We start from the raw sequence: 57,671 nt of genomic DNA on the forward strand, positions 1-57,671 counted from the left end.
CGAAATTGCTGTAGAGGGGATAACCATGCACCTCTGCCAGGGAGAACCCGGCTTGCATTTTCTTTGCTTCACGCTTACAATTTGCTTGATCCTCACACACAAACGTTTGCGCAGGTGACAAGATAATGAACATAACGATCATTGATGTGGCCAAAGCAGCCGGAGTGTCGCCTTCGACCGTATCGAGGGTCATATCCGGCAGCACGAGAATAAGCGCAGCGACGTCGAAAAAGGTCAAGGAAATCATGGAGGAGCTGGGCTATCATCCGAACGCCATGGCCAAAAACCTCGTCTCCCGGACGACCATGACGATCGGATTGCTGCTTCCCCGCAATGCCGACGAAGCCTTCCTCGACATCTTCTTCCCGGAGGTTACACGCGGAATTCTCAGCCAGGCGAACCGCTCCGGCTACGATCTGCTGCTCAAGACGGGCATGACGGAATGCGAGGAAGTCGAGGCCGTGACCAAGCTGGTCAAGGGCAGGCGGGTCGACGGCATCATCCTGCTGCAATCGCGCAACAAGGACGCGGTCGTCCGCTTCCTTCACGAGGAGAAGTTCCCGTTCGTCCTGATCGGGCGCACGCCTGAATTCCCCGACATCATGACCGTGGACAACGACAACCGGCAAGCCGCCTATGACGTCACCAGGCATCTGCTGCAGCAAGGCCACACGCGGATCGGCTTTGTCGGGGGGCCGCTGGAGATGGTCGTATCGTCCGACCGGTTCGAGGGCTACCGCTCCGCCATGCAAGAGGCCGGAATCGAGCCCCGTCCCGACTGGTACCATATCGAAGCCTCCAAGCTCAAGGATGACGGCTACCGCGTCATGTCCATGCTCATGGGCACTCCCGAGCGGCCGACCGCGCTCGTCGTCATGGACGATCTCGTCGCGTTCGGCATCCTGAGCTCGCTCAGCGAGCTCGGCTACAACGTGCCTCAGGACATGGCTATTTTCGGCTTCAACAACAACCCGATGTCGCCGGTATCCTCGCCGCCGGTCAGCTCCGTCGACATCGGCGTCTACCAGCTTGGATACACGGCCGCGCAAGCGTTGGTCGGCGCGCTCAAAGGGCAGCCGCAGGAGCGCCGCAGGACCATCGTCCCGCATCGCCTCATCGCCCGGGAATCTTCCATGCACTGGATCAGCCCCAAATCCTGATCGATGTGGTACAATACAAAGACCTGCCTTTCCATGGCAGGTCTATTTTTATGAGCAGACACTTTTCCACCAGGCTGTTAAGTTGGTTTCGGCAACATACGCCCCCGTGTCGCAAGGCTCCATCGGAGGTTACGAATCGCTATGATGCACCATGCTCCAACCCTTCGCGGCAAAATTCTTCTCTTCCTGACCATTCTCGGACCGATTGTCATTACGCAGGTCAGCTACACGGCCATGAGCGTGCTCGATACGATGATGTCCGGACGGGCCGGCACGAACGACCTGGCCGGCGTCGCCGTCGGCTCCAGCCTGTTCATGCCGATCATGACCGGGATGAACTCCATCCTGTTCGCCGTCACGCCGATCATCAGCCAGATGATGGGCCGCGGCCAATCGGACGGCATTTCCCGGCCCGTCGTCCAGTCGCTGTACTTGTCGCTGCTGATGACCGTCCTTATCGCGATCGCCGGCTTCTTCGCCGTCGAGCCCGTGCTCGGCCTGATGGGGCTGGACGCCGAGGTCCATCGCATCGCCAAGCAGTATCTGATCGGGCTCTCCATCGGGCTCGTGCCGCTGTTCGGCAGCTATGTGCTCCGTTACTTCTGGGAGGCGCAAGGTTATACCCGGCTGACGATGGCGATCATGCTGACCGCCATTCCGCTGAATGCCCTTCTGAACTACGGTCTCATCTTCGGCCACTTCGGCCTGCCCCGGCTCGGCGGAGTCGGCTCCGGGTACGCGACCGGAATCACCTATTGGTTCGTGTTCGGCGTCAGCGTCTGGATGACGTTCCGGATGGAGGCGCTGCGGATCCACCGGATGTTCGTGCGCTGGTACGCTCCATCCTGGAAAGCTTGGAAGGAGCTGCTCGGCATCGGCGTGCCGATGGGACTGTCCACCTTCTTCGAGGCGAGCATCTTCTCGGTCGTCACGCTGCTCATGGGCGGCATGTTCAGCACGGTAGCCATCGCGGCCCATCAGGCGACACTCAACTTCTCGTCGCTGCTGTTCATGGTTCCGCTCAGCATCTCCATGGCGCTCACCATCATGGTCGCCTATGAAGCCGGAGCCGGCCGGCAGAAGCATGCCCGCCAGTACGCGATGCTCGGCGTCAGCCTCGCTGTCGGCTTGATGGGAACAGTAGCGGTCCTTCTCTACTTCTTCCGCTCGACGGTCGCGAATCTGTATACCCAGGAACCGGAGGTCGCCTCCATGATGGTCACCTTCCTGCTGTTCGCGATCCTGTTCCAGCTGTCCGACAGCTCGCAGGCTTCCCTTCAGGGAGCCCTGCGCGGGTACAAGGATGTGACAATTCCGTTCGTAGTCGCGTTCGTCTCCTACTGGATCGTCGGCATCCCCCTCGGCTACGGCTTGGCGAGATGGACGGAGCTCGGGCCATACGGCTTCTGGGTCGGCATCACCGCCGGCCTCACGTTCGCCACGATCGGCTTTGCGGTCCGCCTGCGGCATATCCAGAAGCCGGGCAGGCTGGCCGCGGCTGCGTCGCGGGCTTGATTGTTGCATGAACAAAAGCTGCAGTTCAGGACGATATCGTCCCGGCTGCCGCTTTTTGATGTCCACCGGAGGCGTCAATGATCCGCATCGGCCGAATGGAGGCGATCGTAATTTCGCCGCGCCAGCTCAACCGACGAATAATGCTCCCGGGTCCATTTCTTGAGCTCCTGCATGGGCAGGAGCATCGTCTGGCCGAGAGCCGTCAGCTCATAGGAGACCACCGGAGGAATCGACGGCTCCAGTTCCCGGCGGACCAACCCGTCCCGTTCCAGCTGCCGCAGCGTCTGAGTGAGCATTTTCTTGGAAATGCCCTCGATCCTCCTGCCCATTTCCCCGTAACGGACGCTTCCTTCTTCCAGAGCATGGATGACCAGCGCGGACCATTTGCTCGCGATGATCTCCAGCACCTTGCTGTACGAGCAGGCCGTGACGGAAATGTCGGGCTGCTTGACCTGGTTGGGACTCTCCGTTGCCATAATCTTCGCCTCCCATGCACTTTTTTGTTCCCAGTACACTTTAAAGTGCCTACTTTCTTCATTTTATTTCTTGCCTTATGGTATGTCTATTCCCATTCAAAAGGAGCGACCGTATCATGAAAACCTATGAAATCCAAGGAGGCTTCGGACTGCAGCACCTGCATGCGGCGGAACGCGGGCTCCCGTCGGCCGGACCCGGAGAGGTTCTGATCAAAATCAAGGCCGCCACCCTCAATTCCAGGGATATCGGCGTCATTGAAGGCGCCTATAATCCGGATGTCCAGCTTCCGCTCATCCCGGTATCCGACGGCGTCGGCGAGGTGGCGGCGCTCGGAACGGGCGTATCCGCCTTCAAGCTCGGCGACCGGGCAGCGGGCATCTTCACCCAAAGCTGGATTTCCGGAGAGCCGACGCGGGATAACTGGAGCAGCACGCTCGGAAGTCCATTGAACGGCATGCTCGCCGAGTACGTCGTGCTTCCGGAGAAGGGACTTGTGCATGTTCCCGAGCATCTGTCCGACGTGGAAGCGGCCGCCCTTCCATGCGCAGGCGTCACGGCGTGGCAGGCCGTCGTCGTGGAAGGCGGAGTGAAAGCAGGCGACACCGTCGTCGTGCAGGGAACCGGCGGCGTCTCTCTGTTCGCCCTCCAATTCGCCAAGCTGCTGGGAGCCGTCGTCATCGCCACATCAGGCAGCGATGAGAAGCTGGAGCGGGCTCTGGAGCTGGGAGCCGACCACGGAATCAACTACAGGCGAAATCCCGATTGGGATCAGGCTGTGCTGGAGCTGACGGACGGCCGCGGAGCCGACCATATCGTCGATGTCGGAGGCTCCTCCACGCTCAACCGCTCCATCTCCGCGCTGCGGGTCGGCGGACGGATCAGCATCGTCGGCCTGCTCTCCGGCGGCAAGGTGGATGGACTGGAACTCGTGCCCGCCATCCTGCGCAGGGCGCGTCTGCAGGCCATCAATGTCGGCAGCCGCGAGCATTTCGAGGCGATGAACCGCGCGATCGCCGCCAGCGGGCTTCGTCCGGCCATCGACAGGGTATTCCCTTTCGAGCAGGCGCATGAAGCGCTGCGGCATCTGGCCGAGGGCTCCTATTTCGGCAAGATCGCCATCAAATTCTAAGACGGATATGCCGGAGACGGCAGATGAAGAGCTTATTCTTGCCTCGTAATTTGAAAGCGGCATCGGCACGACAGGATCGGCATTGTGAGCATGTCGGGCAAGAAGCGGCCGTTCGGGACGGGATCTTCCCGGCGGCTTCTTTTTGCTGTTCGTTTCTTAGATAAGAAACGATAGCCGCGCTGCTTTCCGACCGGTGCTTATTCGTTCCCCTCGTCCGCTTTACACGATTATCCAATTGCGATACCATTCTTGCTAGGACCCGCAAATACGAGACATCTTGCCCAGCACGAGGCTTTCCATAACGGTTTGAAAGCGTCTTCATCCTGCACGCCAATCTTATATCATTTCCATTCGGGAGGAATCGGATCATGGAAAATCAAGCTCGCCTGCCAAGAACGACACCAGAAGCACTAGGCGTTTCGTCATCGGCAATCATCGGATTCCTGGACGCCGTCCGGGAACAACAAGTGGAGCTGCACAGCTTCATGCTGCTTCGGCGCGGGCAGGTGGCCGCAGAAGGCTGGTGGGCGCCGTATCGGCCGGAATACCCGCATATGCTGTTCTCGCTCAGCAAAAGCTTCACGTCGACTGCGATCGGACTTGCGGAAGCGGAAGGACTGCTGTCGGTCAACGATCCGGTCATCGGCTTCTTTCCGAACGAAGTGCCCGACACGGTGTCGGACAACCTCGCCGCGATGGAGATCCGCCATCTGCTGATGATGGGGACGGGGCATGCCGCCGACGTGACCGGCAGCGTGCAGAAGGACGACAACTGGGTCAAAGGGTTTCTGCGGGAGCCGGTCGAATACGCCCCCGGGACACACTTCGCCTATAACAGCGCAGCGACCTACATGCTCGCCGCCATTCTTCAACAGGTCACCGGCCAGCCGCTGCTCGCGTATCTGAAGCCGCGTCTGTTCGCTCCGCTCGGCCTGTCGGAAGGAACGTGGGAAACATGTCCGCGCGGAATCGCGGCCGGCGGCTGGGGCCTGAACTTGACGACCGAGGACATCGCCAAGTTCGGCCAGCTGTATTTGCAGCGCGGGGAATGGGAAGGCGAGCAAATATTGCCGGCAGCCTGGGTCGAGAAGGCGACGAGCTTCCAGATCAGCAACGACGACGGCCGCGCCAACGACTGGACGCAAGGCTACGGCTATCAGTTCTGGCGCAGCCGTCACGGCGCCTACCGGGGCGACGGCGCATTCGGCCAGTATTGCATCGTCATGCCGGAGCAGGAGGCGGTGCTCGCTGTCACTTCCGGAGTAGCCGATATGCAAGCCGTGCTGGACATCGTATGGGACAAGCTGCTGCCTGCCCTGTCCGGCAGCAGCCTGGAGCCGGAAGCAGCGGTGCAGGCTGAGCTCGCCGGGCGGCTGAAGGATCTCCGGATCGACCCGTCGCAGGCAGAGCCTTCCTCTCCGAATGAAGCGAAGCTGGAAGGAAGGATCTATCATTTGGAGGCGAACGAGCTGGGGCTTGGAACGATTGCGCTGCGCTTCACGGACCAAGGCGCCGAACTCGTCATCGGCAGCGACCGCTTCGGAGATCAAGCCATTCGGTTGGGGCGCGGCAGGTGGGAATCCAGTCGGGTTCGGATCGAAAGCCTCTTGCAAGGCGCAGAGCAGCGCGTGGAAGGCAGCTTCACGTGGAAGGATTCCGAGACGCTGCGCATTGAAATGATGCACGTGCAGACGCCGTTCACATATGCTTTCGAATGCCGGCTGGACGGGGAAGCTCTCGAGCTTCAGTTCTCGGCCAACGTCGCCTGGGAGCCTGGCAAGGTGCTGAAGATGACCGGACATGCAGCTGCGATTGCCTGAGTTGAGCGCACAGCCGCTCGGCTCCAGCCGGCGGCTGCGAACACAGCGATAAATCCGCCCGTTCAGCCCGTCCGCATGTCCCTTTAGCACCACAATCGAAGGAATAGGATGATGACAAGTCGCCTCAATCCGAAAAAGCCCCGCTGCGGAAATCGTTCCGCAGCGGGGCTTTTTCTCTTGTTTACAGGGGAGGATCATTGGCGATGACACTGTCCACTCCCTTTCCGATCGCCTGTTCCATTTTTCCTTCGGCCCGATATCGTCCAGACAGGCATTCATCCCGGCACGCTGCTGGCCGGATAGGCTCGCACCTCGGCCCTCGTCTGCGCGTACAGGTCATGATTGCCCCTCCAGAAACTCGTCCAGCAATCCGCTGTAGAATGCAGCATGCCATCGTGCAATCCCGGCACCGGCCTGTCATGCAGGAGGAGGAAGAGAATGGCTGACGCCGGACGGCTTAGTCCGCGGATGCGGCCTTGACGTCAGAGCTGCCGCGGAATCCGTATTTCCACGCCACGCAATTCAAGCCGATCAGCACGGCGGAAAATATCCATACGGAATACGGCCATCCTGCCGCACGGATTCCGAAGTGGATTCCCCCGAACGCCGTCAAAATGACGAGGAGGAGGAAAACCTGCAAGCCGTTCTGGCTGGAGCTTCCCGCCGGAAACGGCTCCGAAAACGGCAGCTTGCGCGGAAGGATGAGGTAGCAGACGACGGTGAACAGCAGCAGCGAGAGGAAGACGGCAATGAGATCGGGAACAAAAGCCTTGCCGAACAGCAGCAGAAAAACAACCGCGGCAACGGCGAATACGGGAAGGAACAGCTTGATCAGGCTGGCAAGCACCGCGCCGCGGTGGACGGCCCCCGACTCCCCCATCGGAGAAGTCGAGTAGATCCAGGCCGCCTTATGGCGGGAGGAGAAGGACAGAAGCGTCAAGAGCGTTGGAATCGCAAGTCCGGTTCCGTACAGCATCAATCCCCAGACGGCGGACAAGCTGTCCAGCCCTTCCTTGAGCTGGCTCGCCATGAAAATGAACGGGACGACCATGGAAAAGCCCACGGACGGATAGACCTTCAGCTTGAACTCTCTTTCCTTGCCCATCATGGCGCAGGCGAACCGGTAGAACGCCCGCTCCCGGGGACTTCGGATCAGCAGGTCGCCGATAAGCTCAAGCGGGCGAAACGCCGATCTGCGCTTGCCTGCTCCTCCTCCTTGCGTCAGCTTCTGGACCTGCTGCTCGAATTGCGGCAGCATGCGGACATACAGCAGCATGGACAGCAGCGGAAGAAGCAAGGCGCAGGCGGCAAAGACGTACGCGATGCCGCCGCCTCCCTGGAGCAGCCGGAACGGAGCGCCGAACCAGACAGGCGGCGCCAGCAGCCACCATCCTCCCGGCTCGAAGCCGGCTCCCAGGGCAGAGAAATCGAACATGCGGATCATGATCTGGTATCCGATCATCAGTCCGATCGCCAGCACGATCTGGATGTAGTTGATCATATCCTTGAGCCGCTCTCCGTCCCATAGACGAAGCACGGCATAATAGACAGCCGCCGTGAGGGAAATGTCCAGTCCGGTCACAAGCATGATTTCAAGCAGGAACACAAGCCCTGCTGCCGCTCCCTTGAAGATGAATGCCGCGACCAGCGGAAGCGTGACCAGAGAAGCGGTGAGCAGGAAGAGATAGACGATGATATGGACCGTTTTGGCCATCCCGAGCGTGCGTCCGTCTACCGGCTTCGTCCTCAGGATCGGCCGGTCCCGGGTATCCAGCATGACCGAAGAGAAATCGGATATCATCGCCGTCCCCTGGAAAAACATCAGCAGCGTGAACACGAAGCTCATGCCGGCCAAAATATCGTTCAGAAAAAGAAAGGGAATCATCGCCAGGCTCATCAGGACGTACAGCCAGTTGACGGCAAACGGCGACTTCTCCGGCTTGTCCGCGGAAGGCTTCCTGGATTTTCCTATCGCTTCCAGGACGCCGTTCGGCTTGCGCCCGTCCATCGTCAGCTTAATCCTTACGATCGTGCGCAGCGCCCGGTAGTCGATGCCTGCACGGCGGAACATGCCGCTGAATCGGTCCAGCAGCTTCAATACGAAGACTTCCATCAGCGATAGTCCTCTTGAACCGCCTGGACGAACCTTGCGGCGATTCCCGCATGCTCGGTGAAGCCCGTCAGATCGTTGAAGATCTGCTCCAGCGATCCTTCCGCTCCCTGAGCCTTGAGCTCGGCGAAGCTTCCGTCCGCGGCGATATATCCTTCGTGCAGGAGGACGATGCGGCTGCTGATCTTCTCCACGACGTCCATGATATGCGAGGAATAGAAGATCGTCTTGCCTTCGGCGGCAAGCTGAGCGAGAATCTCCTTGACGATCATGACGCTGTTTGCGTCCAGTCCGCTGAGCGGCTCGTCCAGAAACAGCAGATCAGGATTGTGGAGCAGGCTGGCGACGAGCATCACCTTCTGCCTCATTCCTTTGGAATACGAATCGATCCGGGAATCGTACACCTCTTCCATCCCGAAGAGACGCATCAGCTTGGCTCCCTTGTATTCAGCGTCCTCCGGCTTCAGTCCGTACAGCTCGCCGCAGAAGGTCAGGTATTCCCTTGCGCTGAGCGTATCGTAGATTTCAGCCGTTTCGGGGACATAGCCGATGCGTCCTTTGTAGGCCGCCGAACCGTCCGCCAGATTATGTCCAAGCACCTCGATCGTACCGCCGTACCCGGTTTCAAGTCCGAGCATCAGCTTGACCGTCGTGCTTTTGCCCGCGCCGTTGGGGCCGATATACCCGATGATCTGGCCGGGATAGACTTCCAGGTCGATGCCCTTCAACACAAATTTGTTGCCGTAATTCATCCGCACGTCCTGCAGACGGATGACGGCTTCTCCAAGCTCCTTGGCCAATGCAATCAACCGCCTTTCGGGAAATTATCAGTGAAGATTTCGCTTGCATCTGCGCCTCAGGATGGCGATCAGGCCATTGCAGACAGACACTGCGATGAGCTGCGGAAACAAGAAATACAGGAGATAGGACAAAAGGATGAAAGGGAAGCCGCCCTTCATGTTGGCGGCTCTTTGCGTTTCCTCCGCAATGAGAGCGAAATACAGCGGAGCCATGACTGCGAATACGAGCAAGCCGGATAGGAGGACGTATGTCGGGCTTTTCCATAAAAAAACAGAAGAGGATCGATACGGCGAAAAGATAGCCATAGCTGCCCAGCCGCCCGCCATTCAGCATAATCATAAGAAAAAGAGCGGGGTACAGAGCCGCTGCAATCCATTGCAGCTGCGGTAAAGGCTCATTGCGGGCACCCCGCTTCCTTTAAAGCCGATTTTTTCTCCGATGATGGGAGCGAGCCGCCTCATGCATCGGCTGCAGACGCGCCGGACCGGCGGCGGAGGCAAGCCGCCTCACGCCTGAATGGCATGATCGGCCGCTCCCGCCTCGCCGTCGCCCGGCCCGAACAGCTTCTCCATATGGCCGTTCAGAAAAATGCCGTCCGGATCCAGCTCCTCTCGCACCGCCAGGAATGAACTCCAACGCGGATAGAGCTCTCTCAGTCTGTCTCCATCCAGGAAATGCATCTTGCCCCAGTGAGGCCTGCCGCCATGCCGCAGGAAAATGGCTTCCATCGCCCGGAAGTACGCTTCATGCGGCATGCCTTTGTACATATGGACGGCGATATAGGCGGAGTCTCTCCCGTATGCCGGGCTCAGCCAGATGTCGTCGCCTTTGGCGTAGCGGCATTCCACAGGAAAATGAACGTCGTAACGGAGACGCTCCATCTCCTCCCTCATCTCCCGGATTGCGGAAGCCATCGCTTCCGCAGGCAGATTGTATTCCATCTCCACAAAGCGGACCGAGCGCTCCGTCGAGAACAGGCGGTGGCTGTAATTGACCTTGCGGCCGACCGGGACCTGGGAGGCCGAGAAACGGCTGACGGAAGCGCTGACTCGAGGCCGCTTGCGGCAAAGCTCCGACACGAAGCCGAAAAACGTATTTTCGATCAGCACATCGCTGATATAGTCCTTGATCGGGCTGTTCGTGATTTCCTTGTCGGTCAGGTTCATCACCTTGATCTGGCACGGATCCGCATAGGGGAACCAAAAGAATTCGAAGTGCCGGTTGTCCGCACTCAAGGCGGGCAGCTGCTCCAGCGCTTCTCCAAGCGGGAGCTTGCGGCTGACATACTCCATTTTGTACGCAGGCTGCAGGCGCAGCTTCACCTGAACGATGACGCCGAGCAAGCCGACCGATACTTGAAGCGCCTTGAAGTGCAGCGGATGGGATTCCGGCGTGCACTCCAAAACCTCTCCCGTCCCCGTTACTACCGTCAAGCCGAGCACCTGCGTCGACAGACTGCCGAACTCCTTGCCGGTGCCGTGCGTTCCCGTCGAAATGGCTCCCGCGATGGACTGGACGTCGATGTCGCCGAGATTCTCCTGGGCGAAGCCATGCTCATGCAGCATGATTCCGAGCCTCTTCAGCTTCGTGCCCGCCCAGACGACGGCGGTGGAGGCATCGACATCGATGGAAACGAGTCCCTGCATGCGGTCCAGCGACAGAAGCACATCATCGGAGGCCGCGATCGGCGTGAAGGAGTGGCCGGAGCCGACCGTACGCAGCTTCCTCCCTTCCCGGCGGCACATCATAACGGCTTCTGCGACCGCTTCGACCGACTCCGGATAAAGGACGGTCCGCGGAGACGCCTGAACGCTGCCCGACCAGTTGGACCATGGCGATGACGCTGTCTTCATAAGAAACATTCCCCCGCTCCGCGATAAGTGGCGTATTCCCCCACAATGTTGCCTTGCGACACCGCGTGCAAAACCTTGAACCGCTCGCACAACTCCCCTGCCTTGGCATGCCGGAAAAAGACCGGATCCCCGATGGACAGACGCTCCGCCGCCGATCCCGTCAGCGGCGTCTGCACTTCCCCCGCCGCCTCCAGCGGAAGCAGCCGGAGTCCCTCCGGCAAATACGGCTTTGCCAGCTTATCCTTTCCGGCCGGTCCGGAAGCCGTATAACCCCCGCCCATGCAGGTGACGATGCCGGGTCCAGGCCGCCGCACGACCTCGACTGCGTATCCCGCCGCCGGCTGGTAGCTGAAGCCTTCGTAGTTGTCGAACAAACCCGGCGAATAAAAGCCCGATCCCGCCGTAATCTCCGTCACGACCGCCTCCGTGCGGGAGCTTGCCATGCTGCCGGTGCCTCCGGCGTTGACGAAGCGCAGCCGGGCTCCGAGGCTCTGCAAGCCCTCGACAGCCTCTCTCCTGCGCCTGGCGACCTCCCGGATCGAACGCCGCTTCAGCTGCCGGATCAGGGCATTCTTCAGCCCGCTTCCCGGAACGTTGTCGCCCACGCCCGCAATTTGGGCTTCGTAGCCCATGAGGCCTTCCAGCTTCAGCCAAGGAGACGCAAGGATGCTCTCGGCGAGCGGCCTCATCGCTTCCCATCCGGCCAGCGGAGAGCGCCTGACTCCGAAGTGGAGGCCAGGATAGCTTACGGACATATCCAGATCGATGCAGACCGATGCCTGCAGGCTCCGCTCTGCAGCCAGCTTGCCGATTCGTTCGGCATGCTCCCGGCAGTCGACCATGAACGTAATGGACCGGCCCTCCCCCGCCATCGTAATCAGATTCCCGATCTCCTCCGGCTCCCACTGCGGATAGCCGAGCAGCAGATCGTCGAAGCCTTCCCGGACGAGGTAAGCCGCTTCCGCGGCGGTGAAGCACATGATGCCCTGGTAGACCGGGCTGGAGCGGAGGATCCGCCGCAGCACCTCGACGCAGCGGATCGACTTGCTGGCGATTCTCACCTTCTTGTCCCCGGCTTCCCGGGCGATGGCCGCCGCATTGGCGTCCAGCAGATCCAGATCGACGAAGGCGGACGGCTTCGGAAGCGATTCAAATAGGCTTTTGTAATACGCGTACCTGTCCATTCCAGCCCTCCGCTCCGCGGTGCAAGATTCGGCCATGATTTGAACCCGTGGCGATGCGAGCCATTATTCCTACAGTTAAATCCTAGACCCCTCGGAAGATTCTGTAAATACGCATTCAACAGAAAAATCGCTTCGTCTTGATTTTCTTCCCCACGGATCAACCTAACGGACATTGGTTCCGCTATTTCCATGAATTTGTACATTCAAAAAAATTTAACGGACATGAATTCCGCTATTTCACGGATTTGCTCCCAAAATGGAGTCATCGACCTAAACTAGCGGATCGTATGTCCGATACCCAGTGAATATTCGGGATAGGATCGAAAATAACGGATCGTATGTCCGATACGGGCAACCATCCCGTCCTATCTCACAAAAAGAAGCTTCGCTCGTCCTGCATGGCAGGCGGCGAAGCTTCTGTGGTTGTAATTGGATTCTGCCGAACAGTCGATCTAGCCGGGCCATCCAATTCTTGTGCGGCTTTAATCCATCCTGCCGGATATTCGATCTAGCCGGGCGATCCAATTCTTGTGCGGCTTTAATCCATGCGGCTTTATCCATCCATGCCATCTTATTCAACAACGCTGCGGATAAATTCCGTGATGAGCGGATGGACAAGCCCCTGCAAGGCGGAACGCTCCGGTTGGAACAAGGTTCCTATAAAAAAGGGATGGCCGATCAATTCCATGATGCGGATTTCCCCGTTCAGATCGGTTCCGGACACCTGGAAGCCCGCCGCTTCCAGCCTGTCGATATAGAAAGGGTTGGGACCGTAATTGCAGATGCCGTAAGGCTCGGAAATCTCGCCGCGGCCATAAATATCCTCCACCCTGGAGCCTGCGGCCAGCTTGAACCGGTGAGACTGGTTGCTCACCGAGCAGGCCAGCGGAGCGACCATCAGCACATCGGCATCCGGATTTTCCTCCGCATGGTCCGCGGAGGCCATCCCTAGCCGGTTGCGGGCGAACTCGATGACCATGTGCTGGAAGCCTCCGCAGCTGCCAATAAGCGGAATGGAATGCTCCCGGGCATGCCGGATCGCGTTCAATGCGCCCTGCATGCTCCGGTAAGGACTGCCTGGAGTGATCCAGATGCCTTGATAATTCGCTAGAACATCTCCGATTTCAACTGCCTGCAAATCATCCGTCGGAATCCACTCCGGGTCCACGGCGGCTCCGATGGTTCCAGCAGACAGCCGCAGCGCTTGGGGTATCGCCCCATGAGCAACAACTTCCTCATTATAATCGCCGACCAGAGCTATTTTGATTTCGTTCATCCCCGCACCTCTTCCGCAGATAAGATTCATCCTACGGAATTCAAGTATAAAGCGAATGATGCAATCAGGTAAACGGGAAGGAAGCTGCGGATCGCTGCAGCAGATTCCCTCTTTTCCCGGATCATGTCCGAGAAGGTTTATCCCAACTCACCACAAAGCCCGGAAGAAAGGAGCTTCGACGTTTCCAAGCTTAAGGATTGGTTCCTGCAAGATCGGTGTTGGAAACCGAACGCTGACGGCCTCGGATTCTGTTTTTTATCCCGGCTCGATCGGGTTCCAATTGCGCCGATCTATAAAATGGCTCTGCCCTCAACTTATTCCTGCTGACGTTCAGGCGGATTCCCGATCTGTGCGATTCCGGATCTGCGCGGCTCCCGTTCTGTGCGGCTTCAAGCAGCTCTTGCTTCGCCGCTCCGCGGTCTCCCGTCCCAATGCCCTGCAAATTGGTATCTCGGCATAAAAAAGCAGAAACGGCCAAAGCTTTGCCGTTTCTGCTCTCTTCTGCTCTCTTTTGCTCTCTTTTGCTCTCTTCTGCTCTCTTCTGCTCTCTTCTGCTCTCTCTTCTGCTCTCTGTTCTGCTCTCTTCGCTATAATTAATCCTCTACCCGATCTCCCTCACCAAAATGCTCGCGCCGTTGATGGGCAGGAAGATCTCTCCTGCAGCCGCTTCCCCCGTCGAGGAGTCCGACCATCCCGTCTCGCTTTCCTCCAGCCGCACGACCGCTTCCTTGGCTGAGAAATTAAGCAGGAACACGAACTCCTTGCCTCCGCCGCAGCGCAGCTGGGCCGTCACACCCGCCGGCAGCAACGCCCTCACGGCGCGCTTAGCCCCGCTCTCCTCGACAAGCCGCTCATAGTAGGCGCGGTAGAATTCATCGTCCTTCACTCTCGCGGCCAAATAGTAGGCTTTGCCGGAACCGAAGGCGTTCACGGTCAGAGCCGGCCTGCCGGCGTAGAAATCGTCGCCGTATACGGCAAGCACTTCGGCTCCCTCGGCATGGATCAGCTCGCACAGCTCATGCACTTCATGCGAGCCGCCAAGTCCCAGCGCGTTGCCGTCCCGCATGACGAGAGCGTTGCGGTCCCCTTCGTGAAGCCCTTCGATCTCTTCCGCCCAAATGCCCGCCGTCTCGCGCAGCGGACCCGGGAAGCCGGTCAGATAGCACAGGTCATGCTCGTCGACGACGCCGCTCCAATAGGTGATGGCCGCCGTGCCGCCTCCGCGTACGAACGCTTCGATCTTCCGTCCCGCTTCTTCCCGCAGCAGGTAAGCCATCGGCACGATCAGCAGCTTGTAGCCGCTCAGATCATCCTCCGAGCCGACCACATCCGCCGGAACGCCGAGCTCCCACAAGGCGCGATAATGCTGCACGACCGTATCCTCGTAACGCAGGCCGCCGTTGCGCGGACCTTGGGCATCGTTCACCGCCCAGCGGTTGTCCCAGTCGAACAGGATAGCCACCTCGGCGGGCACATCCGTCCCGACTACATCCGCCAGTCCGGCCAGCTCGGCGCCGAGCCCGGCCACGTCCTGGAACACGCGTGTATGCTCATGCCCGACATGGTCCACGACCGCGCCGTGAAACTTCTCGCTGGAGCCCCGGCTTTTGCGCCACTGGAAATACTGCACCGAATCCGCTCCGTGCGCGACCGCCTGCAGCGAGCTGAGCCGATGCATGCCGGGACGCTTCAGCTTGCTCACCGGCTGCCAGTTCGTCAGGCTCGGCGTGCTCTCCATGAGCAGGAAAGGCTTCTTTTTCAGCGAGCGGAACAGGTCGTGGTTGAAGGAGAACCAGGCGGCCATATGCGCATCCGAAGCCTCCTTATGCCACATCGGGTAGGCATCCCACGAGATGACATCGATGGCCTCGGCCAGCTTGCGGTAATCCAGATCGTAGAACAGGTCCATCATATTGGTCGTGCAGGGAAGCTCTGGATTGACGGAGCGCAGAGGCGCCATTTCATGCTTGCAAAAATCCGTCGTCCGGTCCGTCACGAACCTCCGCCAGTCCAGGTTATGGCCATGCACCATGTTCTCGCCATGCGGCGCCGGGGACTCCACCTGCTCCCAGCTCGTGTACGTATGGCTCCAGAAGGTCGCCCACCAAGCCGCATTGAGCTTGTCGAGCGTGCCGTACTTGTCCTTCACCCAAGCGCGGAAGGCGTCCTGGCAGTACCCGCAGTGGCATTCGCCTCCGTATTCGTTGGAGATATGCCAGCCGACGACAGCCGGATGATGGCCGTATCTCTCCGCCAGCTTGCCGTTCATGATCGCCACCTTCTCCCGATAGACCGGGGAGCTGTAGCAATGGTTATGCCGCATGCCGTGCAGATTGCGCACCCGGTTCGCGCCGGTGCGCAGCACCTCGGGGTACTTCTGCGACATCCAGGCGGGACGGGCGCCGCTCGGCGTCGCGAGCCAAGCGTAGATTCCATTCGCCGCAAAGCGGTCGAGCAGATCATCGAGCCAGCCGAATTCGAACCGTCCTTCCTCCGGCTCCAGTGCCGCCCAGGCAAAGATGCCGACCGACATGACGTTGCAGCCGGCCAGCTTCATCAGCCGGATGTCCTCCTCCAGCACTTCCGGATCATGGAGCCATTGATCGGGGTTGTAGTCGGCTCCATGCATGAGCACAGGCAGCTTGCTGCTGACGGGGGGATGTTTTGGAATCAACGTTACCACTCCTTGATGAAATGAAATAATGGAAGCTTCGCCGCCTTGTCTTGGCGGCTGCAATGAAATCGGAATTCGGAGTGCCGATTTCGAAGATTTCCTCCCTCATAGAGAGAAGCGAAGCTCAAGCACGGCCGGCAGTCCGCGATGGTTTCAAACCGATGCAAACGGGAGAAGACGACAGGGTCTCCTCCCGCTTGGCTTATTTTTGCTGGGTCAGGAACGCGTCCACTTGGGCTTGCATTTCCGTCATGACCTTCTCGATGCCGGCTGCCTTCAACTGCTTGATCAGATCGGCCTGGCCTTTGTCCAGGTCCTTGACCAGACCGTATTCCAGCGGAATCGAATAGCGCAGCATGACGTTGCTGATGCTGGCTACTTCCGTCTTCACCTTGGCATCGTCGAAGACGAACGTTTCCAGCGGGAAGTGATAGATGCTGGACTGCCATTTCTCGAAAATATCGTCCGCTTCCTTCGGATACGAGGAGTCGCTCCGGTTCAGCTGCGAGTTCCAGCCCCAGTTGGAGAAGCCGGTGTAGTTCGCTGCGGCGGGGCCGGCGCTGTACTTGTCGTCGCCTTCCGGCACATAGTTCGTGCCGCTGATGCCGTACATCGTGAGATCATGGATTTCCTTGTCGTTTTGCAGCAGGTCGATCAGCATGAGCGAGCGCTCCGGATTTTTGGATGTCGCATGGATCGCCATGCCGTTCTGCGTCGAGATGGCCGCGATTTTTTTCTTGTCCGGCGTGATGTCCGCGATGGCGACCTCCAGGGACGGGTTGTCCCGGCGCATCTCGGCGAGGTTGGAGCCTGCGGTGCCCAGATTTTGCGCAGCGTAGGAAGCGACCTTGCCGGCTTTGATATCCTGCCAGACGTCGTTTTTGTTGCTGACGACGTTTTTGGACCAGACGCCGCTGTCGGAGAGATCCTTGTAGTAAGTCAGCAGCTGCTTGAACTCGGGCGTATCGTAAATGTTGAAGATCTTGCCGGAGGCATCGTCCATCTTATACGCGAGCGGCAGCGTCATGTCGACCAGGTTCCAGTCGTTGTGCTGCTCCAGCGTCGCCTGGTCCATCTCATGCCATTTCCAGCCGTCGCCTGCTTTGGCGCCGTAGGCGAGCATGCCTTTTTCGTTGGCGGCGATCGCCTTCAAATACGTTGCGTAGGATTCAAGGCTGTTGATCTCCGGCAGATTGTATTTCTTGCGCAGATCCTCTCGGTAGAGGATGACCTTGTCATTCACTTCAACGTTGTTGTTCGGCACCATGAACAGCTTGCCGTTCACCTTCGCCTGGTCGAAGGAAACCGGAGGCATGTTCTTCACCGTCTGCGGCGCATACTTGTTCAGCATGTCCTCTGTAAGCTCCAGGAAGCCGCCTTTCAGCGCCTGGTCGTTGTAATAAGCCCAGTTAGCCGTATAGACAAGGTCGAAGTCTTCGTTGGCCGCGAACTTCAGCGGGTACTTCTGGTTCCAGTCGGACCAGTCGAGGAATTCCGCCTCGACCGTCGCATTGATGCGCTCCTTGAGCTTCTTGTTCAGCTCGCCGAATACTTTGTCATAGTCGGCCGGCTTCCCGCCGACGAGCAGCATTTTCAGCTTGACCTCCTTGGAGGTGTCGGGCTCGTTGGAAGCGGTTGCGTTTGTCGGCGCAGCGGATGAGTTGACCGCCGGCGTTCCCGTATTGGATGCTGCGTTATTGTTGTTTCCTCCGCAGGCTGCCAGCACCGCGGACATGGAGAGCAGCGCCGCCATCGGCAGCAGAAGCGATTTTTTGGCTTTCATGGTTTTTCCCCCTATGAGTGGATGGATGATTTTGGCCTTCATGCAGGCGGATGGACGAAACTTCGGCAAAGCGAAGCTGTCGGGCTTCTCCCTCCTAGTAAAGGAGGCGGAGCTTCGTACAGGCGGATAATACGTAGAAAGGACGAATCTTCTGGCAGAGTGAAGCTGTCCAGGGTTTCTCCCTCCTAGTAAAGGAGGCGGAGCTTCGTGCAGGCGGATAATACGTAGATGGACGAAACTTCTGGCAAAGCGAAGCTAACCAGGCTTCTCCCTCCGAGTAAAAGAAGACGGAGCTTCGTGCAGGCGGATAATACGTAGAAAGGCGAATGAGCTCTGGAAAAGCGGAGCGTTCGCATTTGAAGGCCGGATTTCCCCATTAAGGGGATAGAAATCAAGAAATCCGGACTTCAACAGCGATTGGAAGAGCCATTCGTTTTTCGGAGTATTTGATCTGCCGCATTGCCACATTCGTTTTTCGGAGTACTTGATCTGCCCCATTGCCGCATTGCCACATTGGAGTCAGCCCTTCACCGACCCGATCGTCAGCCCCTGCACGAAATAGCGCTGGATGAACGGATAAGCGAGCAGAATCGGGCCGATCGCCACGACCGTCATCGCCATCTTGAGGCTCTCGGTCGGGATGCTCGTGTTCACGACCGCGCCGGAGCTGATGAGAGCCTTGCGCATCCCGTCCATATTCCCCAGCATCTTGTACAGATAGTACTGGAGCGGCATGAGGTTTTCGTTCGAGACGAACAGCAGCGCGTTGTACCAGTCGTTCCAGTAGCCGAGCGCGATGAACAGTCCGATCGTCGCCAGAGCCGGCTTGGCCAGCGGCAGGATCAGCCTCGCGTAGATGAGGAAATCCCCCGCTCCGTCCATTTTGGCCGACTCCACGATCGCCTCCGGAATGCCGTTCATGAACGACTTCATGACGATGATGTAGAACACGTTGAGCAGCATCGGAAGAATGAGCACGATGAGCGTATCCTTCAGATGCAGGTAGTTCACGACGAGCAGGTACCAAGGCACGAGTCCGCCGCTGAACAGCGTCGTGAAGAAAAAGAAGAAGGAAAACGACCCCCGCCACTTGAAGTCCTTGCGCGACAGCACGTACGCCGTCATGGAAGTCAGAAACAATCCCAGCAGCGTTCCGATCGCCGTTACGCCGATCGTCACCCCGTATGCGCGGAGCATCTGCTCCGGATACGTGAAGAGGATGCGGTAAGCCTCGCCCGAGAACACCGAGGGCAGCAGCTGGAAGCCGTTCTCGATGATGGAGCTTTCGCTTGTGAGCGAGGAGGAGAGGACGAGCAGGAACGGCAGCAGGCAGATGGCGGACATGACTCCAAGAACGGCATAGCCGATCAGTTGGAACAGCAGCAGGTCGCCTTTGATCTTGCCTGCCTTCTTGCCGGCGGAAGCGGCTGCTGGCTGTGCTTGAGCTTGCATGTTTGACATCTCCCCCTTAGAACAGCGCCCGGTCTTTGTCATACCGGCGCACGGCATAGTTGGCCAGCAGGATCGTGACGAAGCCCAGAATGGATTGGTAGAAGCCGGCGGCGGATGACATGCCGATATCGTTGTTCGTCGTCAGGGAGCGGAACACGTACGTGTCGATGACATCCGTGGAGGAGAACAGGATTCCGTTGTTGCCGACCATGTTGTAGAACATTCCGAAGTCGCCGCGGAAGATGTTGCCTACGGCCAGCAGCACGAGGATGATGACGGTCGGATACAGGTTCGGAATCGTGATATGCAGCATCCGCTGGAAGATGTTCGCTCCGTCGATCTCCGCCGCCTCGTACATTTCCCTATCCATGCCGGTGATCGCCGCCAAATACATGACCGAGCCGTATCCCAGCGCTTTCCATGCCGAGATGAGCACGAGCAGCAGCGGCCAATACGACGCGGTGTTGTACACGTCCAGCGGCTGCATGCCCAGCGCCTTCAGCACCACGTTGAGCGTGCCGTAATCGTAGTTGAACAGATTGTAGGCGATCGCCCCGACGACGACCCAGGAGATGAAGTAAGGCAGGAACAGCATCGTCTGGAAAATCTTGCGGAACCACGGTCTGGCCGCTTCGAACAGCAGGATGGCGGCGGCGATCTGCAGCACGTTGTTCACGATGATGAACGCGATATTGTACAGCGCCGTGTTGCGCGTCACCCGCCAGGCATCGCCGGATTCAAAGAAGAAGCGGAAGTTGTCCAGCCCGTTCCAAGGGCTTCCGAATACGCCTCCGGCGTAGTTGAACTGCTTGAAGGCCAGCACGATTCCGGCCATTGGAATGTAGGCGAACAGAATGAAAAACAGGACGCCCGGCAGCAGCATCAGCAGCAGCGTCCGGTATTTGAGGACGTCGCCCAAAAAGCCGCTTCGATTCATGTCTTCTCCCCTCTCTCGATGTCCTTATGCCTTTAGTATAGGACTTCGGATCGAGAGCCCGTCAGTGCGGGGAACAACTAAAACCGATACTTTTTCCACGATGTTCACGAGGCGGAGAGCCGGGGCCGGCTCTCAGATTTGCTGCTTCTTCCGGTATTCGCCAGGCGACATGCCGGTGGATTGCTTGAACTGCCGGTTGAAATACACGATATTCTTGTAGCCCATCCGGTCCGCGATTTCATAGATTTTAAGGGAAGGATCCTGCAGCAGGGAGCAGGTCCGCGCCAGCTTGCGCTCCAGCAGAAACTCGCTGAACGGCTGGCCGGTCTCCTCCTTGAACAGATGGCCAAGATAGTTCGGAGTGAAATTGAAGCGCGCCGCCGTTTCCTTCAGCGTCACCCGCTGCTCGAGCCTCTCCTCCACATAGCCGATGATGTCCTCGATCAGCTTGCGGTTGTGGCGCCGGCTCTTGAGCAGCAGCAGCTCCGACAGCTCGAAGAGACGCTTGCGCAGCCAGGACAGCACATCGCTTACCGTCTCGAACTGAAACAGGACGGAAGGCTCATGGCTTTCCCATCTCAGCAGCTCGTACAGATTCTCGTTCATCGCCTTGAGATCGGCATGCAGCTTGGAAGTCATGCGGATAATGAGCTGATAGGCGTCGCTGCGCTGCTGTCCCGGCATGCCGAACAGCTCCATCAGGCCGTTGTCGATGCCGACCAGATCGTACTGGAGAATCGCCTCCAGCATCCGCTCCACGATCCGGTCCAGCTGCACGGTCGCCTCCGCATCTCCATGCAGAGCGGGATCCTCCGTGATGACACGGTTCTTGCCGAGCAGCCACTTGGCGCTGAGAGCCGCCTGGGCTTCCCGGTAGGAGACGGGCAGCTCTTCCCAGCGCTCCGCCGCCGTGCCGCAGCCGATCGTCACCGTCAGCGGATATGCCGCGGCTACGGCATCGACCAGCTGCTGCAGCTCCGCTCCGTCAGACGCGCCGGCCGTTGAGCGCAGCAGCAGAGCCCTGCCTCCCGGCAGGCCGGAGACGAGCAGCCCCATTCTTTTCTCCCTCACGTAGGTGCCGATGAAGGCGATGATTGCCTCGGTCAGCTCCTTGCGGCCGGCATCCGGCAGATGGCGGGTCTTGAGCTCCAGATCGTCGAACTCGATCAGGGCAGCGGCTGCGCGCGACGGAACAAGCGGCGCGATGTGGGGACGCAGATGCTCCTGGGCGGAAGGCTCCGCGTCGCCGGCAAGCCAGCGCAGCAGCCATTCCCTGGAAGCCATCGTCAGCGCTTCCGATACGCTGCGGGTCGTCTGCCGCTCCCGCTCGATTCCGGCGCACAGTCCTGATAACATGCCGAGCAGCTCTTCGTCGTCGACCGGCTTGAGCAGGTAGCCGGAAGCTCCGAGCCGGAGAGCTTCCTTGGCATACCGGAAGTCCTCATGGCCGCTGATGAAAACGACCTTGGCGTCCGGAATTTTATCCTTGGCCTTGCGGGCGAATTCAACTCCCGACATGATCGGCATCCGGATATCCGACAGGATGATGTCGACCGGCCGCCGCTCCAAAAACTCCATGGCGGCAAAGCCGCTGTTCACCGTTCCGGCGATCTCGACCGGAAGCCCGCTCGCGGCGATTCTCCGCCGCAGCCATTCGAGATCGACCTTTTCATCATCCACGAGCAATATGCTGATATCGCCTGTCACGCTGTCGTCCTCCTGTCCGCCGGCTGCAGTCCGGCCCCGTCCTGTTCCTCCGCAAAGTCCGAATCCGCCGGAAGCAAGATCCGCACAGTCGTGCCTGCTCCATAAATGCTGGCCGCATCGACCCCATATTCCGGGCCGTAGCGGAGCTTGATCCGTTCATCGACGTTGCGGATTCCGTAGCCGCCTTCGTTCCGGTTCGGTCCGGACATGATTGCCCGAAGCGTATCCGGCCTCATCCCGATGCCGTTGTCGATGATTTTGAGCTCCAGCATCCCGCCGATTACCCGGCCGCTGATGAGAATCCCGATGGAATCTCCGAACCAGGCATGCTTGAATATATTTTCCACGAACGGCTGCAAAATGAGCTTCATCACCTGCAGGTCCCGGATGCCCTCTTCGATATCCGTATAGACCGTGAAGGAATCCGCATACTTCACTCTCTGAATGTCCAAATAAGTTTGGATCTGCTCCAGCTCAAGTCCGAGCGGAATATATACTTTGCCTCCATTCAAGGACAGCCGGTAAAAGCGCGACAGCCCCTTGACCATCTCCGTCACTTCCTTGGCCTGTCCCATATTGGCAAGGCTGCTGATCGTGGAGAGAGTGTTGTAGAGGAAATGGGGATTGATCTGCGCCTGCAGGGCTTCCAGCTCGGCCTGCTTGCGGCTCAGCCCCTGGACGTACACGCTGTTGATCAGCTCCTTGATGTGGGAGGCCATGCTGTTGAACGCCTGCGCGATCTGAACGAATTCGTCGCGGCCGCCGAAGCGGATCCGCTTCTCGAAGCTGCCGTCCTGGAAAGACTGGAGCAGCGTCACGATCTTCCGCATCTTGCGTCCCGACAGCCGCGCCACGAGCAGCCCGATCAGCGCCATGACCGCGAAGCTCGCGGAGCAGACGCCGAGGATGAGCAGGCGCAGCCGCTTGGCGTCCTCCTGCAGGTACTCCTGAGACACGAGCGCGCGAAGCGAATAGCCCGTTCCCGGAATCGCCTCGTTGAGAGCGAGGTATCTTTCTCCCGCAGCGTCCGCCTCGCCTTTCTGATACATGACTGCTTCAGATTGGTCGTCCAGCAGCTGGAGCGTGATCCCCTTCTCTTCGGGAAAAGCCTCGAAGCGCCCCAGCAGCTCGTCCAGCGAAGTCGTGATGCGGATATACCCGATGACGGTCTGATAGTCATTGTAGGAAATCAGCCGCGTCAAATGGGAAAGGTTGTCCAGTGTGGCATCGCTGTCGACCTGCATCCACTTGGCTCCGACGCCTTCGCTCGCCTCGCTCGCCCAGGCGCTGCCGGCAACCCTGTCGGCGGAGAGGACGTAATAATCGCTGTCCTGGATCGGCGTGTTCAGATCGTCGCCTTCGATCTCGTAGAGATCGGGATTGGTCGTGTAGAGCACAATGCGCAGATTGCTGCCGAACAGCTGCAGAGGGGCTCTAAGCTGAGGCACGACCTCATCGAGCATCGTCAAGTACGTCTGCAGATCGTCTCCATGCTTCTGCAAAGCCTTTTGGAAAGGAACGCTTCCGAACAGCGTATCGGAGATGCGCGTAATCTCGTCCATCTGGTATTTCATGCTGCTCCTCGTCTGCTGCATTGCCGCCCGGATATTCGTCTGGGCGATCTCCGTGCGGGAGTCGACCAGCATCCGGTAGGAGATCGTCCCGATGAGCGCGTCCGTCAGCAGGACGAGCAGCAGATAGGGAATCATCATTTTATAGGAATAGGGAATATAGGATCCCATTTGAAGTTTTTTGCGCAAACTGGTTCCCCTCCGGTCATCGTGCTGCGGTCATCCAATACCCCATTGTAACCCGCCGGGCTCCTCATTCCCATGGAGGAAGACAACGCTTTCTTATACCTTTTCCACGATATCCGGATCGGCTGTCCGCTGCAGTGTCTCTCCTCGCCGCTCCGGAGCGATGCCGGAAAACAACGTTGAAAACCGTGAAGAAATCATTGCTGCGCTCAGCTGTCAGCCGAATGGATAACGCTTACAATCCAAGGTGAAAGGAGGCTCCGGCATTAGCTGCCATTGTTGTTCCCATCAGAAGAGGAGGAATCGGAATCATGAAATGGACCTTCAAAAGCAAGACCTTCAAAAGCAAGACCTTCAAAAGCAAGGGATGGCTGCTCAGTCTCGCGCTGGCTGCCGTCATGCTGATCTCGCCGCTCGCCTATCACGGCGGGGGCCGTACGGAAGCCGCGCCTGCGTTCGCCAAGGGTGCCGACATCAGCTGGGTAGCCGGAATGGAAGCCCAAGGATACAAATGGAAGGACAAAAATGGAACGACCCGGGATATCCTGAACATTCTGAAGACCGACTACGGCCTGAATTCCGTCCGCATCCGGGTGTGGGTGAATCCGAACATGAGCGATTACGGCAACGGTTACATGAACGCCGACAAAGCCGCCGCCCTGGCCGTCCGCGCCAAGGCTCAAGGCATGAGCGTCATGCTGACGCTCCATTACAGCGACTCCTGGGCGGATCCCGGCCAGCAGACCAAGCCTGCGGCATGGAAATCGTATACCTTCCAGCAGCTGATGGATGCCGTCTGGTCGCATACCGTATCGGTCATGAACACGATGAAAGCCCAGGGAGTGACGCCGGACTGGGTGCAGATCGGCAATGAGACGAACAACGGCATGCTGTGGGAGGACGGAAAGGCGTCCGCCTCGATGAAAAACTACGCCTGGCTCGTCAATACGGGCAACAACGCGGTCAAAAGCGTCTTCCCTTCCGCCAAGACGATCGTCCACATCGCGAACGGATACGACAACGCGCTGTTCGTCTGGAACATCGGCGGGCTGATCAGCAACGGGGCGACCTTCGACGCCATCGGCATGTCGCTGTATCCGACGGCAACGGATTGGCAGGCCAAGGTCGACCAGACAATCGCCAATGCCAAGGACATGATCAGCCGATACGGAAAGAGCGTCATCATCTCGGAGATCGGCTTGGAGTACAATCAGCCGGCAGCCGCCAAAAGCTTCATCGCCGACATCAAGACGAAAGTAAGAAATATCGCAGGAGGCAAAGGCCTCGGCGTATTCTATTGGGAGCCGGAAGCGACCCCGGGCTACAACTCCGGGTACAACAAGGGCGCCTGGCAGGCGGACGGCAAGCCGACCGTCGCCTTGGAAGGCTTTTTGAACTAAGGACGTGAATGAATAAGCTCAGAGCTTAGAGCTCAGAGCTCACTCATAGCTCATAGCTCATAGCTCATAGCTCATAGCTCATAGCTCATAGCTCATAGCTCAAAGCTCAAAGCTCAAAGCTCAAAGCTCAAAGCTCAAAGCTCAAAGCTCAAAGCTCAAAGCTCAAAGCTCAAAGCTCAAAGCTCAAAGCCGCCCAAGTATACGGCCCTTTCAAGCAAGATCAAGAATGATACGTATTTTAAAAAGCTGCGGTAACTAAAAAAACCGCTGTTATCCGGTCCTGTCGGTCCGGGTAACAGCGGTTTTGGCTTGATTAAACTCCTTGCACCGCGTACATGCGGTCGCGCAGAGCTTGAATGTCTTTGTTCTCGAGGTACTCATCGTAGGTCGTCATCCGGTCGATGATGCCTCCCGGCGTGATCTCGATGATGCGGTTGGCGATCGTCTGCACGAATTGATGGTCATGCGACGTGAACAGGACGGTGCAGTCCGTATCGATGAGGCCGTTGTTGAGCGCCGTGATGGACTCGAGGTCCAAGTGGTTGGTCGGTTCGTCCATGATGAGCACATTGGAGCCCGAAAGCATCATCTTGGAGAGCATGCAGCGGACCTTCTCTCCTCCGGAGAGGACGTTGGCTTTTTTCAGCGCTTCGTCGCCGGAGAACAGCATGCGTCCCAGGAAGCCGCGGATGAACGATTCGTCCTGATCCTTGGAGTACTGGCGCAGCCAATCGACGAGGTTGTCCTCGACGCCGTCGAAGTACTTGGAGTTGTCCTTAGGGAAGTAGCCTTGGGTCGTCGTGATGCCCCATTGGTACGAACCCGCGTCAGGCTCCAGCTCGCCGGTGATGAGCTGGAAGAACACCGTCTTCGGCAGGGTGTTCGGGCCGACGAAAGCGATCTTGTCGCCCTTGTTCACCGTCAGCGTCAGATTGTCGATCAGCTTCTCGCCGTCGATCGCCTTGGTCAGGCCGTCGATCAGCAGCAGCTGCTTGCCGGCTTCGCGCTCGCCCTTGAAGTTGATGAACGGATATTTCCGGCTGGAAGGCCGGATGTCGTCCAGCGTGATCTTGTCGAGCATCTTCTTCCGGCTTGTCGCCTGCTTGGACTTGGACTTGTTGGCGCTGAAGCGCTGGATGAACGCCTGCAGCTCCTTGACCTTGTCTTCCTTCTTCTTGTTGGCATCGCGCTGAAGCGCGAGGGCCAGCTGGCTGGACTCGTACCAGAAGTCGTAGTTGCCGACGTACATCTGGACTTTGCCGAAGTCGATGTCAGCGATATGCGTACATACCTGGTTCAGGAAGTGACGGTCATGGCTGACGACGATGACGGTGCCTTCGAACGTGGAGAGGAACTTCTCCAGCCATTCGATGGACTGCATATCCAAGTGGTTGGTAGGCTCATCGAGCAGCAGGATGTTCGGGGTGCCGAACAGCGCTTGCGCGAGCAGGACGCGGATCTTGGCGTTGCCGTCCAGCTCCTTCATCAGCTTGTCGTGCAGGTCCGGCGTGATGCCGAGTCCGTTCAGCATTTCGGCAGCTTCGGATTCGGCTTCCCAGCCGTTCATGTCCGCGAACTCGGCTTCAAGCTCGCCCGCGCGCATGCCGTCCTCGTCGGTGAAGTCGGCTTTGGCGTACAGGGCGTTCTTCTCGTTCATGACTTCATAAAGCTTTTTGTGGCCCATGATGACGGTCATGAGAACCGGCACTTCGTCGTATTCGAAATGGTTCTGCTTCAGGACGGCCATACGCTCGCCCGGGGTGATATGGACCTCGCCCGTGTTCGGCTCGATCTCGCCGGAGAGGATTTTCAGGAACGTCGACTTGCCCGCTCCGTTCGCTCCGATGAGGCCGTAGCAGTTGCCCGGCGTGAACTTGATATTGACGTCTTCAAAAAGCGCTCGCTTGCCGTACCGAAGCGATATTCCGCTCGTACTGATCATTGGTGTGAATCCCGTCCTTCATCTATAGTTTGGCGGATAGCCGCCTGTAGTCAACGGTGTTGCGCAAGTCAATGGAGAAGTGCGGCATTCGGCGCCAAGAGGAAATGGTGCTTAACCTCTGGCGTGGGTGACCAAGAAGTGTGACCCCTCAAAACTTCTGGCGGTCCTTCAGGCAATCCAAACAATGTTGACCTTTTAAAACTTCTGGCGGTCCTTCAGGCAATCTAACTATAATGGTCTCGCCCATTGAACGTATGAATCGCCTCATGAACAGTCGGATACAGACTGCCGCAAGACAGACTTTCTTAAGTATAGCATAATTCCCGAGTTGTAGGGAAACCTTCAAAGTTCCTTGCTTGTCAGTCAACTCGACCCGTCATAACCCTTAATCCCTTTTCCCCAAGACGGTAGACGTGATGCCTTCTCACCCCTTCCCCCTCCGAAACGATCCAGCCATCCGCCATCATCCTGCGCAGAACCGTGCGCGCCGTATCTTTTCCTACCTGCAGCCAGCGGCAGGCGTCGGTCAGTTTGAATGCCTTCCCATCAGCCGCATTTCTCAGCAATTCCCTCTCACGAGGACCTATTGACTCTAATCCTTCTCTTGCCCGACCGCGCCTTCCAAGTAGTTCAAAAAGCGATCCCCGGCATGCATCCGGCTTTTTGTCCAGCTCATCCCAGCTGAAAGGCATGTAAAGATAACCGGCAACAGCCATGCATCTCAAGCGCTGGCGGTCCATGGAAAAGCGCTCCCTCGTCATTAATTCTACATGGGGCACGTAACCGTCGCATTCGATAATCAGCCGCATCGGCTCGTAGTAAACGTCGGCATAATACTTGTACCCGCCAGGACTAACAAACTCATATTCCAATTGAAACCCCTCCAAGGAGCCGAAGACAGGCATGATTAGAGTTCGGAGCAGCTTGATCGTGCCATGCAGATCCCTTGCCAGCATCTCCAATCTTTGACCTTTCGCCGACGTCCGCTTATCAGCGATGAAAGCCTTCATATCCGTATCAAAATTTCTTTCCGTTAATGACTTCATATTACAGCTTTACACATCCTTGTCCTTGAAAATAGAAAAAGCCGCTTGCTCCAAAGGAGGCAAGCGGCGTGTGCTTCACGCTCTAAAGTATCCATGGTTTCTCGTTGATGTTTTCATCGGCACTAATCCGATGATAGACCGCAGACTGGAGAATGACAAGCGAGCAGATGATTGTAAGACGGTTTTTTCTGCTTATTTCGCTGCTTCGGCCGCTGAAGCTCCGTGTAAGACGGTTTTTTCTGCTTATTTGGCCGCTTCGATCGCAGAAGCTCCGTGTAAGACGGTTTTTTCTGCTTATTTGGCCGCTTCGGTCGCAGAAGCTCCGTGTAAGACGGTTTTTTTCTGCTTATTTGGCTGCTTCCGCTTCAGAAGCTCCATGTAAGACGGTTTTTTCTGCTTATTTCGCCGCTTCGGCAGTAGAAGCTCCTTGTAAGACGGTTTTTTCTGCTTATTTGGCCGCTTCGGCCGCAGAATCTCCGTGTAAGACGGTTTTCCCCCGCTTATTGGGCTGCTTCTACCGTAGAAGCTCCGTGTAAGACGGTTTTTTCTGCTTATTGGGCTGCTTTAGCCGTAGAAGCTCCGAGCTCCAAGTTAGACGTTTATCTCCTGCTTACTTGGCTTGTTCAAGCACTGCCCGCAACGCTGCTGCCTAAATCCCGGGCATCACGTTGCCGCCGTTCACCGGCAAGTAAGTCCCGGTGATGAAGCTCGACAGATCCGAGGCGAGGAATGCGACGGCGTTCGCGATTTCCTGATCGGTGCCGCGGCGCTTCAGCGGCACGGTGCTTTCGTAACCCTCGTTGCGCTCCGTGCCGTTCTCGCGGTCCCGCTCGCTGATCGTCCAGCCCGGCGCCACCTGGTTGACGGTGATGCCGTCGCCGCCGACCTCCTTGGCGAGCACGCGATATACGCCGTCCATTCCCCGCTTGCCCGCCGTATAGGCGGATTGGCCAGGGAAGTTCTGCATGGCGCATTCCGTGTTGATGCCGATGAAACGTCCCTTGCCCTTGGCTTGCATGCCGGGGATAAAGGCTTTGGCCAGATGCACGCTTTGCAGCACGCAGGACTCGAACTGGCTGACGTAATCCTCCACAGGCTGCTCCAGCACTGAAGTCCACTCATACTGAATGACCGCATTAGCCACAATAATATCGATACTGCCGAGCCCGGCGGCCACGGCATCCCGCATCGCCGACACGGAATCAAGCCGAGTGATGTCCGCCTGGACGATCATCACATTCCGGCCCATGGCAGAAATCTCCGCATGCAGCTCCAGCGCTTTTGCCTCGCTGCCTCGGTAATGAAGAACCACATCCGCGCCGCATTCCGCAAGCGTGCGGGCAATGACGCGTCCAAGCTGTCCAGTCGATCCCGTCACCAGCGCCGTTCTTCCCGTCAGATCCAGCCTCAGCCCGCCGCTCATGAGCTGGCCCCCTCCGGTACGCGGAAGTCGATCTCCAGAAAGCGGGAAACCTCCGATTCCCAGCGTTCCTTCACGAAGGATGCATGGGAGGAATGTTCATTGTAGAGCCGGTAATCCTCTTCATCCTTGAAGTCCATCGTAAAGACGTACTGGTAGTCGTTTTTCAAGCTGATCTGTCCGCTTGCTGCGAATTGACGCACATACGGGATAGAGGTCAGGATGCGTTCCCCGTCCTCGAGAAATGCAGCTGCTTCGCTGGATCCTTGCGGATGCTTGAGATCGAAAATGACCATATGGCGGATCCATTCCTTGCTCGTAGACATAATCGTTCCTCCTGAAAAATGAGATTCATGGTTCAGCCAACAAACAGAAGCCCGGACTCAGGCAACAGCAAAACCTTCTCCATGCAGGCAAAAGCCAAACTCAAGCGAAAACACAAGAGCTTCGCCCTGCAGTTCATCGCTGTGCATACAGCTTGGCTTCCGCTTGGCAGCTAAAAGCCAAACCCAAGCCAAAATACAAGAGTGCAAGCTTCGCCGTTCATCGCCGTGCATACAGCTTGGCTTCCACTTGGCAGCTAAAAGCCAAACCCAAGCCAAAATACAAGAGTGCAAGCTTCGCCGTTCATCGCCGTGCATACAGCTTGGCTTCCACTTGGCAGCTAAAAGCCAAACTCAAGCCAATACACAAGAGTGCAAGCTTCGCCCTGCAGTTCATCGCCGTGCATACAGCTTGGCTTCCACTTGGCAGCTAAAAGCCAAACTCAAGCCAATACACAAGAGTGCAAGCTTCGCCGTTCATCGCCGTTCATCGCYGTCCGGCTACGGCCTGGCCGTGCCGCTAGCCGCCGCAGTCCTTTTTTGCGGCCGCAGGCGCGGCCCTGATGAAGCGCCGCGCTGGAGGAGCCGAAGCGCTGGCCTGGGCCGGCGCTTCCGTCGCAGGCTCGTGCATCGGCATCGCTGCAGGCATGACCGCTTATTCGACGGGCAAGGCGATGTATGTCATCGATGTGGCCTTCATCGTGCTGATGTTCGGCCTGTTGCGGCTCGGCGAGAGCCGCAAGCCGCAGCAGCAAGCGAAAAGTCGTTCCTCGCAGGCGGCAAATCCGGCTTCGCACAGGAGCGCGGCTGCTGCCTGGTGTTCGATTGCCGCCCTATCCTGCGTCCTGCTGCTTGTACTGGGCAGCGCTATTCCCGTGGGCCAATACGGCAGGCAGGCAGCCGCTGCGGCCAGCTACGATTCGGACAACGATCTGCAGGAAGCGCAAATCGTCGTCAGCGCGGCGGGAATCACTCCCGAGCGGGTGGATTTCAAGCGGGGGGCGATGATCAAGGCGATCGTTGTCGTGAAGGCCGACGCGGGGAGCGGACTCACGCTCGATGCAGGCAGCCTCGGCGCCGGAATCGCCCTGAGCAAAGGGGAGAACGTCATCGTTCTCAACAATCCCCAGCCCGGAAGCTATTCCTTGACCGTCAAGGGCGGGCGCTTCGGCGATAAAGGCGTCGGCGCCCTGTTCCGGATCGCCGATGAAAAAAACTGAGCGAACCGGTATCCGCTGCTGCGGATGCCGGTTTTTTTGCGGTTTTGAAGAGCGCGGAAGCCGTCTGGCGCATGCCGTGGCGCTGCGGATGCATTTGGCCTGCCGTGGAGGACTATAGTTGCGGATGTCGAACAAACCGTATGAAGAGCTGAACAAGAGAGAGGATGAGGCCGAGTGAGTGAAGGAGCACCGAGCACGATTCGTTGGGGCATCATGGGACCGGGCGGCATGTCGGGAGGTTTCGTAAGGGATTTGGCGCATGCGCCCGGTGCCGTCGTAACGGCGGTGGCGGGCCGGGATCCGGAGAAGACGAAGTCTTTCGCGGAGAAACACGGCATCCTCCGCACGCATGGAAGCGCAGCTGGACTGGCCGCCGATCCGGAAGTCGACATCGTCTACATCGGAACGATTCATCCCGTGCACAAGGAGAATGTGCTGGAATGCCTGGCGGGCGGCAAGCATGTGCTGTGCGAGAAGCCGTTCACGATGGATGCGGACGAAGCGAGGGAGATCGAGGCTGCGGCGGCAGGCAAAGGGCTTTTCGTCATGGAGGCCATGTGGACCCGCTTCCTGCCTCCGATCGCCGCCGTCCGGAAGTGGCTGGCCGACGGCGCTGTCGGAGAGATCAAGCTGCTCAAGGCCGAATTCGGATTCGACGCGGGCTGGAACCCGGAGGGCAGGCTGTTGAACAAGCAGCTTGGCGGAGGCGCGCTGCTGGATGCCGGCATATACCCGGTTTCTTTTGCTTCCTTCGTTTTCGGAGTGCAGCCCTCGCGGATTCAAAGCACGGTCGAGATCGGGGAAACGGGCGTAGACGAGCGATTCTCGCTCCTGTTCGATTACGAGGGAGGAGCGGCCGCTTCCCTGCATGCGTCTATCCGTCTTGGCATGAACAACGATGCCTGGATATATGGTACGAAGGGCCGTATCCATATTCCGGGATTTCTGTGGACCCGCCGAGCGGAGCTCCATATCGACGGGCAGGAGCCTGTGATCGCCGAGGACAACCGGGATTTTTCCGGACATGCTTATCAGGCGATTGAAGCGATGGATTGCATCCGCAGCAGCCGGACAGCCAGCGATATCATGCCCCTGAATGAAACCGTGGAGATCATGGGGACGCTGGACGCGATTCGTGCCCAATGGGGGCTGGAGCATGGCAGCTTTTAAACGTAGTGAGCAATCGGGATGAATGCCGTGATCGGCGCGGTCCTCCGCAAGCTTCTTTCCGCATATGCAGCCGCGCTGCTTGCAGCTTCGCTGAGTCTATTCGTTCCGGTTTACGGAGCCGATGCGGCAGGGGTATTCGAGCTGGCAGAATGGGTCTTCCTGTTCATTCTATATGGAGGTGCGGTCCTGGCTGTCTGCGGCACGCTGGTCTCCTTTCTCCTGGAGTGGTCTTGCAGGAAATGGCTGCCCGGAAGAAAGGCTCCCTATATCCTTCTCCATGCGGCATGCGGTGCAGGACTCGGCATGATGCTTCAGCCAGCCTCCGGCGGCGCGGCATGGATGGCGGGGCTGCTCGGCTGCCTCGCCGGAGCGCTGTTGGCCGGTATGGACCTGCTTCTGGACCATTGGCAGGCAAGTCCGGGCAAGCTGGCGGCTGCGCTCGCTTCACCGGTCCTGACCCTCGTTGTCGCGTTTTGGCTAAGCGCGCAAATGTTGAATTAGAACTTGGCCTATATTCATCCAGGCAGAGTTTGGCGTGCGATGGAGCGGGCCGCCTTGGCGGAAAGCCTCATTCTCCTGCATTGGGATGTCAGAGCGGGGGCCTGCGGCGGCCAACGGAGCGCATCCGGCCAGTCTCGGGATTGGATGGAAAAAAAACAGTGAAAAGAAAAATTCTTCTTCAACATGCATAACGATTTCTGCATTTATTTATTCCTCGGAACATCCAATTCTCTGGAAAATCCGTCCTCACTCACCTGAATTTGAAGTTAGATAAAGTACCACCAATAGCCTGTAAATGGAAGGGGATTCTGCCTAACGGCGGAGTCCTCTGTTTGACAACGTTTCCATTTGAATTTTTATGTGAGAAAATTTATTTTTAATTCGTATTTACGAACCGCTCATCTCTGTATTACAATCTGTGTTAACTAAGTTTGCATTTAATTATTGGAATTGCCAGAACAATCGGTGTTTATTTTCGATGGATTTTAAATCAAGCATTCAGCCGTAAACAGGAAATTAGTGGATGTTTGCTTTTGAATAATGATACATTAATGCATTAAAGCGAGAAATGAAATGAACGTAAAGGAGACCGGGCGCATGGGTTCGACGCTGCTGGAGATTAGGGATTTACGCACTCATTTCGTAACGGACCAAGGCGAGATTCCCGCGGTCGACGGCATGGATCTGGTTATACATCAAGGCGAAATCGTAGGCGTAGTCGGCGAATCGGGCTGCGGCAAAAGCGTCACTTCCCTGTCGGTCATGAGGCTGATTCCGCAGCCGCCCGGCAAATACGCCGGCGGATCGATCCTGTTCAAGGGCGAGGACCTCGTCCAGGCCAAGGAGAAGCGGATGAAGCAGATCCGCGGCGATGAAATTTCGATGATCTTCCAGGAGCCGATGACATCGCTGAACCCGCTGCTTACGATCGGGGATCAGATCGTCGAGACGCTGAGGGCCCACCGCAGCATGAGCCGCAAGGAGGCGTCCTCGCAAGCGCTGGAAATGCTGAAGAAGGTCGGCATCTCCAGGGCGGAGACGATTCTCAGGGGCTACCCGCATCAGCTCTCCGGCGGCATGCGGCAGCGGGTGATGATCGCGATCGCCCTCTGCTGCGAGCCGGAGCTGCTGATCGCCGACGAGCCGACGACGGCGCTCGACGTGACGATCCAGGCGCAGATTCTGGATCTCATGAAGAAGCTCAACGAGGAGACCGGGACGGCGATCATGATGATCACGCATGACCTCGGCGTCGTCGCGGAGGTGTGCCACAGGGTTGTCGTCATGTATGCCGGCAAGGTTGTGGAGGAAGGAACCGTCCGCGAAATCTTCGAGAAGCCGCGGCATCCCTACACGCAGGGGCTGATCCGCTCCATTCCGAAGATCGAGGAGGATGTGAAGCGGCTCTACTCGATCCCCGGCAACGTGCCGAAGCCCGGCTCGGTCAAGGAAGGCTGCCGGTTCGCCGCGCGCTGCGAGCACGTCATGGACAAGTGCCTGCATTCGCTTCCGGAGCTCGTGCCGACGACGAGCCCGGGCCATCGTTCCCGCTGCTGGCTGAATACGATCGAGGAGGTGGCGAATTGAGCCCGACCCAGGTTCAGGAGGACAGCCTGCTGGAGGTTCGTTCTCTCAAGACGTATTTCCCGATCCGCAAAGGCTTGTTCCAGCGCGAGGTCGGGCAGGTGAAGGCCGTCGACGATGTCAGCTTCCAGGTGAGGAAGGGCGAATCGTTCGGCATTGTCGGCGAAAGCGGCTGCGGCAAGTCGACGACGGGCCGCTCGCTTCTGAGGCTTATCGAGCCTACCGGCGGCGAGGTCATGTTCGACGGCCATAAAGTGACGGAATTTTCCGATAGCCGCATGAGAGAGATCCGCAGGGACATGGGGATGATTTTCCAGGATCCGTTCGCCTCTCTCAATCCCCGCCACAAGGTTCGCAAGATTCTCGAGGAGCCGCTGATCGTGCACGGCATCGGCAGCGCCGAGGAGCGGCGCAGCCGGGTGGAGCGGGTGATGGAGACGGTTGGCCTCAGCTCCTGGCAGCTGGACCGGTTCCCTCATCAGTTCTCGGGCGGACAGCGGCAGCGGATCGCAATCGCGCGGGCGCTCATGCTGCAGCCGAAGCTGATCGTTGCGGACGAGCCGGTATCGGCGCTGGACGTGTCGATCCAGTCGCAGATTCTCAACCTGATGCAGGATCTCAAGGATGAGTTCGGACTGACCTATGTGTTCATCGCCCATGATCTCAGCGTCGTGAAGCATTTCTGCGACCGGGTGGCGGTCATGTATCTGGGGCGGATCGTGGAGCTGGCGGACAAGCATTCCCTTTACCGGGAGCCCAAGCATCCTTATACGCAGGCGCTGCTGTCCGCCGTGCCCAAGCCGGATCCGAACGCGGCCAGCGAGAGGATCATCCTGCAGGGCGAGATTCCGAGTCCGGCCAACGTCCCGCAGGGCTGCGTCTTCAGCACCCGCTGTCCGCAGGTGATGGACATCTGCAGGCAGCAGAAGCCGGTGCTCCAGCCGACTTCGGAAGGCCATATGACGGCTTGTCATCTGTACGGCTCCGCGGAGGCGTAACGGATTTCAACGATAGATTCACCATCAAGACGGATTCGGGAAACGAAGAGAGATTCAGAGGAGGAGACAATTTTGAACAAATGGTATAAACCCGGAGCTGCGCTCGTGCTGGCATCCGTTCTCACCCTGACAGGCTGCAGCGGCAGCGACAATGCCGGCAATTCCCCGGGAAGCTCCCCGGCCAGCAGCTCCAGCAGCCCCGCTCCGAGCGGCACCCCGGCGGATTCCTCCGCCACCTCGCAGGATACGCTGATCACCGCCCGCGGCGGCGATTCCGCCGCTCTCGACGCGTCCATCGTCACGGACGGCGAATCCCTCAAGGTCACGCAGCAGATTTTCGAGGGCCTGCTCGACTACAAGCCGGGCACGACCGAAATTCAGCCCAAACTGGCCGAAAGCTATGAAGTCAGTCCGGACGGCCTGACGTACACGTTCAAGCTGAGGCAAGGCGTCAAGTTCTCGGACGGCACGGACTTCAACGCCGACGCGGTCGTCTTCAACTTCACCCGCTGGAGCGATCCGAAGAGCGAGTTCAAATTCGAAGGCGATTCCTTCGACTACTACGACTCCATGTTCGGGCCGGACGGCTCCCGCGTCATCAAGGAAGTGACGGCTGTCGACCCCGGCACGGTCAAGTTCGTCCTGAACCAGCCCCAGGCGCCATTCCTCCAGAACATCGCCATGCCGCCGTTCGGAATCGGTTCTCCGACGGCGATCAAGGAAAAGAAGGACAAGTTCAAGTCGGAGCCGGTCGGCACGGGGCCGTTCGTCTTCAAGGAATGGAAGCGCAACGACTCCATCACCGTGGAGAAGAACCCGACCTACTGGCAGCAAGGCCTGCCTAAGCTGAACAAAGTCGTCTTCAAGGTCATTCCGGACAACTCCGCCCGCTTCACGGCGCTGCAAAACGGAGAGATCGACCTGATGGAAGGCGTCAACCCGGATGATCTCAAGACGCTTGAAGGAAATGCCGACCTTCAGAAGATCGTGCGCGCATCCTTCAACATCGGGTATCTCGGCTTCAACATCAAGAAGAAGCCGTTCGACAACCCGAAAGTCCGCGTCGCCCTGAACTACGCCGTCAACAAGGAAGCCATCATCCAGGCGTTCTACGGCGGACTGGCGGAGCCGGCGGTCAATCCGATGCCGCCTTCCACGCTGGGCTACAACAAGGACGTTCAAGACTACCCTTACGACCTTGAAAAAGCGAAGCAATTGCTTGCCGAGGCGGGCTATCCGAGCGGACTGCCTGAAGAGATGACGTTCTACGCGATGCCTGTCGCGCGTCCTTACATGCCGGACGGCAAAAAGGTCGCCGAGGCGATCCAGGCCGACTTCGCCAAGATCGGCGTGAAGACGAAGATCGAGTCCCCGGAATGGGCGACTTACCTCGACGATGTCAAAAAAGGCGAGAAGGACGATCTGTTCATGCTCGGCTGGACGGGCGACAACGGCGACCCGGACAACTTCCTCTTCACGCTGCTGCATAAGGACGCCATCGGCAGCAACAACTACAGCTTCTACTCCAATGACGAAGTCAACAAGCTTCTGAGCGAAGGCCAGTCGGAGACCGACAGCGCCAAGCGCGAGGAGCTGTACAAGCAGGCGCAGGTGCTGATCAAGCAGGATGCCCCGTGGATTCCGCTCGTCCACTCCACGCCGCTGCTGGCCGGATCGGCCAAGCTGGCGGGCTACACGCCTTCGCCGACGGGGTCCGAGCCGTACACCGAGATCTACTTCAAGTAACCATCGTCGCTTCAATCGCAGATCAAGCAGACGGCAGGCCGGCCTGCCGTCTCTTCTATTGAGACGCCTATTGGCTTAAGGGGAGACATTGATGCTGAACTACACGATTCGACGTCTGCTCATGCTGATTCCGGTTCTGCTGGGAATGACGATCATCGTCTTTTCCATCATCCACGCGATTCCCGGAGATCCCGCGGAGGTCATTCTCGGCGAGAAGGCGAGCAATTCGTCCAAGGAAGCCCTGCGCAAGGAGCTCAAGCTTGACCAGCCTCTTCTCGTGCAGTACGGGGACTATTTGAAAAAGCTCGCCGCCGGCGATCTGGGCACGTCGATCCGCACCCGCGAGCCGATATCCGCCGAAATCACGCCTTATCTGGCGGCCACTCTGGAGCTGACTCTGGTGGCGATGGCCTTTGCCGTGTTCTTCGGGGTGAACGCCGGCATTCTCAGCGCCTGGAAGCAGAACTCCTGGTTCGATTATCTCAGCATGCTGATCGCTCTCATCGGGGTGTCGATGCCGATCTTCTGGCTCGGCCTCATGGAGCAGTGGCTGTTCGCGCTGGAGCTCAAGTGGCTGCCGTCGATCGGCAGGATGAACGCGCGCGATCCGGTGGAATCGGTCACCAACCTGTATCTGATCGACTCGCTGCTCTCGGGCAGGGCAGATCAGTTCTGGACGGTCGTCAAACATCTCATCCTGCCGGGCATCGCGCTCGGGACGATCCCGATGGCGATCATTGCCCGGATGACGCGCTCCAGCATGCTGGAGGTGCTGCGGTCCGACTATATCCGCACCGCCAAGGCCAAAGGCTTGTCGCAGATGTTCATCATCTACAAGCATGCCCTGCGCAACGCCTTCATCCGGTGCTGACGGTCATCGGCCTGCAGTTCGGCCTGCTGCTCGGGGGAGCCGTCCTGACCGAGACGATCTTCGCCTGGCCGGGCGTCGGACGTTATATCTTCGACGCGATCGCCTCCCGGGATTATCCGGTCATCCAGTCCGGCATCCTGATCATCGCTTTCATCTTCGTGCTCATCAATCTTCTGGTCGATCTGCTGTACGCGGCGGTTGATCCGAGAATCAACTTCAAGTAGGAGGAAAGCCCATGTCACAACCGGCAATCAAGCTTGCGCCGCCGCCCCCGGCCAAGACCGAGGTTTCCTCCTCCTGGAGGGACGGCTGGCGCAGCTTCCGCAAAAACAGGCTGGCCATGGTCGGTCTCGGCATCATCGTCTTCTTCGTACTGATTGCCGTGCTGGCGCCGTTCATCGCTCCCTACGACTACAAGGAGCAAGAGCTGGTCAACCGGCTGCACAAGCCGGGAGGAGAGCACTGGTTCGGCACCGACGACCTGGGCCGCGACATCTTTTCCCGGATCATCTACGGAACCCGGATTTCCCTCTGGATAGGCATCAGCTCCGTTGTCGGCTCCATCGTCGCAGGCACGATGCTCGGCATCGTGGCCGGCTATTACGGCCGCTGGCTCGATGCGCTCATCTCCCGCTTCTTCGACATTCTGCTTGCGTTCCCCGGCATTCTGCTGGCGATCGCCATCGTGGCCGCTCTCGGGCCTTCGCTGCAGAATGCGCTGCTCGCCATCGCCATCGTGAACGTGCCTGTGTTCGGCCGGCTCGTCCGAGCCAGGGTGCTCAGCCTTCGCGAGGAGGAATACATCATGGCCGCCCGGGCGATCGGCATGAAAAATTCCCGCATTCTGTGGCAGCATATTCTTCCCAACTGCCTGGGCCCGATCATCGTGCAAGGCACGCTCGGCATCGCGACGGCGATCATCGAGGCGGCAGCGCTCGGATTTCTCGGCATGGGCGCGCAGCCCCCGGAGCCGGAATGGGGCAAGATGCTGTCCGATTCCCGGCAGTTCATCCAGAACGCGCCGTGGACGGTCATTTTCCCGGGCTTGTCGATCATGCTGACGGTGCTCGGCTTCAATCTGATCGGGGACGGCCTGCGCGATGTGCTGGATCCGAGGATGAAAAGCTGATTGAGGACAGACTGAAGCACCGGCCGGAGGCCGGTGCTTTTTTTTGCCGTTAAGCAGCTTATGGAGTTCGGTGTCCGTCTGAGCGTCAGAGCCCCTGCGAGCGCCGCTCGAAGCTGACCGCGTAGGCGTCCTTGCGGAAGCGCAAAATCGGATCCTCGCTGACTTCGATGCCTTCCCCGGTCACAGTCGGATCCATGAGCAGCCCTTCCGGTTCCTCGACGATGCGGGTCACGAGAAGCTGGCCGGCATCGATGGCTTCCCGGTCCCTCGGCCATTCCGTGGTCGGATCGTCGACGGGATCCCATTCCTCTCCCCGAACGATGCGCAGCGTGAAGCCGACAGGAGATGCCTCCAGCCGCCCGGCCAATTCCTTTTCCAGGTAATCATGCCCGGCAAAAGGCGCCTTCACAAGCGCGAGATGGTCTTCTCCCGCATCGGGAATCCATTCATATTTGACCGGGCGCCGCTTGCCCGCCTTATCGACGAAATAAAACGCATGAATGGAATAATACGGGCGGCTGGCGAAGCTGGCCGGCGGCTTCAGGGCGGAGATGGAGGCGAGGGCGCTCTTCGCATGGGGGAACCGGCCGATCAGATCGGTGAAAATCTCCTTGACGGAGATGCCGCCGCGCTTCGCCTCCTGGAAAGCCTGCATCATCTCCAGGAAGGATTCGGGCGTCCGGGCGAAGAAGACAGGAGTCGTAGCGGCGACGATGACCGGCCTCGCTCCGTCCGGCAGAAGGAACTGGACCGCAAGTCCCTTCGCGGGAGAGAGCAGGTCGCGGTTGTCGGGATCGGGATTCGTATTGGAGAAGCGCATGATGGCGCGCGTCTCCTCTTGCTGCAGATGGGGAGCCGTCGTCCATTCCGAGACGGCTCCGCTGGGACGGAATACGGCCTCGCAGCAGATGCCCTTGGCATGAGCGCGCCTGTAGCCGGGATGAGTGCCGGAGATTTGCTCGATGGCGTTGACGGCTTGCTCGGGAAGCCTGCTTCCCGGTTCTTTTTGAGTCGACATGAATTCATTCTCCTTCCACGAACCGGCGATAGCCTGTATGGATCGTACATGTATTTACCTCATCTTTGCCCGAATCCAATCTCGTTCATTCTCTAGCTAAGGAGGACATTCTTCATGACCATGAAATCAAATCTCCATCTTCTGCTCCAATCCCGGCTGTGGAAACGGCTGGATGAGCCATTTTTAGAGCACTGCCGCCTCTTCCGCGTCCAAGAAGGCCGCCTTCTGGCAGGAAGCATCGTCGGAAGGCTCGGCTCCGAGCCTGTCAGCTGCACCTACCTGATCAAGACCTGCCCGGATTGGCTTACGCGGGAAGTGTCGGTCGAATTGGCCTATGGCGGCGAGGAGGCCCGTCTTCATCTAGAGGCGGACGGGCGGGGAAACTGGACGATGGACGGCCGGGAGCTACCCGAGCTGCAAGGCTGTCTGGACGTCGATATCGAGCTGACTCCCGCGACGAACACGCTGCCGATCCGCAGGCTCGGACTGCGCAAGGGACAAGAGGCGGAGATGACTGCGGCATGGGTACGCTTTCCTTCGCTCGCGGTCGAACCGCTTAGGCAGTCCTACTCCTGCCTGGAGGAGGAGGGCAAATACCGCTACCGCAGCGCATCCTTCGAGGCCGAGCTGGATGTCGGCGGGGAAGGAATGATCCATCGGTATGGCGATCTATGGGTTTCGCTATAGGAAGAGGCGCTTGCAGCACGCTGGATGTGGACCGGATAGAGAAGAGCGAAGGAGGCTGCGGAAATGCCGGAACAGACGGCCGGATAAGGAAGCGGTTCGGAAAGCGGGCTGTACAGCGCGCCGATGACCGTGTCCCATGCCCGTGAAATCGCAAGGTGGAGCTACGCCCCTCCGTACGATTTTTACGATATGGGCGAAGACGACGAAACGGTCGAGGAGCTGATGCGCTATACGGCCGTTTTAAAAGGGGACGGGCTCTTCGGTTTTTATTGCCTCGGTTCATGGGCCCAGGTTCCCGCCGGGAGAGGGCTTGGCTATTACAGAGAAGGCAGCGGAGCGGTCGACATCGGTCTGGGCATGAACCCGGAGCATGCCGGAAGAGGCGAAGGAAAACGCTTCGTCTCGTATGTCGCTGCGGAAGCGGTTCGGATCGCCAGCCCTTCCCTGCTGAGGCTTACGGTGGCATCGTTCAATCTCCGAGCGAAAAAAGTATATGAACGTCTCGGTTTCCGTGTCGTCGGGAAATTCAGGTCGGGAACGGCCGAGTTCGAGGTGATGGAGCTGCTGGCGCGGGAGCATTTTCCCGCTCAGACCAGATGACCGCGAAGGGGACAGCCATGCGGTGCGGCTGTACTTCTATGGATGGCAGCCGCCTTTACCAACGGAAGAAGGAGAAATAGGTTGCCTAACCGCTGATTCTCTGGTAGGATCGAACCAACTTAGTAAACGTGTTTAAAAAGTTAGGAAAAGGAGGGACGATCGATGAGCGAGCCTCGGACGGATCCCAGTGAAATCCGCAGGACCATAACCGCAGCGATTCGATCCAGCCTGATCGCCAAGGGGCACGCGACCAAGGCCGAGCTGAGCCGCAGCCTGTCCCTCAGCTTTCCCACCATCAGCAAGTTCGTATCGCTCATGGAGAAGGAAGGAGAGCTGCGGTCCATAGGGCTGGACGATTCGAGCGGCGGCCGGCGGGCGGGCAGGTATGCGTACAATCCCGATTTCATGCTCGGCCTGGCGGTCTATCTCGAGAAGGAAGAGACCCGCTACTCCGTCTTCGACTGCATGGGAGAGGCCAGGGAGGAAGGAATCGCCCCGAGCGTGCTCACCGAGGGCATCGGAGCGCTGCAGCTGCAGGTGGAGGAGCTGATGGCGAAATATCCGAGAATGCGCTCGCTGGCCATCGGCGTTCCGGGATCGGTGAAGAATGGGAAGATCGGTTATATTCCGGGTTACGGCCGCTACGAGGGCTTGGAGCTGAAAGCCTACTTCGAGGAGAGGCTTCAGATTCCGGTCCGGGTCGAAAATGACATGAACGCCGCGGTGCTCGGTTTTGCCGCCAAGGCGGACGAAGCCGAATCGGCCTCGCTCGTGTATCTTTATTTCGGCAACAATGGACCGGGGGCGGGCATCATGGCGAACGGCACCATTCTGCGCGGGAACACCTCCTTCTCAGGCGAAATCTCCTTTGTCCCCATGGACGGACAGCGGAATTTCGGGCAGGCTTTGCAGGAGCGCGGATTTCTGGACGGGAGGACGCTGGATGAGGTCCATGTCGATGCGGTCGCCCGGCTGGTGGCTGCATTCACGGTCATCCTCAACCCGAAGCGGATCGTATTTTGCGACTCCGAGGCCGACGAGGCGCTGCTGGAGCGGATCGGCCAGAGGAGCCGCAGCTATGTTCCCCTGGAGCATCTGCCCGAGCTTGTCCACAGCCACTGGCCTTCCGACTATTTGGGCGGACTGAAGACCCTTTCCCTTGAAGCAATGATTTCTCAGGATCTATTTTCGTCAAGAACGGAAGGGTGAAACGATGGCAGCTTTCTTTTTGATCATCATCTACTTGGCCTTCATCAGTCTGGGCTTGCCCGATTCGATGCTCGGAGCGGCATGGCCGGCCCTGCACCGGGATATCGGAGCGCCGGTCTCCATGGCCGGGCTGATCTTCATGACGGTCACCGCCGGCACAATCGTATCCAGCCTGGCTACCGGAATCCTTCTTAAGCGCTTCGGCACCGGCAAGGTGACCTTGTTCAGCTGCCTCATCACGGCGGCAGCCTTGCTCGGCTTTTCCTATGCTCCGGCGACGGCCTGGCTGTTCGTTTTTGCCGTTCCGCTCGGGCTTGGAGCCGGCTGCGTCGATGCCGGGCTGAACAGCTATGTCGCGGAGCATTACAAAGCCCGGCATATGAGCTGGCTGCACTGCTTCTGGGGCGTCGGAGCTACGCTTGGGCCAGTCATCATGGCCCATTCCATCCTGGAGCGGTCGTGGAGGAACGGCTATCTCAACGTCTCGCTGATCCAGTTCGGACTCGTTCTCATCCTGCTGCTGACGCTGCCGCTGTGGGCCAAAGTCGCGCGATTGAGCCGGACGGACCAAGCGGGCGGTTCCGAGGCAACGGAGGAAAATGACCGGGCAGGAGGCGCCATTCCCTTCAAAATCAAAGGCGTCAAGCTGGCCTTGCTCTCGTTCCTGTTTTATTCCGGCGTTGAAGCCACGCTCGGCCTTTGGGGCAGCACCTATTTGTCGGAATCCAAAGGCGTGTCCGCGACGGATGCCGCCAAATGGATCTCCTTCTACTACGGGGGCATTACCGCAGGCAGGTTCCTGGCCGGCTTCGTCACCTTCAAGCTGAGCAACCGCGCGATGATCCGCGGCGGGCAGCTGCTGGCCGTGACGGGAATCGTCCTCATGCTCCTGCCTTTGCCGACCGTATTCTCGCTGATCGGGTTCGTCGTCGTGGGACTCGGGCTCGCGCCTATATTCCCCTGCATGCTGCATGAGACGCCGGTGCGCTTCGGCAAAGGTCCGTCCCAATCGATCATGGGCTTCCAGATGGCCGCCGCTTATACGGGAAGCACGCTGCTGCCGCCGCTGTTCGGCTTCATCGCCTCCCGGTCGGGCAGCGGCATCCTGCCGCTGTACCTTCTGGTCCTGGCGGCCGGACTGCTGCTGTTCTCCGAGCGGATCAACGCCTTCATGAAAAGAAGGCGAGGAGCCTCTGCAGCCGTCGCGAAGTGAGCGGATATCTCCTTGAATAGAGGAGGACGCTTGGAGGCCGGGCGGCTCGCAAGAACGTTCGATAGCGGATTGTTGGACTGTCGATATGGGGCCCATGAACGGTATTCTCTCTATCGAGGAGAACGGGAATGAGCCCGCGGCTGCCGATCGACTAAAGGCAGCCGAAAAAGCAGGAAAGGCACCCGGACCGGGTGCCTTTTGTCGGTTCATGCTCCTGTCCGAGGACGCTGCTGCTCCGACAGGCCCGCCGCCTTTACTCGTACGGATCGATCGTCTCGATCGTGCCGTCTTCCTTGTACTTGAGCTCGGCGAACTTCACGCAGCGCTTGTTGTCGGCGCCGCCGGACAGGGAGCTGTCGTGATAGAACAGATACCATTTGCCCTGGAATTCCACGATAGAGTGGTGGGTCGTCCAGCCGATAACCGGGTTAAGGATCGTGCCCTGGAACGTGAACGGTCCGCAAGGATTGTCGCCTACGGCATAGACGAGCTTGTGCGTCGTGCCGGTCGAATAGGAGAGGTAATACTTTCCGTTGTATTTGTGCATCCATGGACCTTCAAAATACCGCCGGTCCTCGTCGCCCGCGAGGATCGGCCGGCCGTCGATGTCGACGATGGAAACCTCGCTCGGCGGCTCCTGGAACGACAGCATGTCGTCGCTGAGCCGGGCCACGCGCGGTCCTAGCGCCGGGGCGTCCGGCGCCGGACCTTCGGCATCGGCGAGGAATTCCCCGGTCTGCCATTTCTCGAGCTGGCCGCCCCACAAGCCCCCGAAGTACATGTAGGCTTCGTCGCCATCGACGAACACGGCCGGGTCGATGCTGAAGCTGCCGGGAATATAGCTCGGCTGCGGCTCGAACGGGCCGGCCGGCGAGGCGCCGGTCGCGACGCCGATGCGGAAGACATGATCATGATCCCGGGCCGGGAAGAACAGGTAGTAGCGGCCGTTCCTGCAGGCCGCGTCCGGAGCCCACAGCTGCTGCTTGGCCCAGGGAATGTCCCGCAGATGAAGAACCTCGCCGTGGTCGATGCAGGGAGAGCTCTCATCCTCCATCGACAGGACGTGGTAGTCCTCCATGTCGTATTGGTCGCCGTTGTCGTTCGACACCTGCTCATGGTCCAGATCATGAGACGGATAGATGTACAGCTTGCCCTCGAATACATGCGCCGACGGGTCGGCGGTGAAGATGTGGGTTACGATAGGTTCCTTGTAGTTAACCGTTTTCATTTTCAGTCATCCCCGATGGTTGGAATCAAGTTCTCCCCTAATTTTAGCAGAACCTTCCCCGTCTCCGGCAGTCTCCGATGCTTGTGAAAAATACCGTTAAAATTGGTTTTCGGGGGAGCAACACCCATTTGACACGATTATCCGAATCCATTACGTTGATGCTAGCATTCTAGCATGACGGAAGCGAGGACTGTTGCCAGTGAGAGGGTGGGGCAATCGGCTGCTGGGCCACCTGCGGGAGACCAACACGCTACGAAATCAGATCTTCATCAGCTTTACGCTGACGATGATTCTCGTGCTGACCTTTGCAGGAGCGTTTATTTACGGAGAGGTGTCCGTGCTTCTCAAGCAAAGCGCGGAAAAGCATATCCAGCAGACCGCCATTCAGGCCAACGGGCGGCTGGATGCGCTGCTGAAGGGGATCGACTCGCTCACGACCCAGGTCGCTGCGGATTCCTATGTGCAGAAGCTGCTCTCCCGGGAGGTGCAGGGGATCCGCTCCAATTTCAACGAGCGCCAGTCGCTGCTGCAGATCGCGAACAATTACATGGCCTATTCCTCCGGCATCAGCTCGCTGGAGCTCTACACCATCGGCAACAAGCGGCTGTTCCCGCTCGACGATACGAGCCTGAACCGCATTTCCGGAGATGCGCTAGCGGCAGCGGACGAAAAGAAGGGCCGCCTCGCCTGGATCGGAATCGATCCGCGATCGCCGGACACGGTGCTCGCCGTCCGCCGCATCAACCTGCTCGATCATGCCTATTCGCCCGGCGGCTACGTGGTCGTTCATGTCAACCGGGATTACTTCAAGATGGATCAATCGGAGAGCCGAGGAGATCCGTCCAAAGGAAGGGAGTCCATGCTGCTGAGCGACGCCGAGGGCAATCCGATCCTGTCGGATATGGATGACGAGACGGCGTCTGCGGTCATCGCCCAGAGCGGCAGCACCGTGACGGTCGGCCAGGAGCGGATGCTGGCCGTCCGCCAGCATTCCGGCGTCACGGGCTGGAAGCTCGTGCTGCTCCTGCCGGTCGAGGCGGCGACGGAGGGCATCTCGGTGCTGCGAATGGCCATCTATGTGTCGATCGGAATCGCCGCTTTCGCCTTCCTGCTGCTGACGCTGCTGCTGTCGACGATGATCACGCGGCCTATCCAGCAGCTCATGAGAACGATGCGCAGCGCCCGATTCGGGGGGCTCAAGCCGATTCCGGCCGGCGACAACCGCCTGCGGACGATGGAGATCAACGAGCTGAACCACACGTACAACCGGATGGTCGACCATATGAACGAGCTGATCCAGGTCGTTTATGAGAAGGAGCTCACCCAGAGCCGCACCGAGCTCAAGGCGCTGCAGGCGCAGATCAATCCGCATTTCCTGTTCAACACGCTGGAAGCGTTTTATTGGTCGCTGGAGGAAAAAGAGGAGAGCGAGCTGGCGCGGACAATTCTCGCCATGTCGGGATTGTTCCGCTATGTCATCGGCAGCGCGGCGGCCGACGATGAGTGGGTGACCGTCCGCGACGAGGTGGAGCACACGCAGCGCTATTTGCAGATCATGAAAATGCGCCTCATCGACCGGCTGAGCTGGGACATCGACGTCGAGGAGGAGCTGCTTCAGGTGCCGATTCCAAAGCTCATCCTGCAGCCGCTCGTGGAAAATGCGATTTTGCACGGCGTGGAGAGCCGCATCGTGCCAGGATCCGTCAAAGTCCGAATTCATTCCGCCGAGCCCGGCTTCGCGACCGTGGCCGTCATCGACGACGGAATCGGGATGGACGGCGAGACGGTGATCCGGCTCATGCAGAGCCTCGATACCGTCGCTCCCCAGGATTCCAAGAAAGGGGCTGGAGTAGCCATGTCCAACGTCCAAAGGCGACTCAAGCTCCATTATCCCGGCTCCACGGATCGCGGAGGCGGGCTGCATATCGAGAGCAAGGCCGGCTCAGGCACGACAGTAAGCTTTGAGATCACGATTCCTTCGGGAGGAGACGAACGCGGATGAAAACGTTGTTGATTGTGGACGATGAGCCTCGCACGCGGCTGGGCATCCAGAAGACGCTCACCGCCTGGTCGGCGGGCCGGCACCGGATCGAGACGGCGGCGAGCGGAGTCGAGGCGCTGGAATGGCTGAAACTCAATACAGCCCATATCATCATCACGGATGTGCGGATGCCGGAGGTGGACGGGCTGCAGATGCTGGAGACGCTGGCGGGGCGCGGGCCTCTGCCCGTCATCATCGTCATTTCCGGTTATGCCGAATTCGACTATGCGCGGAAGGCGCTGCAGCTCGGGGCCTTCGACTACATTCTCAAGCCGCTGGACAAGGATATCCTGGCGGAAACCGTGCAGAGAGCGTTCGAGCTCGACGACGGCCGGGACCGCATCGATGCGATGGAGAAGCTCGTCGACGCCAAGCTGCTGGAGGTCGGCCGCGGCGAAGCGCGCTACGGCACGCCGATCAAGGACGCCATCAGCTATATCGACGCCCATCTGGAGGAGCCGATCAGCATGAAGCAGGTCGCGGAGCTGACGCATCTCAATGCGAGTTATTTCAGCGTGCTGTTCAAGGAGCAGACCGGCGTCACCTTCAGCGACTATCTCACGCGCCTAAGGCTGCAGCGGGCCAAGGAGCTGCTGGTCTCGACCCGGATGCCGATCTCCGAGATCGCCGAGAAGGTCGGCTACGGCACGGCCAAATATTTCATCAAGGTGTTCAAGGACAACGAGGGGACAAGCCCGAGGCAGTACCGGAGCCAGGTACTGGACGCCGATTCATCGATCCGATAAAAGTGGAATTTCTCCCAATCGCTGTTACTGTTGCGCTTACATGGCAAATTTTATAATTATGTATGCGGTTACAAGAACAGTGCGTCACAAAAAGGGGAGGAAACACACATGAAGCGCGTTTTATCGGCCACGACGGCTATCGTTCTGTTGTCATCTGTTCTCGCAGCATGCGGCGGCAACTCGAATTCGCCCGCCGACAATGCAGGGGCGAGCAACTCGGGTACCAGCTCCAATACGGGCTCCGCGACGGGCAAGCCTGCGGAGAAGGTCACAATCAATCTGTGGAGCTTCACGGATGAAATTCCGAACATGACGAAAAAATACCTCGAAACCCATCCCGATGCGAACGTCGACTTCAAAACGACGGTCATCGCGACGACGGACGGAGCTTACCAGCCGGCCCTCGACCAGGCGCTCGCCGGCGGCGGCAAGGACGCTCCGGACATCTATGCGGCCGAGTCCGCCTTCGTCCTCAAGTATACGCAGGGCGACGCTTCCGACTACGCGGCCAACTATGCCGATCTGGGCCTGGAGGACCAGCTGGTGAAGGATGCCGGCATCGCCCAATATTCCGTGGACATCGGCAGCAAGGACGGCCAGCTCAAGGCGCTCGCTTATCAAGCGACCGGCGGGGCGTTCATCTATCGCCGCTCGCTCGCCAAGGACGTATTCGGCACCGACGATCCCGCTGCGATCAAGACCGAGATCGGTCCCGGCTGGGACAAGTTCTTCGATGCGGCCGCGAAGCTGAAGGCCAAAGGCTACGGCATCGTCTCCGGCGACGGCGACATCTGGCATCCGATTGAAAACAGCTCCGACAAAGGCTGGCTCGTAGACGGCAAGCTGCATATCGATCCGAAGCGGGAGCAGTTCCTCGACTTCTCCAAGAAGCTGAAGGACAACGGCTATTCCAACGACACGAAGGACTGGACCGAGGGCTGGTATGCGGATATGTCCGGCACCGGCAAGCAGCCGATCTTCGGCTTCTTCGGCCCCGCCTGGCTCATCAACTACGTCATGAACGGCCAAGTGAAGGACACCAGCGGCGACTGGGCCGTAACGGAGCCGACGACAGGCTTCTTCTGGGGCGGCACCTGGCTGCTCGCGAACAAGGAAGCGGCCAAGGACGACGCCAAAAAAGCGGCCGTGGCGGATTTCGTCAAGTGGGTCACGCTTGATTCCTCCGAGACGGGCCTCCAGTACTACTGGGCGAACGGCACGATGAAGGAAGGCGAGCAGGGCACGAAGGACAGCGTAGCCTCCTCCGTCGTCATGTCCAAATCGGACGGCAAGGTCGACCTGCTGGGCGGACAGAACATGTTCGACGTCTTCGTTCCGGCCAACGCCAACGCGACAGGCAAAAACCTCACCCAATACGACGAATCGATCAACCTCATCTGGCGCGATCAGGTGCGCGAATATTCCGAAGGCAAGAAGAGCCGGGAGCAGACGATCAAGGACTTCAAGCAGAAGGTCCAGGATCAGCTCGGAATCGAAAGCGAGTAACAGCGCCAAAGGGGCGGGTCATCCCGCCCCTTATCTGAATTTGATCGATATGGGGTGAGAGCCATGCGCCGCAAGGGCGTCAGCTATTCAAAATTCGGCTATCTGTTCAGCCTGCCATTCCTGCTTGCGTTCCTGGTATTCTCGTTCTATCCCGTTCTGTATACCGCGGTCATCGGGTTTACGGATATGAAGGGAGTCATCCCGAAGCCGGTCCATTTCCTGGACCAGCCGTTCGAGAACTTCAGGTATCTTCTCTTCGACAACGTCTCCTTCCGCAAGTCGCTTTCCAACACAGCCCTCATCTGGATTCTCAACTTCATTCCCCAGATGCTGCTGGCGCTGCTGCTCACCGCCTGGTTCACGAGCCAGCGCACGAAGGTGCGGGGGCAGGGCATATTCAAAGTGCTGCTCTACATGCCGAACATCATTACGGCGAGCACGATCGCCGTCCTGTTCAACTCGCTGTTCTCGTATCCGATGGGACCGATCAACAGCCTGCTGGAGTCGCTCGGCTGGATCGACGCTCCCGTCAATTACCTGCAGGACAAGACGACGGCGCAGGGAATCGTCGCGTTCATCCAGTTCTGGATGTGGTACGGCAACACGATGATCATCCTCATCGCAGGCGTCATGGGCATCAACCCCGCGCTGTTCGAGGCCGCCTCCATCGACGGGGCGAACGGATGGCAGATCTTTTTCCGCGTGACGCTGCCGAGCCTGCGGACGATCATGCTCTATACGCTGATCACATCGATGATCGGCGGCCTGCAGCTGTTCGACATTCCGCAGCTGTTCCTGTACGGCGGGCCGGACGACGCGACGCTGACGACCTCCGTGTTCATCTACGGTCAGGCGTTCAAGGGCAGCTACATGTACAACCGCGCCGCTGCCGCCAGCATGATCATGTTCATCATTGCGGCCGTGCTGTCGGCCCTGCTGTTCTACCTCATGCGCGACCGCGATGCGGCTAAAGCCAAAAAAGCGGCTAAAAATCGGAATAAAGCTGCTGAAGCGGCGGCAAGGGGGATGTAAGGCGTGGCCAACCTTCAAAAAAGCGCGGGAGTCTCCCTTCGCATCAACAAAACAATCGTTTATGTCGTCTGCATCATCCTGTCGCTGCTGAGCATCCTGCCCTTCTGGATCATGTTCGTCAACGCCACCCGCTCCACGGCGGAAATCCAAAGCGGCCTTTCCCTGCTGCCTTCGGTCCACATGAAGACCAATCTGGACGTGCTGCTCAGCAAGAGCTTCGATCCGCTCAAGGGCTTTTTCAACTCGCTGATCATCTCGGGCTTCTCGACGATCTGCGCGGTCTACTTCTCGTCGCTGACCGCTTATGCCCTGGTCGCCTACAACTGGAGGATGCGCCAGGCGTTCTTCACCTTCATCATGCTCGTCATGATGATTCCGGCCCAGGCGAGCGCGATCGGCTTCTACAAGATGATGTACCAGCTGCACTGGACCAACAGCTTCCTGCCGCTCATCCTGCCGTCCATCGCAGCGCCGGCGATCGTGTTCTTCATGCGGCAGTATCTGCTCGCGACGCTGTCCATCGAGATGGTGGAGGCATCGCGGATCGACGGCGCGGGCGAGTTCTACACCTTCAACCGCATCGTCCTGCCGATCATGGTTCCGGCGATCGCCACTCAGGCGATCTTCGCCTTCGTGGCGAGCTGGAACAACCTGTTCATGCCGCTCATCCTCCTCACGGACAAGAGCAAGTACACCTTGCCGATCATGGTCAGCCTGCTCAAGGGGGATATCTACAAGACGGAATTCGGCTCGATCTACATGGGGCTGTCTCTGACCGTGCTGCCGCTGTTTGTGATATACTTCCTGCTGTCGAGATATATTATCGCGGGCGTAGCGCTTGGCGGAGTGAAGGAGTAAGGCGCTCATTCCGTCCGGAGCTCATCCTGCGAGCGGGTTGGTGGAGGCTATGAACGTGGGCAAAAAAATCCGAGCGGTCGCGGCTCTTGCAGCCGCCCTGGCTCTCATGATGTCCGGATGCGTAAAAGGCTCGGGCGGCGATTCCGAAGGGACTGGCGGGGAAGCCGGCCAGACGGTGACGATCAATATGATGCATCTGTGGCCGGAGGGCGGCGCATCGGGCCAGCACCAGATCGTGAACAAGATCGTCGCCGAGTATGAGGCGGAGAATCCCGGCGTCACGATCAAGCAGGAAGTGCTGGACAATGAGCGGTACAAGGCCAAGATCAGGGTGCTCTCCGCCGTCAACGAGCTGCCGGATGTCGGCCTCACCTGGGCGGCCGGTTATTTGCAGGATTTCGTCCAAGGCGGGCTGTTCACGCCTCTTGACGATCTGCTGCACGGCGAGCTGCAGGACTCGTTCATTCCGGGCACGACGGAAGCCTATATGGCAGGCGGCAAAACGTACGCGCTGCCGCTGGAATTCAATATCGCTCCCGTCTATTACAACAAGCGCATCTTCGAGAAATACGGCCTGCAGCCTCCCGCCACCTACGACGAGTTTCTGAAGATCGTGAAGACGCTCGCGGACCATGGCGTCGTGCCGATCGCGCTGGGCAACAAGGACCGCTGGACGGGCTCTCTCTGGTACATGTACCTGGCGGACCGCATCGCCGGAACGGAGAAGCTGGCGAGCGCCATCAAGGGCGCCTCCTCCTTCACCGAGCCCGGCCTGGTCGAGGCGGCCAGGCGCGTGCAGGATCTGGTCGCCATGAATGCCTTCAACAAAGGCTTCAACGGCCTGTCGAACGACGAAGTGAAAGCGGAATATATGAACAGCGAGGCGGCCATGTATCTGATGGGCACCTGGGAGCTCCCGAACTACACGACGAGCGCCAACATCCCGCAGGACTTCCGCGACAGCATGGGCTTTTTCAAATTTCCGACGATAGCCGGCGGCAAGGGCAATATCGACGGCTGGGTAGGCGGTCCGGGCGTCGGCCTGTTCGTCGCCGAGAACTCCCCGGTCCGGGAAGAAGCGAAGAAGTTCGTAAAGTACTTCGTGAAGCGATGGGGCGAGGAGTCGGTCAACGGCGCCGGCGTCATCCCGGCCACCAAGGTGGACACGTCCAAGATCGAGCTGCCGCAGCTGTACGTCGACCTGCTCAAGGAAGTGAACAAGGCGACGAGCATTACGCTGTTCGCCGACGTGCAGATGGCGGGCGCCGCCGCCGAGGTCCACCTGAACCAGATCCAGGCGCTGTTCGGGGGCGAGATCACTCCGGCCGACTTCGCCAAGGCTCATGATGCGGCCTTCAAAACGGGGAAATAAGAGGCTGCCCGAAGGGAAGGCCGCTGAAAAAGGTGTCGCTGCGCATGCGGATCATTTTTCCGATCGCTGTTGTTCCCCAAATTCTCTGATTTACCGCCACTAGCGGTTGAATTTCGGGGACAAAGGCGAGCACGTTCGTTTCTCCAGAATGATTCCGCATCCTTTGCTTCTTTTTCAGAGGCCTCCACGAAGGGAGGCCTCTTTGCTTTTCATAGAGGGAAAAGGGCTTGGAATGATGTTGGCTGATGCCGGATGGCTCCGCACTGCCCATAATCTGCCTAGAAAAGCGGCCATAAAAAGGGACGAAACCGATAAAGCTCCAGTTTCGTCCCTTTTTGCTGTGTTGGCATGAATGCCAGCAGTTTTTCTTAATCCAACCCAAATGATGAAAGTTTTCATTTTCGGCTAATCAGTAATGTGATTACAAACGAAATTTGAATGGAGATAGTAACCAGTAGAGAAAAAATTATGATATGGTCACCTTCAGCATTGCTATAACGAAATATAAGGGTAAAGATCAATGTCAATATGAAAGTGCATATTAAGGATAGGACAAAGCAGGATAGTTTCTTCATCTTGTTAATATTAACTCCTTTTAAAAAATAAATGACTCACCAGCCCGCTGGAGTGGATTTGAAGAGATTGCTGAGACTAGTTGTTCGGTAGCTATGTCTCTTGCCTCGCCGGTATCATTTGTTGATTCTTTTGCAAGATTAATCTGTTTAAAAAAATGTATATTTTTAGCCAATAAAAAGGAATAGTACTTCAGCACTACATTTACACTATTTTACAGATATTGAAGAAACGACGACCGAACCTAAATGAGTGATTGACAAAATAACTCAAGGAAAAGCAGTTCATTATCTGCCTATTCCTTTGTTGTAATTCTTTTTTAAACCAACGGTCATTTCCACTGTTCCTGCTTCTAGGCTTGAACATGTAAGCCTGGTGGTCGGGCAGTTTGTTTTGTCTGCAATTTGCTTGAGAAGGCTGTATGGGCAGGTAAAAAAAACAGGAGAAAACCGAGCAGGGCTCGGTTTCTCCTGTTTTGTTGCTTCAATCTTATTTAGTCATTCGAAAGCTTACTTCTGCTCGCTCAGCATCTGGCGCAGAACGGTCTGCAGAATGCCGCCGTTGCGGTAGTAGTCGACCTCGACCAGGGAGTCCAGACGGACGGTAACCTGGAATTGGAAGGTGCTGCCGTCTTCCCGCGTAGCGACGACGGTCACTTTGTCGCCAGGCTTCACGTCGTTGCTCAGGCCTTCAATGTCGAAGGTCTCGCGTCCCGTGATGCCGAGCGTTTTCCAGCCTTGGCCTTCCTGGAAGCAGAGCGGCAGAACGCCCATGCCGACCAGGTTCGCGCGGTGGATCCGCTCGAAGCTCTCGGTGATGACGGCTTTGACGCCGAGCAGGAACGTGCCTTTGGCTGCCCAGTCGCGGGAGCTGCCGGTGCCGTACTCTTTGCCGCCGATGACGATGAGGTTCGTCTTGTCGGCTTGATATTTCATCGAACCTTCGTAGACGGACGTCACTTCATCCGTCGGCAGGTAAGTCGTGTAGCTGCCCTCGGTGCCCGGAGCGACCTGGTTGCGGATGCGGATGTTGGCGAACGTTCCGCGAACCATGACCTCGTGATGGCCGCGGCGGGATCCGTAGGAGTTGAAGTCCTTCTTCTCGACGCCGTGCTCGATGAGGTACTTGCCGCCCGGATAGTCGGCGCGGATGCTGCCTGCAGGGGAGATATGGTCCGTCGTGACGGAATCGCCCAGCAGCAGGAGCGTCTTGGCATGCTTGATGTCCTCGACATCGCGGATGCCGTCCGCCAGGCTGTCGAAGAACGGCGGGTTGGCGATGTACGTGGAGTTCTCATCCCACTCGTACAGCTCGCCCTGCGGAACCGGAATCTGGTTCCAGCGCTCGTTGTGCGTGTAGACATTGTCGTACTTGTCGCGGAACATCTGAGGCGTAATCGCGGAGCTTGCCGCGTTCGCGATCTCCTCGGAGGAAGGCCAGATGTCGCGCAGGTATACAGGCTCGCCCTGCTGGTCGTGGCCGATCGGATCGTTCGCGAAGTCGATGTCGACCGTGCCGGCCAGTGCGTAAGCGACTACGAGCGGCGGAGACGCCAGGTAGTTGGCTTTGATCTGGGCATGGATGCGGCCCTCGAAGTTCCGGTTGCCGGACAGGACGGCAGCGACCGTCATGTCGTTGTCGGCGATCGCTTGGCTGATCTCGTCCGGCAGCGGGCCGGAGTTGCCGATGCAGGTCGCGCAGCCGTAGCCCGCCACGTAGAAGCCGAGCTTCTCGAGGTAAGGCAGCAGGCCGGACTTCGTGAGGTAGTCGGTTACGACAAGGGATCCCGGAGTCAGGGAGCTCTTCACGTATTCCGGCTTCACGAGGCCTTTTTCAACGGCTTTCTTGGCCACGAGGCCGGCGCCCAGCATAACGCTAGGGTTGGACGTGTTCGTGCAGCTCGTGATGGCTGCCAGCACGACGGCGCCGGTGCCCATTTGGCTCACTTTTCCGTTTTTGTGCTTCACTTCGACGACTTCTTCGATCTTGGCGTCGGACAGGCCGTAGCCGCCTTTGTCGACCGGCGTGCGGACCGTGTTGCTCCAAGCTTCCTTCATGGCGGTCAGCTCGATGCGGTCCTGAGGACGCTTCGGACCGGCCAGGGAAGGAACGATCGTGGACAGGTCGAGCTCGATGACGTCGGTGAACGTCGGATCCGGCGTGTCGTCCGTGCGGAACATGCCTTGAGCCTTGTAGTAAGCCTCGACCAGCTCGATCTGCTCTTCCGTGCGGCCCGTCTGGCGCAGGAAATTCAGCGTGATGGCGTCGACCGGGAAGAAGCCGACCGTGGCGCCGTATTCCGGAGCCATGTTGGCGACCGTCGCGCGGTCAGGCAGGCTGATGTTGGAGAGGCCGTCGCCGAAGAATTCCACGAACTTGCCGACAACGCCGCGCTTGCGGAGAATCTCGGTAACCGTCAGGGCAAGGTCGGTCGCCGTAGCGCCTTCCGCCAGCATGCCGGTCAGCTTGAAGCCGATGACCTCGGGAGCGACGAAGTAGAGCGGCTGGCCGAGCATGCCGGCTTCGGCCTCGATGCCGCCGACGCCCCAGCCTACGATGCCGAGGCCGTTGATCATCGTCGTGTGGGAGTCCGTGCCGACGAGGGAGTCCGGGAAGACGACCGTTTCGCCGTCAATCACCTTCGTCGTGGCTACGGAAGCGAGATATTCCAGGTTGACCTGGTGGACGATGCCCGTATCCGGCGGTACCGCGCGGAAGTTGTCGAACGCGGTTTGCGCCCAGCGGAAGAACTTGTAGCGCTCGGCGTTGCGCTCGAATTCGATTTTCTGGTTGATTTCCAGAGCGTCAGGCGAGCCGAAGGCGTCAACCATGACGGAGTGGTCGATGACGAGGTCGACCGGCACGAGCGGGTTGATCTTCTTCGGATCTCCGCCGGCTTTCTTGACCGTCTCGCGCATGGCCGCAAGATCGACGACAACCGGCACGCCGGTGAGATCCTGCAGGACGATACGGGACGGAATGAACGGGATTTCCTTGTCTTCGCGCTTCTCGGCCCAGCTCATGAGCTGTTTCACGTGATCGGCAGTGATGCCGCGTCCGTCGAACTGGCGCACGGCGCCTTCGAGCAGGACCTTGATGGAGACCGGAAGCTTGGAGATGGCTCCGTGTCCCTTCTCTTCCAGACCTTGAAGGCTGTAGTAAGTGTAGGACTTACCGCCGACTTCAAGCGTAGAACGGACCGAGTACTGATTTTGCAATGGCATCTAGCTTTGCTCCCCTCAGGCAATTTGCAATTAGGAAACGAAAAGGACGGCTGCGGGAAAGGTGTTGCCACAGCTGGGTTTCCGGAATGAAACGCGTCAAAAAAACGGCGCTTGGCAGCAACCGAGTCGAGGTTTCATTCCGTGAAACTTCATTTCAAAACCGCTATATTCCCATTATAGACGGAAAAGAAAAGAACGTAAAGGGAAGAAAGCGGAATCCAAAAGGCTTTTGCTGCGTATGAACCTTGGTGGGGCCGCCTTAGTATTTGCAGTCGGCGGCGGGGAAGATTATCATTTGGAGGAAGGCAATAATTGGCTGACTCTCGGGAGGGACTTTAAGTGGACCTGACGCAGGAAGACCGCCAGTCGGAAGCCAGACTGGACCGGTTCAAGAAGTTCTTCATCAACAACAAATTCGTGCTGTTCCTGCTGGTTCTGCTGCTTGTCGGGATCAACATCCTTGTATTCGCGCATATTACGTTCATCTTTGTTCCGCTGCTCGTGCTGGCGAAGACGGTGCTGCTGCCGATGCTTCTCGCTGGAGTCGCTTATTACCTCCTCAATCCGCTCGTCGATTGGATGGAGAAGCAGGGCATGAAGCGCGGATGGGTCATCGCGGCGCTGTACGTCATCATCATCGGCCTGCTGACGCTGCTCATTACGATCGTCGTTCCGATCATCCGGGAGCAATTGACGAGTCTCGTGGACAATATTCCCGTCTATACGAAGTATGTCCAAGACAAGACGACTTATTATCTCGGAAGCGATCTCGTGACCCAGCTTCAGACGAACCTCAATTACGATCCGCAAAAGATCGCGCAGGAGCTGTCGAGCAGAGCCGGCAAAATCCTCCAGAGCACGCTGGCCAACATCGGCGGCTTTCTCGGCACGGTGACGGAATTCGTCCTGGCGATCGTCACGCTGCCGTTCATCCTGTTCTACATGCTCAAGGACGGCAAGAAGCTGCCGATCTTCTTCACGGCCATGCTGCCTACGACGATGCGGGGAGAGACACGCCGCGTACTGACGGAGTCCAATCATCAGATCAGCTCCTATATCCGCGGCCAGATCATCGTGAGCCTATGCATCGGAGCGCTGCTGTTCATCGGATATTTGATCATCGGACTGGACTACGCGCTTGTGCTCGCCATCGTAGCTGCTTGCACGGCCGTCGTTCCCTATATCGGGCCTGCCATCGCCATCACGCCGGCGCTCGTCGTAGCCGCCTTCACCTCTCCGATCATGCTGCTGAAGATGGTCGTCGTATGGACTTGCGTGCAGCTGATCGAAGGCAAGTTCATCTCGCCGCAGGTCATGGGCAAGACGCTGAGCATCCACCCGATTACAATCATCTTCGTCATCCTTACCTCGGGCAAGCT

General features: G+C 58.5%; 43 protein-coding genes and 1 pseudogene (1 of these 44 running past the window's edge). 25 read left to right on the top strand and 19 right to left on the bottom strand.

Annotated elements, in window-relative coordinates; all coding sequences use genetic code 11:
- Window positions 1–125 precede the first annotated feature (125 nt).
- Window positions 126–1,160: a LacI family DNA-binding transcriptional regulator gene (locus tag BN871_RS06790; RefSeq protein ID WP_048745116.1), complete on the top strand. Its 1,035-nt coding sequence runs from the start codon at window positions 126–128 to the stop codon at window positions 1,158–1,160.
- A 141-nt stretch (window positions 1,161–1,301) separates the two neighbouring features.
- Window positions 1,302–2,675, top strand: coding sequence for an MATE family efflux transporter (locus tag BN871_RS06795; RefSeq protein ID WP_332310181.1), 1,374 nt, complete (start codon window positions 1,302–1,304; stop codon window positions 2,673–2,675).
- A gap of 74 nt (window positions 2,676–2,749) precedes the next feature.
- Here BN871_RS06795 and BN871_RS06800 read toward each other — a convergent pair whose 3' ends face one another.
- Window positions 2,750–3,151, bottom strand: a complete 402-nt coding sequence (locus BN871_RS06800) for a helix-turn-helix domain-containing protein (protein WP_048745117.1) — start codon at window positions 3,149–3,151, stop codon at window positions 2,750–2,752.
- Between the two features lie 116 nt (window positions 3,152–3,267).
- On the opposite strand from BN871_RS06800, the gene BN871_RS06805 reads away from it, so the two are divergent.
- Window positions 3,268–4,281, top strand: a complete 1,014-nt coding sequence (locus BN871_RS06805; protein ID WP_048745118.1) for an NAD(P)-dependent alcohol dehydrogenase — start codon at window positions 3,268–3,270, stop codon at window positions 4,279–4,281.
- A 368-nt stretch (window positions 4,282–4,649) separates the two neighbouring features.
- A complete protein-coding gene (locus BN871_RS06810; protein WP_048745119.1) occupies window positions 4,650–6,101 on the top strand; it encodes a serine hydrolase in 1,452 nt (483 codons plus the stop codon).
- Between the two features lie 457 nt (window positions 6,102–6,558).
- Here BN871_RS06810 and BN871_RS06815 read toward each other — a convergent pair whose 3' ends face one another.
- Entirely contained in the window at window positions 6,559–8,214 is a 1,656-nt protein-coding gene (locus BN871_RS06815; RefSeq protein ID WP_021878081.1) for a hypothetical protein, read from the bottom strand.
- The gene (locus BN871_RS06820; protein WP_048745146.1) at window positions 8,214–8,963 is read right to left on the bottom strand and encodes an ABC transporter ATP-binding protein; all 750 of its coding nucleotides are present in this window, start codon (window positions 8,961–8,963) and stop codon (window positions 8,214–8,216) included. The genes BN871_RS06815 and BN871_RS06820 overlap by 1 nt, the downstream gene beginning before the upstream one ends.
- Window positions 8,964–9,147: 184 nt before the next feature.
- On the opposite strand from BN871_RS06820, the gene BN871_RS27535 reads away from it, so the two are divergent.
- Entirely contained in the window at window positions 9,148–9,402 is a 255-nt protein-coding gene (locus BN871_RS27535) for a hypothetical protein (protein WP_157054024.1), read from the top strand.
- 116 nt (window positions 9,403–9,518) lie between these two features.
- Here BN871_RS27535 and BN871_RS06830 read toward each other — a convergent pair whose 3' ends face one another.
- From BN871_RS06830 to BN871_RS06870, 9 genes are all read right to left on the bottom strand, one after another.
- Window positions 9,519–10,874 carry a D-arabinono-1,4-lactone oxidase gene (locus BN871_RS06830; RefSeq protein ID WP_157060234.1) on the bottom strand — a complete coding sequence of 452 codons (1,356 nt, stop codon included), beginning with the start codon at window positions 10,872–10,874 and terminating at the stop codon, window positions 9,519–9,521.
- Entirely contained in the window at window positions 10,862–12,049 is a 1,188-nt protein-coding gene (locus BN871_RS06835) for an amino acid deaminase/aldolase (protein WP_048745122.1), read from the bottom strand. Before BN871_RS06835 ends, BN871_RS06830 begins: the two co-directional genes overlap by 13 nt.
- A gap of 571 nt (window positions 12,050–12,620) precedes the next feature.
- Complete coding sequence (locus BN871_RS06840; RefSeq protein WP_048745123.1) at window positions 12,621–13,325, bottom strand: glutamine amidotransferase-related protein; 705 nt, start codon at window positions 13,323–13,325, stop codon at window positions 12,621–12,623.
- A 601-nt stretch (window positions 13,326–13,926) separates the two neighbouring features.
- Entirely contained in the window at window positions 13,927–15,954 is a 2,028-nt protein-coding gene (locus tag BN871_RS06845; RefSeq protein WP_048745147.1) for a beta-galactosidase, read from the bottom strand.
- A gap of 247 nt (window positions 15,955–16,201) precedes the next feature.
- Window positions 16,202–17,782, bottom strand: a complete 1,581-nt coding sequence (locus BN871_RS06850) for a DUF3502 domain-containing protein (RefSeq protein ID WP_048745124.1) — start codon at window positions 17,780–17,782, stop codon at window positions 16,202–16,204.
- Window positions 17,783–18,301: 519 nt separating this feature from the next.
- Complete coding sequence (locus BN871_RS06855; protein WP_157054022.1) at window positions 18,302–19,234, bottom strand: carbohydrate ABC transporter permease; 933 nt, start codon at window positions 19,232–19,234, stop codon at window positions 18,302–18,304.
- Window positions 19,235–19,250: 16 nt separating this feature from the next.
- Window positions 19,251–20,171 carry a sugar ABC transporter permease gene (locus BN871_RS06860; RefSeq protein WP_048745126.1) on the bottom strand — a complete coding sequence of 307 codons (921 nt, stop codon included), beginning with the start codon at window positions 20,169–20,171 and terminating at the stop codon, window positions 19,251–19,253.
- 132 nt (window positions 20,172–20,303) lie between these two features.
- Window positions 20,304–21,878, bottom strand: a complete 1,575-nt coding sequence (locus BN871_RS06865; RefSeq protein WP_021878091.1) for a response regulator — start codon at window positions 21,876–21,878, stop codon at window positions 20,304–20,306.
- On the bottom strand, window positions 21,875–23,638 hold the full coding sequence (locus tag BN871_RS06870; RefSeq protein WP_021878092.1) for a sensor histidine kinase: 1,764 nt from the start codon (window positions 23,636–23,638) through the stop codon (window positions 21,875–21,877). The genes BN871_RS06865 and BN871_RS06870 overlap by 4 nt, the downstream gene beginning before the upstream one ends.
- 395 nt (window positions 23,639–24,033) lie before the next feature.
- Here BN871_RS06870 and BN871_RS06875 point away from each other — a divergent pair, with 395 nt between their 5' ends.
- Window positions 24,034–25,035, top strand: coding sequence for a glycosyl hydrolase 53 family protein (locus BN871_RS06875; protein ID WP_048745149.1), 1,002 nt, complete (start codon window positions 24,034–24,036; stop codon window positions 25,033–25,035).
- 313 nt (window positions 25,036–25,348) lie between these two features.
- Here BN871_RS06875 and BN871_RS06880 read toward each other — a convergent pair whose 3' ends face one another.
- From BN871_RS06880 to BN871_RS06900, 4 genes are all read right to left on the bottom strand, one after another.
- A complete protein-coding gene (locus BN871_RS06880; protein ID WP_021878094.1) occupies window positions 25,349–26,977 on the bottom strand; it encodes an ABC-F family ATP-binding cassette domain-containing protein in 1,629 nt (542 codons plus the stop codon).
- 359 nt (window positions 26,978–27,336) lie between these two features.
- On the bottom strand, window positions 27,337–28,023 hold the full coding sequence (locus tag BN871_RS06885) for a hypothetical protein (RefSeq protein ID WP_021878095.1): 687 nt from the start codon (window positions 28,021–28,023) through the stop codon (window positions 27,337–27,339).
- A 649-nt stretch (window positions 28,024–28,672) separates the two neighbouring features.
- Window positions 28,673–29,434, bottom strand: a complete 762-nt coding sequence (locus tag BN871_RS06895) for an SDR family NAD(P)-dependent oxidoreductase (protein ID WP_048745150.1) — start codon at window positions 29,432–29,434, stop codon at window positions 28,673–28,675.
- An 8-nt stretch (window positions 29,435–29,442) separates the two neighbouring features.
- Window positions 29,443–29,769 carry a Dabb family protein gene (locus tag BN871_RS06900; protein WP_048745128.1) on the bottom strand — a complete coding sequence of 109 codons (327 nt, stop codon included), beginning with the start codon at window positions 29,767–29,769 and terminating at the stop codon, window positions 29,443–29,445.
- Between the two features lie 560 nt (window positions 29,770–30,329).
- On the opposite strand from BN871_RS06900, the gene BN871_RS06905 reads away from it, so the two are divergent.
- From BN871_RS06905 to BN871_RS06940, 8 genes and pseudogenes are all read left to right on the top strand, one after another.
- Window positions 30,330–30,986 (top strand): hypothetical protein, encoded by a 657-nt coding sequence (locus BN871_RS06905; protein ID WP_048745129.1) that lies wholly within the window; start codon window positions 30,330–30,332, stop codon window positions 30,984–30,986.
- Window positions 30,987–31,160: 174 nt separating this feature from the next.
- Window positions 31,161–32,156 (top strand): Gfo/Idh/MocA family protein, encoded by a 996-nt coding sequence (locus BN871_RS06910; RefSeq protein WP_232312868.1) that lies wholly within the window; start codon window positions 31,161–31,163, stop codon window positions 32,154–32,156.
- A 27-nt stretch (window positions 32,157–32,183) separates the two neighbouring features.
- Window positions 32,184–32,657 (top strand): hypothetical protein, encoded by a 474-nt coding sequence (locus BN871_RS06915; protein ID WP_157060235.1) that lies wholly within the window; start codon window positions 32,184–32,186, stop codon window positions 32,655–32,657.
- Window positions 32,658–33,254: 597 nt separating this feature from the next.
- Window positions 33,255–34,244, top strand: coding sequence for an ABC transporter ATP-binding protein (locus BN871_RS06920; protein WP_048745131.1), 990 nt, complete (start codon window positions 33,255–33,257; stop codon window positions 34,242–34,244).
- A complete protein-coding gene (locus BN871_RS06925) occupies window positions 34,241–35,239 on the top strand; it encodes an ABC transporter ATP-binding protein (protein WP_048745132.1) in 999 nt (332 codons plus the stop codon). Before BN871_RS06920 ends, BN871_RS06925 begins: the two co-directional genes overlap by 4 nt.
- Window positions 35,240–35,308: 69 nt before the next feature.
- Complete coding sequence (locus BN871_RS06930) at window positions 35,309–36,985, top strand: ABC transporter substrate-binding protein (RefSeq protein WP_048745133.1); 1,677 nt, start codon at window positions 35,309–35,311, stop codon at window positions 36,983–36,985.
- A gap of 91 nt (window positions 36,986–37,076) precedes the next feature.
- Window positions 37,077–38,080: pseudogene (locus BN871_RS06935) on the top strand (ABC transporter permease).
- 11 nt (window positions 38,081–38,091) lie between these two features.
- The gene (locus tag BN871_RS06940) at window positions 38,092–38,985 is read left to right on the top strand and encodes an ABC transporter permease (protein ID WP_021878262.1); all 894 of its coding nucleotides are present in this window, start codon (window positions 38,092–38,094) and stop codon (window positions 38,983–38,985) included.
- A gap of 85 nt (window positions 38,986–39,070) precedes the next feature.
- Here the strand turns inward: BN871_RS06940 and BN871_RS06945 are convergent, their stop codons facing one another.
- Entirely contained in the window at window positions 39,071–40,003 is a 933-nt protein-coding gene (locus BN871_RS06945; protein ID WP_048745134.1) for a catalase family peroxidase, read from the bottom strand.
- A gap of 114 nt (window positions 40,004–40,117) precedes the next feature.
- On the opposite strand from BN871_RS06945, the gene BN871_RS06950 reads away from it, so the two are divergent.
- The 4 genes from BN871_RS06950 to BN871_RS06965 all read left to right on the top strand — a co-directional run bounded on the left by BN871_RS06950 (window position 40,118) and on the right by BN871_RS06965 (window position 43,712).
- Window positions 40,118–40,690 (top strand): putative glycolipid-binding domain-containing protein, encoded by a 573-nt coding sequence (locus tag BN871_RS06950; protein WP_021878260.1) that lies wholly within the window; start codon window positions 40,118–40,120, stop codon window positions 40,688–40,690.
- Window positions 40,691–40,813: 123 nt separating this feature from the next.
- On the top strand, window positions 40,814–41,290 hold the full coding sequence (locus tag BN871_RS06955) for a GNAT family N-acetyltransferase (RefSeq protein ID WP_048745135.1): 477 nt from the start codon (window positions 40,814–40,816) through the stop codon (window positions 41,288–41,290).
- A gap of 162 nt (window positions 41,291–41,452) precedes the next feature.
- On the top strand, window positions 41,453–42,499 hold the full coding sequence (locus BN871_RS06960) for an ROK family protein (RefSeq protein WP_048745136.1): 1,047 nt from the start codon (window positions 41,453–41,455) through the stop codon (window positions 42,497–42,499).
- Between the two features lie 4 nt (window positions 42,500–42,503).
- A complete protein-coding gene (locus BN871_RS06965; protein WP_048745137.1) occupies window positions 42,504–43,712 on the top strand; it encodes a sugar MFS transporter in 1,209 nt (402 codons plus the stop codon).
- Window positions 43,713–43,965: 253 nt separating this feature from the next.
- Here BN871_RS06965 and BN871_RS06970 read toward each other — a convergent pair whose 3' ends face one another.
- Window positions 43,966–44,940 (bottom strand): glycoside hydrolase family 43 protein, encoded by a 975-nt coding sequence (locus BN871_RS06970; RefSeq protein WP_048745138.1) that lies wholly within the window; start codon window positions 44,938–44,940, stop codon window positions 43,966–43,968.
- Between the two features lie 199 nt (window positions 44,941–45,139).
- On the opposite strand from BN871_RS06970, the gene BN871_RS06975 reads away from it, so the two are divergent.
- From BN871_RS06975 to BN871_RS07000, 6 genes are all read left to right on the top strand, one after another.
- A complete protein-coding gene (locus BN871_RS06975; RefSeq protein ID WP_332310202.1) occupies window positions 45,140–46,942 on the top strand; it encodes a histidine kinase in 1,803 nt (600 codons plus the stop codon).
- Window positions 46,939–47,727: a response regulator gene (locus tag BN871_RS06980; RefSeq protein WP_021878254.1), complete on the top strand. Its 789-nt coding sequence runs from the start codon at window positions 46,939–46,941 to the stop codon at window positions 47,725–47,727. The genes BN871_RS06975 and BN871_RS06980 overlap by 4 nt, the downstream gene beginning before the upstream one ends.
- A 108-nt stretch (window positions 47,728–47,835) precedes the next feature.
- A complete protein-coding gene (locus tag BN871_RS06985) occupies window positions 47,836–49,233 on the top strand; it encodes an ABC transporter substrate-binding protein (RefSeq protein WP_048745139.1) in 1,398 nt (465 codons plus the stop codon).
- A 63-nt stretch (window positions 49,234–49,296) separates the two neighbouring features.
- The gene (locus BN871_RS06990; protein WP_048745140.1) at window positions 49,297–50,265 is read left to right on the top strand and encodes a carbohydrate ABC transporter permease; all 969 of its coding nucleotides are present in this window, start codon (window positions 49,297–49,299) and stop codon (window positions 50,263–50,265) included.
- 3 nt (window positions 50,266–50,268) lie between these two features.
- Window positions 50,269–51,123, top strand: coding sequence for a carbohydrate ABC transporter permease (locus BN871_RS06995; RefSeq protein ID WP_048745141.1), 855 nt, complete (start codon window positions 50,269–50,271; stop codon window positions 51,121–51,123).
- A 55-nt stretch (window positions 51,124–51,178) separates the two neighbouring features.
- Window positions 51,179–52,495 (top strand): extracellular solute-binding protein, encoded by a 1,317-nt coding sequence (locus BN871_RS07000; protein WP_373864557.1) that lies wholly within the window; start codon window positions 51,179–51,181, stop codon window positions 52,493–52,495.
- A gap of 1,082 nt (window positions 52,496–53,577) precedes the next feature.
- On the opposite strand, the gene acnA is transcribed toward BN871_RS07000, so the two are convergent.
- On the bottom strand, window positions 53,578–56,292 hold the full coding sequence (gene acnA, locus BN871_RS07005; protein WP_021878248.1) for an aconitate hydratase AcnA: 2,715 nt from the start codon (window positions 56,290–56,292) through the stop codon (window positions 53,578–53,580).
- Window positions 56,293–56,631: 339 nt separating this feature from the next.
- Here acnA and BN871_RS07010 point away from each other — a divergent pair, with 339 nt between their 5' ends.
- Window positions 56,632–57,671: the 5' portion of an AI-2E family transporter gene (locus tag BN871_RS07010; protein WP_021878247.1), read on the top strand. Its footprint extends 154 nt past the window's final position; 1,040 of the gene's 1,194 nt are visible here — the first part of the coding sequence; its start codon is at window positions 56,632–56,634; its stop codon lies off the right edge, out of view.

This window comes from Paenibacillus sp. P22 (assembly GCF_000469945.2).
Lineage (GTDB): Bacteria > Bacillota > Bacilli > Paenibacillales > Paenibacillaceae > Paenibacillus_O > Paenibacillus_O humicus.

What these genes read in the sequence shown, in the direction of transcription:
- BN871_RS06790 (WP_048745116.1), top strand. Translation starts at nt 126, where the DNA reads ATGAACATAACGATCATTGATGTGGCCAAAGCAGCCGGAGTGTCGCCT.
- BN871_RS06795 (WP_332310181.1), top strand. Translation starts at nt 1,302, where the DNA reads ATGATGCACCATGCTCCAACCCTTCGCGGCAAAATTCTTCTCTTCCTG.
- BN871_RS06800 (WP_048745117.1), bottom strand. Translation starts at nt 3,151, where the DNA reads ATGGCAACGGAGAGTCCCAACCAGGTCAAGCAGCCCGACATTTCCGTC.
- BN871_RS06805 (WP_048745118.1), top strand. Translation starts at nt 3,268, where the DNA reads ATGAAAACCTATGAAATCCAAGGAGGCTTCGGACTGCAGCACCTGCAT.
- BN871_RS06810 (WP_048745119.1), top strand. Translation starts at nt 4,650, where the DNA reads ATGGAAAATCAAGCTCGCCTGCCAAGAACGACACCAGAAGCACTAGGC.
- BN871_RS06815 (WP_021878081.1), bottom strand. Translation starts at nt 8,214, where the DNA reads ATGGAAGTCTTCGTATTGAAGCTGCTGGACCGATTCAGCGGCATGTTC.
- BN871_RS06820 (WP_048745146.1), bottom strand. Translation starts at nt 8,963, where the DNA reads ATGAATTACGGCAACAAATTTGTGTTGAAGGGCATCGACCTGGAAGTC.
- BN871_RS27535 (WP_157054024.1), top strand. Translation starts at nt 9,148, where the DNA reads ATGAAAGGGAAGCCGCCCTTCATGTTGGCGGCTCTTTGCGTTTCCTCC.
- BN871_RS06830 (WP_157060234.1), bottom strand. Translation starts at nt 10,874, where the DNA reads ATGTTTCTTATGAAGACAGCGTCATCGCCATGGTCCAACTGGTCGGGC.
- BN871_RS06835 (WP_048745122.1), bottom strand. Translation starts at nt 12,049, where the DNA reads ATGGACAGGTACGCGTATTACAAAAGCCTATTTGAATCGCTTCCGAAG.
- BN871_RS06840 (WP_048745123.1), bottom strand. Translation starts at nt 13,325, where the DNA reads ATGAACGAAATCAAAATAGCTCTGGTCGGCGATTATAATGAGGAAGTT.
- BN871_RS06845 (WP_048745147.1), bottom strand. Translation starts at nt 15,954, where the DNA reads ATGCATGGAGCCGACTACAACCCCGATCAATGGCTCCATGATCCGGAA.
- BN871_RS06850 (WP_048745124.1), bottom strand. Translation starts at nt 17,782, where the DNA reads ATGAAAGCCAAAAAATCGCTTCTGCTGCCGATGGCGGCGCTGCTCTCC.
- BN871_RS06855 (WP_157054022.1), bottom strand. Translation starts at nt 19,234, where the DNA reads ATGCAAGCTCAAGCACAGCCAGCAGCCGCTTCCGCCGGCAAGAAGGCA.
- BN871_RS06860 (WP_048745126.1), bottom strand. Translation starts at nt 20,171, where the DNA reads ATGAATCGAAGCGGCTTTTTGGGCGACGTCCTCAAATACCGGACGCTG.
- BN871_RS06875 (WP_048745149.1), top strand. Translation starts at nt 24,034, where the DNA reads ATGCTGATCTCGCCGCTCGCCTATCACGGCGGGGGCCGTACGGAAGCC.
- BN871_RS06880 (WP_021878094.1), bottom strand. Translation starts at nt 26,977, where the DNA reads ATGATCAGTACGAGCGGAATATCGCTTCGGTACGGCAAGCGAGCGCTT.
- BN871_RS06885 (WP_021878095.1), bottom strand. Translation starts at nt 28,023, where the DNA reads ATGAAGTCATTAACGGAAAGAAATTTTGATACGGATATGAAGGCTTTC.
- BN871_RS06900 (WP_048745128.1), bottom strand. Translation starts at nt 29,769, where the DNA reads ATGTCTACGAGCAAGGAATGGATCCGCCATATGGTCATTTTCGATCTC.
- BN871_RS06905 (WP_048745129.1), top strand. Translation starts at nt 30,330, where the DNA reads ATGAAGCGCCGCGCTGGAGGAGCCGAAGCGCTGGCCTGGGCCGGCGCT.
- BN871_RS06920 (WP_048745131.1), top strand. Translation starts at nt 33,255, where the DNA reads ATGGGTTCGACGCTGCTGGAGATTAGGGATTTACGCACTCATTTCGTA.
- BN871_RS06940 (WP_021878262.1), top strand. Translation starts at nt 38,092, where the DNA reads ATGTCACAACCGGCAATCAAGCTTGCGCCGCCGCCCCCGGCCAAGACC.
- BN871_RS06945 (WP_048745134.1), bottom strand. Translation starts at nt 40,003, where the DNA reads ATGTCGACTCAAAAAGAACCGGGAAGCAGGCTTCCCGAGCAAGCCGTC.
- BN871_RS06950 (WP_021878260.1), top strand. Translation starts at nt 40,118, where the DNA reads ATGACCATGAAATCAAATCTCCATCTTCTGCTCCAATCCCGGCTGTGG.
- BN871_RS06955 (WP_048745135.1), top strand. Translation starts at nt 40,814, where the DNA reads ATGACCGTGTCCCATGCCCGTGAAATCGCAAGGTGGAGCTACGCCCCT.
- BN871_RS06960 (WP_048745136.1), top strand. Translation starts at nt 41,453, where the DNA reads ATGAGCGAGCCTCGGACGGATCCCAGTGAAATCCGCAGGACCATAACC.
- BN871_RS06965 (WP_048745137.1), top strand. Translation starts at nt 42,504, where the DNA reads ATGGCAGCTTTCTTTTTGATCATCATCTACTTGGCCTTCATCAGTCTG.
- BN871_RS06970 (WP_048745138.1), bottom strand. Translation starts at nt 44,940, where the DNA reads ATGAAAACGGTTAACTACAAGGAACCTATCGTAACCCACATCTTCACC.
- BN871_RS06980 (WP_021878254.1), top strand. Translation starts at nt 46,939, where the DNA reads ATGAAAACGTTGTTGATTGTGGACGATGAGCCTCGCACGCGGCTGGGC.
- BN871_RS06985 (WP_048745139.1), top strand. Translation starts at nt 47,836, where the DNA reads ATGAAGCGCGTTTTATCGGCCACGACGGCTATCGTTCTGTTGTCATCT.
- BN871_RS06990 (WP_048745140.1), top strand. Translation starts at nt 49,297, where the DNA reads ATGCGCCGCAAGGGCGTCAGCTATTCAAAATTCGGCTATCTGTTCAGC.
- acnA (WP_021878248.1), bottom strand. Translation starts at nt 56,292, where the DNA reads ATGCCATTGCAAAATCAGTACTCGGTCCGTTCTACGCTTGAAGTCGGC.